We start from the raw sequence: 57,671 nt of genomic DNA, 5'->3' as shown, positions 1-57,671 counted from the left end.
ATGGAATTTGTGAGCCTTTAAAAAAGCTTCAAGACAGTAAATATGGAGAAGATCTTAAATTAATATTGTTACAATTTTATGTAAATCCAATCCCTTACTTGCTAAATAATCTAAAGGAGATTGAAAACTATAGAAAAAATGAAAAACCGATTGGAATCCCTATTATAGTAAATGATGACAACTTTTTCAGCAAGAGCGAATCTGAGCGTTACGATTTTTTTAGAGAAACAATCCTTCAAAAACTTGATTTGTTAAGCTCCGTTGTCACTAAGAAAAAACTTGACACAAATATGTCTTTGTTGAAAAAGGAACTAAAAATGGTGTTGATCCGATTCATGTAATTTTGTAGTAGATTTTTATTACTAGTGTTTTTTATAATACTTAATATTTGCAGTCTTTTTTATGCAATTTTAAAGTAAGAATTTAATTTTACAAAATCGTCTAATAAAAATCCTAGCTATAATTGTATTTTAAAAAATTGCGGTAAAATGGATATTCTTTTAGTAAAATTGATATTTTAAAAACATAAAGCAGTAAAACGAATAAATTGTTAATCTAACGACACATTACTTTCGTATAGTTAAGCCGGCTGTTTTACATTCCAATTGCCAGTCCTTGCAAACGCTCCTAAAAAATTACCGTCACGGTTATTGGTAAAATAACACGTTATTATTTAAACATGTAAATATTAAGACAGATAATCTAATAAAAACCGATTGTAGCTGCTGGAATTTACACCAGGGCTATTGGCAACAACAAGACAATCAAATTTAATTTCAGGTGCCTTAATTTGCTCAACCGCAGTTCTGATACTTTCAACACTACTGATATCGCCTTTAATAGTGCGTTTTGGATGTGAAGAATCGGCAATTTCAGCCACAATTGCATGAGCCGTACAGGCAAATTATTTGAGCCGTGGAAACAACTGTAATTTACTTTGAAGTTTGATCTTTGTCCTATGAAAAACACCAAACAAATTCAGTTAGGCCATAATGGCCCATTCGTTTCCAAACTTGGCTTGGGCTGTATGCGCATGTCGTCCGTCTGGGGCGGCGCCACACCAGACGAAACAGAAAGTATTGCGACCATTCACCAGGCTTTGGACAGCGGTATTAATTTCCTGAATACCGGGGACTTTTATGGCGCCGGCCATAACGAAATGCTGATCGGGAAAGCCATTAGAGGGCGACGCGACGATGCGTTTATCAGTGTAAAATTCGGCGCTATTTTCCACAACGGCCAATGGCTGGGCATGGACTTGCGCCCCATTGCCATCAAAAATTTCATCAACTATTCGTTAACCCGTTTGGGTATTGAAACCATCGATCTTTACCAGCCGAGCCGTATGGACGGCAGCGTGCCGGTAGAAGATATTATCGGAACAGTTGCAGACCTGGTTAAAGAAGGAAAAGTGCGCCACATTGGCGTATCCGAAATTACGGCAGATCAACTCCGCAAAGCCAACAACGTTCATCCTGTAAGTGCTCTTGAAATTGGTTATTCTTTAGCCGAACGCCAGATTGAGAACGAACTGCTGCCAACCGCAAGGGAACTTGGTATTCCTGTTGTAGCGTTTGCTAATACCGCCGAAGGTCTGTTAACAGGTGACCTGAAAGCACCTCTTGCAGCAAATGACTACCGGAACCATTTTTCTCGTTTCCAGGGTGAAGACTTAATTCACAACCTTGAAAAAGTCAAAGTCCTGAAGCAACTGGCAAGCGATAAAGGCGTTACACCAACACAGGTTGCAATTGCCTGGGTGAACCGTCAGGGCGATCACATCATGCCATTGGTGAGCATGAGCCGCAGGTCACGCCTGCCGGAAAACATTGCAGCGATGGATATTGCATTTACGCCTGAAGAAATGAATGCTTTAAACACTACATTTGCAGTAGGCGCCATCACAGGCGGCACTTATTTGCAACGCTAAATGACCAGTCCAGCAGAAATTGTACCGGGAGTGATCTTCTATTCTTACCTCTCTGCTGAGCGCAGGGAAAAAGTTTGTTTCTGGAAAAACCATACGCTCGTGTTGCAGGTTTCAGGACAGTTTATCTTAGAAACCTCCGACCAGCGTATTTCCATGACCGGAGGAGAAATGCTGCTGATTGGAAAAAACCAGGTGGGTACGCTAACCAAAACCCCGTTGCCCGGAGCGAACTATGAGACAATCGTCATCTCGTTACAGGAAGATTTGTTGCGCCAGATCGTGTTAGAGGAAAAGATCGAAATGAATCGGAAATATAACGGATTGCCAAATGTATTGATTCCGTCAAACGAATTCCTGCAAGGGTATTTCCAATCTATTGTTCCGTACGCCAGAAGTTCAGGAGCCGATATGACAGATGAACTGGGAATGCTTAAAGTGAAAGAAGCCGTGAAATTATTGCTGCTTGCCTTACCCGAACTTCGCAATTTTTTATTTGACTTTTCAGAACCTTTTAAGATTGACCTTGAAAGGTTCATGCTCAGCAATTTTCATTTTAACATTCCTATAGAAAGATTTGCACAATTAACCGGCAGAAGCCTGGCAGGATTCAAACGTGATTTCCAGAAAGTATTCGGTTTACCGCCGCGACAATGGCTGCAGGACAAACGGCTTCAGGCAGCGAAATACCTCATCGAAACCAAACACCAAAAGCCTTCGGCAATCTATCTCGACCTGGGTTTTGAAAGCCTGTCGCACTTCTCGCGTTCTTTTAAGAAAAAGTTTGGCGTGGCACCGACTGCGCTGGCGTAATTTTTTTAAAGATTGCGAATCTAAAAGCACTTCTGCCTTTTACCTCCCAGTACGTATAACGTATAATCTTTCAACGCATGTTTCTATTTTTTGAAGAACTGATTTGTGGATGCTGGTTTTTGGGCATCGCATCAAAAACCGAAAAATCTTAAACCAATAAAAACAGTGGTAAAGTCGATCAACCGTTAAAACCTTTTAGTATCCAGAGCCATCCGGAGAATTGCTAAAAATCACTTTTCTGAATCAAGCGTCAATTAAACGACTGCCTAAACTCTAATGGCGACAAACTGGTCTTCGTCCGGAATAATTTACTGAACGACTGTGGATGCTCAAAACCCAGCGAATGTGCGATTTCACCAACAGACAAATTTGTCGTTGACAGTTTTTCCTTCGCTTTTCCAATCAGCTTTTCATGGATGTGCTGCTGCGTATTTTGCCCGGTGTGCACGCGCAGCAAATCGCTGAGGTAGTTTGGCGACAGGTTCATTCTGCCTGCGATGTAATGTACTGTCAGCAATCCTTTTTCGGCAGTATCGCCAGCCTCGAAATACTGGTCCACAAGCTGCTCAAATTTGGTCAGCAACTGGTGGTTGTTGTTTTTCCGTGTGAAAAACTGCCGTTCATAAAACCGATTCGAATAATTCAGCAGCAGTTCAATCTGCGACAGCACAATTTCCTGTGTATGCCTGTCGATATGGACGCATTCTTTGTCTATTTTATACAGAATTTCGATCAGGTCATCTTCTTCATCGGCAGACAAATGCAAGGCTTCATTTACTGCATAAGAAAAAAATCCATAGGCATGAATGGTATTCGCCAACGGATGTTTCAATAGGAAATCCGGATGAAAGATCAGCAAATAGCCCGAACCGCATTCCATGTTTTGTACATCGAGATATTGCACCTGGTTTGGCGCCGTAAAGCTTAACACGCCTTTGTCATAATCGTAATGCTGCTGACCGTATTTGATCTTGCCCGTGGCTTCCCTTTTCAGGGCGACGCAGTAAAACCGGTTTACAAAACCTTTCCAGACTTCATCTTCGAGGAAAATGCTTTCGGCAAGATTGATCACACTAACCAGCGGGTGACGCGGCTCGGGCAGAGACAACAATCGGTGGAATTCAGAAATGGAATTAATGGCGTTCATGAGGCGAATTTAAGCATTAGTTTAAGTGAAAAAACAGCTGCACAATAAATGCAGCTGCTAAATTTGTTAATCGATCAGCCCCATGCTGAATTCATCATACGGTTTCCCGGTATCTGTTCCTAACGGCACGATGCTTTCAAGCCTGGAAAGATCGGCTTCGCTGAGGTGAATCGCTGTAGCGGCAATATTCTGTTCGAGGTATTTCCTGCGCTTGGTTCCCGGTATCGGAAGAATGCCTTTGCTGATGATCCAGGCTAATGCCAATTGGGATGCGGAAATATTTTTAGCTTCGGCCAATGTTTCGATGGCTTTGACCAATTCGATATTTTTACTGAAATAGTCGCCCTGGAAACGCGGAATGTTGCGTCGGAAATCGTTTTCCGGCAAATCGTCGATGCTTTTGATCTGTCCCGATAAAAATCCGCGCCCTAGCGGTGAATAGGCTACAAAACCAATTCCGAGTTCATTTAATGTTTTCAGGACGCCGCGTTCTTCTACGGTGCGCTCAAACAACGAATATTCACTTTGTACGGCGGTAACCGGATGTACGGCATGTGCTCTTCTAACTGTTTCTGAAGACACTTCCGATAAGCCGATGTATCCTACTTTCCCTTCTTTGACCAACTCGCCCATTGCTTCGACAGTTTCTTCAATTGGCGTGTTTTTGTCGAGTCGGTGCATGTAAAACAGATCAATATAATCGGTATTCAGATTTTTCAGTGAACGTTCTACCGATTTTTTGACATATTCCTTTTTGCCATTGATCGCCCAGGTCACTTTGTTTTCGTCATTGATTTCCCATCCGAATTTGGTTGCGAGAATGTATTTGTCCCGTTTGCCGCGGATGGCTTTTGCGATCAACTGCTCATTTTTAAACGGTCCGTACAAATCGGCGGTATCTAAAAAATTTCCACCCAGCTCGAGCGAGCGGTGAATCGTTGCGATGGCTTCCTGTTCATCCGCAGGGCCATACATATTGGCATCTTCAAAACCCGTCATGCCCATACAGCCCAATCCAATTGCCGGAACAATTAATCCCTGGCTTCCCAATGTTTTTTTTTCAATTTCCATAATGTTGATTTTATGGAGCAAAGTTCGTTGTGATGCCGCGACAAAATGTATGCAAATGCAGAAAGTTTGTGTGCGAATCAAGGTTGTTTGAAATGCAGGAACCCATTTGCCTGTTTAAAATAACCTGCTGAAAACCGGCGAATTTCCTGATGACAATTGAATTCAAATGAATTCAATATGACTAGGCGATTTGGTAATAAAGCGAAACGATCAGCTTTTTGATGCCATCGCCATCGTCGTAAGTGATTTTCTCAGGCCTGAAAATTCCCTCGGCATTGAATACGTTGATATCAAAATGCTGCAGCTTTAAATTTTGTGCCATAGGATTTTGAGTTCCGTCATCAAATTCGGCGTCGCCTGTCGGAATACTGAGCTGAATCACAAGGTGCTCAAATTCGTGCCGTGGCAATTCGTCAGGCAAATCCGGTTCGAAATCTGTTGTGTGTTTCGACTTTTCGTAAAGCACAGTGTCCGGATTGTTCAGTGCTTCGAGGCAAAGCCGAACGATTTCATTCTTATAGGTATGATGCAACGCCGGAATTCCGAAATCACCTTTAGCAACAAAAGTATAAGCTTCGTAATGGTTCGGTTCCTTTTTTTCTTCGATGGCGTAATGCACTTCACCGGTATATTCGAATTTGATCTTTAAAATATTGGCCTTGCGTTCGATGGATTTCAAATCGGTATTGTAAGATTCCAATACGATGGCGGTGGCTTTCTTAGGATTTCCGTCACTGCCTTTGATATTGTCGGGATGCGCCGGCAGGACAATGCTTATAAATGTGCCATCAGTCTGGTCCATTTCTGTTTTTAACTGTACCTCATCAGAAACTTTACCCAATGCAACAAACGCTGTTTCTCCCGATTTCAGCATTTTAAGGATTTGATGTTTCAGGTGCTTGCTTTGCGCAGCATTCACTTCATTATTTTCAATATGCAAATCGGCGTTAAGTTTAAAGGTATAAATATATTTTTCCATGGTAGTTGCTTTTTTACAAAACTACCAAATGATTGTTGGCATCTTCTTATACTTTTCACGGTAAAATTGCTACGATTTGCAGCGCTGTAAATTAAAAATGCTGGCAACGTGCTGACTTTTATACAAATACTCCAGAAAATTGTGCAAGCTTTACGCCAACATCTTGTAATTTTTTCTTTAGCCACTGGGCTAATTTTGGTTGTATACTAAAAAATTTAATTATGAAAACCACAAGTTCTAAAGACAGCAAAACTGCTGCTAAGCCTGCTGCAAAAGCAGATGAAAAAAAATCGGACAAAGCAGCGACCGAAAAAAGCAGCGATAAAAAATCAACATCGAAAAGCGAAAGCGATTCTAAAAAAACAAAAAAATAAGATGGAAAATCCAAACAGTGGTTTCGGCAGCCAGGAAGGCAATGCCAACCAAAATGAGCAGCAGTCAGAAGGCAGACTTCAAAACAATACTACCGGAAACGCAAACAGCGGATCTGGCAATTTCAGCCGTGATGGCCAGGAAGATTCTCAGCCGGATTACAACACTGAGGAAGCCGGAAACGATTTCACTCAGGAAAACGAAACCGACTACGAAAGTGATGATGAGGATGATGAAGATGGTGATGATTTAGACACAGGCCGTGAAGACCGCGATGCTGCCGGATTGCGTTCCGGAATATTGTAAGACATTAAAGCCGGCAGCAATGACCGGCTTTTTTTTACTTGTATTTGTCGTGTTATTAACAATAAATGATTCCAAATTACACCCGTTTGTATATCAAATCTGAAATGTTTAGATTTGTTCACCATGATACCGCCAAAAATTATAACCATCCCAAAAGTTGAAGATGCCTTCGGCAATTATGCCATCATACAGGAAGATGCAATCCCGTTTGCCGTAAAAAGGGTGTATTACCTTTATGACATTCCAAGCGGCGCAGAACGCGGCGGCCACAGCCATATCCACCAAAGCGAGTTTCTGATTGCCGCATCGGGAAGTTTTGATGTGATCCTGAAAAATGGTTCTGAAGAGCAAACTTTTACCCTGAATAAACCCGACAAAGGCTTGTTCATCGGCACGGGAATCTGGCGCGAGCTCAACAATTTTTCCTCGGGCGCCGTGTGTTTGGTGATGTCTTCTGATGTATTTGAGGAAAGCGATTACATCCGCGATTATGACGATTATCTTAAAAGCGTCTGATTATTCGATCGCTTTGTAGATTTTTTGCTCATCTGAAATTGTGCTGTTGTTGTAACTGATATCGGGTTGCAGGCTGTTCAGGTATTTTTTATCCCCGCTCATATGCGAAAACAATACCCGGAATAAATTGACCGAAGTTTTCAAATGGCTGCCATATTCGCTTGCTTTCGCACTGTTCCATCTTATCGCCATTTGTGCACCAAAAATCGACTGCAATTGCTGTGGATCGGTGATATTCGCATACGTTTTGCTCGTACTGCTATACCCAACAATTCCGCCATGGTCTGCACCAAGGATAATAATCGCCGTTGGTTCATTTGAAATAATAAAAGACAACACATCATCAAGCCAAACATTGGTTTCCCTAACTCTTTTCAGATAAGCATTGCGCTCTTCCTCAACCCCTTTGCTGTTGTTCTCATTCCATTCGATATGTGATGGCGTAAGTTTCTCAACAAACATAAAATTCCGGGTTTGTTTGTTTTTTAAAATCTGACGTTTCAGTTCGGGTGCAATTTCCTTAAAAGAATCCCAACCGTCTTTAAAATACGGAAGTTCGGCTTGTGTGAAATTGGCATAATCGTATTTTACATCCGGACGGTTCATGATCAGATAAGGCCGTTCGGTAATAAAAAAAGTTTTATAGCCGTTGCTTTTAAAAATCTCTAGTACCGGATTCTCGCCTACAATGTAATCGCGTGCCGTTTTAAAACCCGCATTTTGCCTTGAGTAATGATGCTTCATATTAAAGCACGAAGCGTTGGACATCAGCGTACTTTTATAGTTGCTCCTGAAATCTTCATAAAGCGTGAAACCTTTTTCGCTAAGCTTGTGTTCAAAGGCACTGTTATCGAAATGGTAATATTTGTTTTTAAATGCAGAAACGCTCGCATAACCATCAACCTGCAGGTAATATACGTTTGGTTTTTGTATGAATTTAGCATTCAAAATCGCATCAGGCTGCTTGTTCCATTCGGGGGAATTTTGAAAATTCGTGTAGATTTGGTTTCCGATTGCTGCCATCGGAAAAAAAGCCATAAAAAAAATCAGTACAAATCCTGCCTTATAATTGTTGAATTTAAAGGATATCAGGACAATCAAAAACAAAGCAAGAAAAAATATTTTTACGTACGAATGCTTTAAAATAAGGTTCTGAAGCACAAAAAATGTAAAGAATGCCGCCGCCAATACAAAGATCACTTGCCTTACATATTTTTTAAATCGGCCTTTTTTTAGAAAATACCAGGCTGCAGTAATAACAAACGTTGGAAAAACCACATAATATCCGATAAAAAACAAAAATTGCTGCCACGAAAATAATTCAAGGTTGTGCGAATAATAAAATGCCATCAGGTAAAACCCGATAACGAAACCCGCAAGCACCGGATATTCTTTTTCGCTGCCTATAAAACCGAGTATTTTTTTTCTGAGTTCGAAAGCCATAATTATTTTCGGATTTTCATGCGGTATAAAATTCGGTGTGCGCCGGGTATGGTTTCCTTACTGATAATTTCAAAATAAGAAGCGTATTCTTTTTCGAAATTTTCTTCGTTGTAAAAATCGAAATGGTCTTTAAAATCGCGCTTGCTTTGCAATAAAAACTGCACCCATGAATCCTCTCTTGTTGGAAATTCAATCAGCAGGTTGTCAGACATTTTCGAAAAAAACTTCGCCGAAAAAGCAAAAGGAATATTTCCAGAAAGCGTAATGTGATGAATGACTGCTAATGCCAGGCAGCCTGAGAGCTGCAACGCTTCTACCCTGTCGATAAACGAAAAACGCTCTTCATTGTTGAAACCGTAATTTGCTGCGGGATTCAAAACATCGGCCACCAGCGGATAAATATTCTTTTCGCCCTGTTTCAGGACTTTTTTATAATTCTGCTCTACAGCATTCGGATCAATATCGGCAACAATTGCCAGAGTGGCTTTACCGCTGATTTCCCGTGTAAAAGTACCGTCATTTCCGCCAATGTCAATCAGCGAGGAACCGTTAATGCCGTCAAACCAGTTTTTTGTAAACGCTTTTTTGAACAGGTAGGCCGCGTCGTTATAATTGGTCTGGTTGTAATAATCATCCCATTCGGTATTTTCAAATGCTTTTAGTTCGCGGATGTAATCGTATAAAGATTCGAGCAGTTTGATTTGTGCCGATTTAGTAAGCGTATTCGTTTTTGCTTCCGATTTGGATTCCGAATATTTGCCTTCATATTTTGCCAGCAAATGGATATTTGTGAACAATGTTGGGCTAAGCCAACTCTTTGCAGGCAGTAATTTTGAAAGTTTTTTTAAGGAAATTCCATCAATGTCTGCCGCCAGTGTTTTTAAAAAATCCAAACCATGATAATGCGAAAGCACCAAAGGCGCGAGAAAATGCATGATGAATTGTTTGTAAGCTTTCCACGGTTCGTTTTGCTGGTAAAAATCAAACGACAGCGTGTCGATGAAAACTGCCTTGCCTTCGTGAAAAGTAATGTTGAACGCTGAAGCATCTTTAAGCGTAAAATCGTGCTCGAGGCAATATTTTTGGATTTTTAAAGTCAGCAACGCCGCATGTTTGTATTGCAGGAAACTCCATTCGTAAGGATAGGTGATGAATGGGATTTTTTCGGCTTCAAGGACAATTTGATCTGTCGATTGTGACAATTCCAAATGCCTGACTAAAAATTGGTTGTCAAATAATTTCGTGTAAAATCCACTGTCGGACAACGCATTGTATTGTTTAAAATACGACGGAAAAACAACTCTTTTGATTGCCGTTCCATCTGAAAAAACATAACCCGAAGGATCACGAAACGACGAAGTATTTCTTACCGGATTCATTTATCGTCGCTATCTTTGGTATCAATATCGTCAAGATAATCCTCTTCATTTTTGTTTTTTATACCAAAAACCGACTTGATTTTTGCGATTGCCGTTTTATAAAAAAGAACAAATCCTGCAACTGCGGCAGCTAAAAACTGAACGATCAGTGCACCAGTACCGGGATCAAAATATAATGAAATCATTTTCAAAGAGTTTTCCCAAAGTTACTTAAATAATTGAAAACACATAACAGCAGGCCAAAATTAAGACTTATCGCGTTGGTTTTCTCAAATCGTACGTCTTAAAATCGTATGCCGGAACATAAACGCCATGACCACAAATAAAAACATATTGGCAAAAAAATAGGCCTGCAGCGCACCTTCGGAAGCCATGGTTCTGATCATCAGCAACGCCAGTAAAAAATACGAAACATTAAACAATATCTCAATGAAAAAATATTTGCGAACCATGGTTTTTATGACGATCTGATAACCGAAAGCCAAGGTCATAATCCTGAAAAAATCGCCTCCCAATTGCCAGAACAACAAGTCTTTGATCTTTAAAAACGCATCGGTAAAGGCAATTTTTACAATGATGTCGCGGCCAATATAAATGCAGCATAACATCAGTAGGAACAAGGGCACAAAAAGCTTGAAATAGGACTTGAGCTCCGTTCTGAATTCGGCATCTGTATTCAGTGACGCAAGCTTTGGCATATAATACAGCGACAAGCCCGAATTAAACAGCAGCATATAAAAACCCGAAAGCCGGGTCACCGCGTCCCAAACCCCGGCTTCCTGCATTGAAAAAGCCGTGACGATTTCCTTGCGGATCAGAATCAGCGTCATCGGCCCGATGACTGCGCTGAGCAATGCCATCGATGAAAACCTTAAAATCACCGAGACATATTTCCTTTGTATGATTTTATGCAGATCGAATGCAAAATAAGCGCCATCAGCACGGATAAAAATAAAGGTAACCACGACCATCCCCAGCTCTCCAAAAGCAAACGACAGCAAGGCACCGGAAATATTTTCCTTGATAATCAATAGAGCGGTAATGGCAAAAACTGCAATATTTGAAACAAGCTGTATGATGATGATCTTTTTAAACATCTCAAGTCCGTTATACACTGCTGTCCAAAACGTATTGAGCACCATCAGCGGCAGAAAAAGCGCAAAAAAGCAAATCGGGTAATAGTAAGCGTCAGTAAAAAACAAAAAGGACGAAATGGTTTTCGAAAACAATACTGTAATACTTCCCAGCAACACTGATATCACAAGAAAAAACCAAAAAAAAGTAGAATAAATTACCGACAGTTCCTTCTTGTCATCGCGATTTTCAACATACAATTTTACTACAGAATTGCTGATGCCTACTGTCGCGACCGAACGCAGCATCGAAGAAAAATTCTTAAAACTCCCAAGCATGGCCATACCCGGTGCGCCCAGGAAAACAGAAATAAGTTTGGTTGAAAAAATGCCCGTCGCAAAACTTACTGCCACCGAAACCGCGTTCATAGACAATACTTTGAGCAGTACGTTTTGTTTTAAGGTTTTGAGCATTATAAATTTCGGATTACGCGTGCGGGATTTCCGGCAGCTACAACATTTTCGGGAATTGATTTAGTGACCACAGATCCAATTCCAATGACTGAATTGTCGCCGATGGTAACACCTTTTAAAATGGTTACATTATCTCCTAAGAAAACATTTTTGCCTATATAAACTGCAACGCTTTCAGAGCCTTCCGCACTTCTTTTTGCAGGGTCGAGATGATGCCCGTCTGAATCCATAATCGAGCAATTGATGCCTATGACTGTGAAATCGGAAATGGTTATTTTTGAAAATGCGACTGCCGAAAAATTGTTGTTTATGGCAACATGATCTCCGATTTTTATTTCGCTGTTTTCTTCACGTGCTTCGATAAAAGAATAATTTGAATAGTAATTTGGTGAATAAATGACTCCCATTTGTACTTGCTGGCCAAAAACAATGCGGCCTTTACCTGCCAGCAAACAAGGGTGGTGATAGTTTGGTTTTCCCGACACTTTTTTGCAGTCGGAAAGCCATTGGTATTTCCTGATTCGCAGCGTTACAAAAAGAAATTGCTTTATTTTAGTTCCCAATCCCATTTAATAGCGGTTTAAAGTCTGAATTACAAATGCAGTTTCTTCGTCATTCATCACCGGGCTTATCGGAATACTCAGTACTTCACGGTGTATTTTTTCCGTAATCGGAAATGAAAAACTTTTCCAACCATCCATGGCTTTCTGATGGTGCGGCGCCACCGGATAATGAATTTGTGTTTCGATGCCATTTTCATAAAGAAATTGCTTCAGTTGCTCCCGGTCTTCGGTCATGATGACAAACAAATGAAAAACATGGTGGCTGCCGCCGTTGTATTCCGGCAGTGTGATTTTCGAATTTTGAATGGCCGATAAATACTGGTTTGCTATGATCTTTCGCTGGAGATTTTCAGCATCAAGATTTGGTAATTTGATGTTTAAAAAAGCAGCCTGAAGCTCGTCCAATCGACTATTGCAACCAATGTAGTCGTTGTAATATCTTTTTTCTGAACCATAATTCCGAAGTGAAGCAACCATTTTCGCCAGCTCGGGATCGTTTGTCGTAACGGCTCCGGCATCGCCCAAAGCGCCAAGGTTTTTACTCGGGTAAAAGCTAAATCCGGCCGCATCCGATAAATTTCCGGCTTTGAAACCTTCGGTATTTTCTGCGCCGTGAGCCTGGGCTGCATCTTCAATGACGAGCAATCCGTTTTGTTTTGCAATGTTGTTGATCGCATCCATATCGGCAAGTTGCCCGTATAAATGTACGGCAAGGATTGCCGCGGTTTTACTGGTGATCTTTTCGGAAATCAGATCTGGGTCGATGTTAAGTGTCCCTATTTTCGGCTCGACCGGAACCGGAACCAAATCGGCCTGAAGCACCGCAAGTATGCTCGCAATGTAAGTGTTTGCCGGCACGATGACCTCATCGCCTTTTTTGAGTTTCCCTAATGTAATATACGCTTTGAAAATGAGCACCAATGCATCGAGTCCGTTGGCTGTTCCGATACAGTAGTTTGTTCCGCAATACTCCGCAAAATCCCTTTCAAATATTTTGACCTCATCGCCAAGAATGTACCAGCCTTTGTCTAAAAAGCTTTTGGTTTTGTGCAGAAACGCCTCGTTGTAAGGCAGGTTAACTTTATGGAGGTCGAGAAATGGGATCATATTAGAATGTTGTCAAGCGTTGAAAACCGGCTGGTGTTGATTTCATAAAAATCCTGAACGGTGATTTTCGCTCCAAAACTTTCTTTCCAGAATAAAATGCCGTTGTTGATTTTTTTTCCGTTTTGCTCGTGCGAAGGCCCGAAGTCAAAATAATTTTTCCCTTTGGAAATTTCACTTATCAGATAATCATATAAATAATCGAGGCTTTCAAGCTCGTTCTTCTGCGCATCAGCAGAAATATATTGTGGATGCACGACATTTTCGGTAATAAACAACGTCGTTCCGGCTACGATATTTCCTTTATGATAGACATTAAAATGTCTGATGTTTTGAGGAAAAAGTTGTTGTAGTTTCTTGATTTCTTCCAAAGTATGAACCGGTTTTGATTGGTGCTTTTTATGCAGGTTCGGAATCAGGACGTCATTCCAGAAAAAATCAAATTCGGCTTCCTCGCGAATTTCCAGTCCGTTTGCAGCTCCATGGCGGATGCTTTGCCTTCGTGATTTGGTTGCAGAAAACGGCTTTGAAAGATCGATCACCGCTAGGCAATCGCGTCGAATCAGCTTGGAATCCGTTAGAAAAAATGCATATTTGATGTCTTCTGAAAGCATACTGTTGTACATTTCGGGAATCATTTTAATCTGCAACAAGCTAATTTTATTCTGATCCAAAAAGAAAAGAACCGCACGGCAAACTTCCAGCACCTTACCCAGTTTGATATTTTCGTCAAATACAAAACCGCCATAAGTGAGTCCCTGATGTGAAAAAACAGCATCTTCCGACCTATTTGCCGGAAGGATCGAAATGAGTTTTTCCCCTTCAAAAACAAGCATCGAAAAATCGGAAAAACGATCTGAATGGTATTCCATAAAATCCCTGTAAAACAAGAAAGTAGCATTTTTAGCTTTGCTTACAAAAGCATTCCATTGCGTATGATCTGAGGGTTCGTATGTTCTGACGGTGTAATTTTTCACTCCTGCTTTTAAATATTGCGAAAATTAAACATTTTATTGCTAACAAATCGGTAATCTCCAAAATTAGCGATTTAAAATATATTGCCTAACTTTAGCAGGTTTAATGCTAAAAGCCGTGAGATTAAAACTACAATATTGTTTATTTATTTTGTTCGGTTTGTTTTCCCTGAAAATTTCGGCCCAGGATGTTTCTTTGTATGAACAATTCAATGGCCGTTACGATTTTATTTTCGTCGGGAACACCATGAATCCGGCAGAAAACAACCAGGTTAATTTTTGTACAGTCCCAACGATTTCAAGTGCTGATTTAAATCTTCCGCCAGGTAACGAAGTCCAAAGTGCATTTTTATACTGGGCAGGTTCCGGCACGGGCGATTTTAATGTCAGGCTCAATGGATTAGATATTACGCCACAGCGGACTTTCAGCAAAACCCAGATTAGTACCGACAACCGTCCACGTCCTTTTTTTTGTGCTTTTACAGATGTGACTTCGATTGTCTCGGCTACAGGAAACGGCACTTACACTTTATCCGACCTCGATGTAAACGCCAACATCACATTGTATTGCAGCAACCGGACGAATTTTGCAGGCTGGGCGATTGTGATTGTTTATAAAAATGACCTGCTTCCTGTAAACCAACTCAATATTTATGACGGATTGCAAAGCATTCCTGAAAACATCATTATTTCTTTATCCGACCTAAATGTTATTAATACGACCGGAGCACAAATTGGTTTTGTGGCCTGGGAAGGCGATCAGGGCCTGAGTGATGGGGAAACGCTAAGCGTAAACGACCACATTCTTAGCAATTTGCCCTTAAATCCCGAAACGAATGCGTTTAACGGAACCAATACTTTTACGCAATCGGATAGTTTGTACAATATGGATCTTGATGTATATGATATTGCTGATTATGTGCATCCCGGAGATCAGAGTGCCACGATAAAACTGTCGTCAAGCGCCGATTATGTGATGATCAGTACGATTGTGACCAAGCTGAACAACAACTTGCCCGATGCGACAATTGTTATCAGTAATGTAGTCTCCAGTTGCGGCAGCAGGCAGATCGTGGTTGATTATACGGTATCCAATTTAAATTCGACCAAAGAACTTCCTGCACATGTTCCGGTTTCATTTTTTGCCGACGGGCGTTTTATCCAAACCACTTTTACATTAATTCCGATCCCGATTGGTGGCCACGAAAACGGACAAATCATATTAACGCTTCCTGATGATCTCCCTGATGATTTTATGCTTAAAGCAGTTGCAGATGACAATGGTTCCGGAAATGGGACTGTTACTGAAATTAATGAAACCAATAATGGTTTTGAACTTCCCGCTACCCTTTTGCCATTGCCTGAATTTAATATCGTACAAGGCCCGAATGCCTGCAATGAAGGTTTTACAAAAGGAACATTCGACTTTTCAGGGTATGCAGATTTGATCAGGATTGATCCGGCCGACAGGATTTCTTTCTATCCAACGCGCGAAGATGCAGAAAACCAGACAAATGCAATTGCCAATACCAGTCACTACAATGCCGCAAGCTCACAGGAAATTTTTGTGCGGATTGACAAAGGAGTTTGCCATACGGTTACCTCATTTGCATTGGTTGTAAAAAATTGTCCACCAACCGTTTACAATTACATTTCTGCCAACAACGACGGCCTTAATGACTATTTCTACATTAAAGGGCTTCGGGATATTTTTGTCAATTTCAAGCTTTCAGTGTACAACCGCTGGGGAAAATTGCTTTGGACCGGCAATAACAATTCGCCGGATTGGGATGGAGATGCTGTAAAAGGCCTGGTCGTTTCAGGTGGCAGAGTTCCCGACGGCACGTATTTTTACATACTGGAACTCAACGATCCGGATTATCCGCAGCCTTTAAACGGCTACCTGTATTTCGATAAATAATTATTTTTCAAGTGGTGCCAATGACCAGCGGTATTTCACGGCCAGCAACCTGATTGCTATAATGACTACCGAAGTGACGAGATACAAAATATCATCTTCAAGACGGAGTTGCCTGAGCGTAAAAAATACGATCCCTCCAAAAATACAAATTGTCGCATAAATCTGCCTTCTGAAAATCACAGGGATTTCGTTGCACAATATATCTCGGATGACGCCGCCAAAACAGGCCGTCATGGTTCCGATGGCAATGCAGATTATTGGATGAAGTCCGGTGTTAATGCCTTTCTCAAGCCCGATTAAAGTAAAAACACCCAAACCGATGGTGTCAAAAAGAAACAGCGATTTCCTAAGTGCGTCAAGGCGTTTCCTGAAAACGACGGCCAATAAAAAACCCGTGCAGATGCAATACACATAATTCAGGTCGAGCATCCATCCTACTGGCGTTCTGCCAATGAGCGTATCCCTGAGCGTGCCTCCACCCACAGCGGTCACAAATGCAATAATGAATACGCCAAAGGGATCGAGCTTTTTGTCCATTGCCGTTAATGCGCCCGACATGGCAAAAGCCATCGTTCCGATAATGTCCAAAAGATAAAATACCTGCATCTTTTTATTTGCAAAATTACATGGATTCTGCCGGATATCGATCGCTTTTCTGAATACAACATGGTTTTTTCTGATTTTTCTCCAAATTAATTTAACATTCTGATGAACATCAAAGCATTGTATTTTTGAAAAATTATGCTTTTTTTGGATTACATTAGCCGGGATTTAAAAAAAATGCCCCCAAATGAAAAATAAAATTACACTTTTTTTACTGCTTTTTCTCAGCATCTCAGGCTATGCACAAACCGAAGCCGACAGAAAAAAAATCATAGCTGCTACCAATGTTGAAGAACTCAGCAAAATGGCAGTCTATTATGAAGCCCTTTTTAAAACACAAAAAGCCGAGGCATTCCTTGTAGCCAAACAAAAAGGCTGGAAAACAAGTACGCTTTCTAAGACCGGAAAAATGACCGAACTCATTCGCATCGAGAATGGTTTTCCTGTTTATTATACTACCGACAATGCCGGGGCAGCAGTCACAACACGTGCAAACAAATTAAATTCCGGCGGAAGCCTAGGACTTAGCCTTGATGGTCAAAATATGCAAATTGGAATTTGGGATGGCGGGCGTGTTCGCGAAACGCATGCGCTTTTATCAGGCAGGGTTACGATTTCCGATTCTGCTGCCGATTTTGCCGCGCATGCCACGCACGTTGCAGGAACGATGATCGGTGGAACTGCCAGCCTTGGGGCGAAGGGAATGGCTTCACAAGCTACTTTGCTTGGCTACGACTGGAACAATGATGTGAGCGAAGTGTCGCGCGCAGCGGCTCAGGGCTTGCTTTTATCCAACCATTCGTATGGAAGCGATCCTGATTTTGTACAGCTTTCGCAATGGGGAAGATATGACGGCGATGCTCGCGCTTTTGACAACGTAATGTTCAATGCACCGTATTATCTGTTTGTAAACTCGGCAGGAAATTCCAGAAACGGCGGTTACAACACTGGTAAAGATGGGTATGATCTGCTGGCAAGCAAAAGCACTTCCAAGAATTCAATTGTGGTGGCAGCGGTTCAGCAAGTTACAAACTATACCGGACCTGCGAGTGTCGTGATGTCTGGATTCAGCAGCTGGGGTCCAACAGATGATGGCCGCATTAAACCCGATATCTGTGGAAAAGGCGTTAATTTACTCTCATCGACTGCAAATACAGATAACAGTTACGGCAGAATGAGCGGAACTTCAATGGCTTCACCTAATGTTGCCGGAACTTTATTGCTTTTGCAGCAGCATTATAAAAATGTAAAAGGAAGTTTCATGCGATCGGCCACACTCAGAGGGCTCGCCATTCATACTGCTGATGAGGCAGGAACAACACCAGGCCCGGATTATAGTTTTGGATGGGGTTTGCTGAATGCCGAAAAAGCGGCCATTGCCATCAATAATGAAGGTGTTCAATCCTACATCCATGAAAATACTTTGCTACAGGGAAAGAATTTTTCATTCAATATCAAACCGCTTAGCGCAACACAACCTATTGTTGCGACCATTTGCTGGACAGATCCCGCCGGGCAAATTGTAACCGGAGCGGTTGATCTCGCCACACCAAATCTTGTCAACGATCTCGACATCAGGATTACCAAAGCAGGTGAAACAAATTATCCGTGGAGGTTAAACCCCGCAATTCCTGACGACGCGGCAACTAAAGGGGACAATGTCGTTGACAATGTCGAAAAAATTGAAATTCCAAATCCTTCGGGAGAATATACCATCACGATCACCCATAAAGGAACCCTGACAAACGGTTCCCAGAATTATTCCCTGATCATTACCGGAATTGCTTCAAATGCATTAATGCTTTCTTCTGCAGATCCTGTAACCAATCGTGTATGCCAGGGAACTCCTGAAACTTCGTATGCTTTCGATTTAACAACGGCTGCCGGATTTTCCGAAACGGCAGCACTAACGGTAACAGGTTTGCCTGCCGGGGCAAATGCCTCCATATCACCCGAAAACATGAGCACTTCAGGAAGCGGCGTTTTAACCATTACAAATCTGGCCGCGACAACTGCCGGAACATATCCTTTGGTTTTGCATGCACAATCGCCCAACGCCAGCACCGACCTCAGCCTGAATCTGATCGTTCAGAATGCGCTTGCAAATGCACCAACTTTAAATGAGCCTGCCAACAATGCCAATCTGGTAGCAGTAAATCCGACCCTAATCTGGCAAAACATTGGCAACAATGTCCGGGATTATATCGTTGAAATCAGCAAAGACAATACTTTTACAACAGGCGTACAATCTTTTACAACAACAGAAAACCAAAAAGAATTGTCGGCTTTGGATTTTGGAAGCAATTATTTCTGGCGCGTGAAAGCAAATAATGTTTGCGGTTCTTCGCTGTTCTCCGATTCATTCGAATTCACAACGCCTTGCAGCAGCAACATTGCTGTTGCGATTTCAGATCAGACCTATTCTTCTTTAACGGCAACCTGGACGAACCCAAATGGCGCTGCATCATTTGAAGTAGCTATCGTTCGTCGTGGCGTTTTGCCTACAAGTGCGGATTTTATTCCTGTAACAGGCACCACATTTACATTCGGCACGCTGAATTCTTATACCAATTACGACGTTTATGTTAAATCGGCCTGTGCTAACAATATATGGTCTGATGCAGTCAAAAAAGAAACTGAAACACTCATCAACCACTGTGTTGACGGCGTTTTCTTTGATTCAGGCGGCGCAAACGGCAATTATTCAAACGGAGAATACAAAACAACGGTCATGACGCCAATCAATCCAGGTGAAAAAGTGAGCGTAACCTTTACTTCGTTTGCACTTGAAGACCAGTCAGACCGACTGTATATTTACAACGGACCGGATGCCACATATCCTTTTATTGGGCCGGATCAATACGGATTTACAGGAAATAACAATCCTGGAACGGTCACTTCAACAGATCCATCGGGAACTTTGACTTTTATATTTTATTCTGATGGATTGAATACGGCGGCAGGATGGAATGCTACTGTTTCATGTGCCGTACTTTCAGCCTCAGATTTCAACAGAAATATTTTTACATATTATCCGAATCCTGCCAATTCTGAAGTGCATTTTTCGGCTTCCGAAGTTATAAAATCAATTGCCGTTTACAATATGCTTGGGCAAATGGTGAAGAATTTCAATGCAAATTCAACCCAGCAAACGGTCAATATTTCTGATTTGACAACAGGCCAGTACTTGTTTAAAGTGCAAACCGAAAAAACAGTAAACACAGTAAAAATCCTCAAAAGGAATTGATTCCGTAAGATAAAAAACATCAAACTGCCCGTTATTTACAACGGGCAGTTTTTTTTTTGCACAAATCGTTTAACTTTGTTGGGCTAATCTATTTGACTGATCTTTTGAAACAAATTACTTCCGTCCAGAATCCGTTTATAAAATCCCTGCTCCTGCTGCAGGAAAAATCAAAAGCCCGGAAACAATCCGGTACGTTTCTTATAGAAGGAAAGCGCGAAATTGAACTGGCTTTACGCGGAAATTACGAACTTGAAACAGTACTTTTTCTTCGGGAGTTTATTTCAGAAAAACAAATCGGGCAATTTCTTGCAGATGGCATTCAGCCAATAGAAATCAACAAAGAAGTCTACCAGAAACTCGCTTATCGCGACACCACCGAAGGCATTATCGCCATAGCAAAAGTCAAAAGCCTTTCTTTATCCGATTTAAAATTACCCGAAAATCCATTGATTTTAATTGCCGAATCACCAGAAAAACCGGGAAACATCGGGGCCATTTTGCGCACCGCCGATGCTGCCGGAATTGACGCCGTAATTATCGCCGATCCAAAATCGGATCTTTACAACCCAAATGTCGTGCGCTCCAGCGTAGGCTGTTTATTCACCAATCAGATTGCCACCGGAAGCACAGCTGAAACCATTGCTTTTCTGAAAGAAAAAAACATCCGCTTTTACAGTGCTACTTTGCAAAATTCGACTTCTTACCATACGCAGGATTACACTTTGCCAACAGCTTTGGTCGTAGGAACCGAAGCGACCGGATTGAGCAAACCCTGGCGTGACGAAGCCACACAAAATATCATCATTCCGATGCACGGACAAATCGATTCGATGAATGTTTCAGTTGCCGCTGCCATTTTAATTTTCGAAGCCAAACGACAGCGCGGATTTTCGATGTAAATACAGATTCCCCAATCTGCCAGTCTTACAACCTGCTTCAGTTAAAACCCTAACAAAACTAATATGAAGCAAGCATTCTCTTTATTTTTACTGGTATTGACCAGCAGCGCATTTGCCCAGATTTCTGAAAAACAGATCGACGAACTCGTTCAAAAAACCCTGACCGCTTTTGATGTCCCGGGAATTGCGGTCGCAGTTGTAAAAGACGGAAAAGTCGTGCATTCGAAAGGCTATGGAATCCGGTCGGTCATTACAAAAGAAAAAGTAAACGAAAATACGTTGTTCGGAATTGCTTCAAACAGCAAGGCTTTTACATCGGCAGCATTAGGAATTTTGGTCGATGAAGGCAAATTAAACTGGGATGACAAAGTCGTCAAATTCATTCCCGAATTCAAAATGTACAACGATTATGTAACCCATGAATTCACGATCCGAGACTTGTTGACACACCGAAGCGGCCTCGGATTGGGCGCAGGCGATTTGATGATCTGGCCCGATGGGAATAATTTTACGACTGAAGATATTATCCGCAACCTGCAGTTTTTAAAACCGGTTTCTGCTTTTCGAACGAAATACGATTACGACAACCTGCTTTATATCGTGGCCGGTGAAATTGTTACGCGCGTCAGCGGAAAATCCTGGTGTGACTTTATTGAATCGCGCATCTTAAAACCACTAGAAATGACCCACACCGCCGCGGCTTTTTCACGTTTGAAAGACACTTCAAATGTGATTGCGCCGCATGTGCCAACCGATGGAAAACTAAAAGTGATCAAACGCTATCAAGGACAGGTTTTTGATCCCGCAGCCGGAATTTATTCCAGTGTAAATGATTTAAGCAAATGGGTTATTATGCAGCTTAACGATGGGAAATACGGTGCCAACAACCAAAACCAATTGTTTAGCAAAACAGTTCACAACGAAATGTGGACGTCGCAAACCATCCTTCCTAACCGAAAAGCAACGCCTTACACGAGCAATTTCAGGAGTTATGGATTGGGCTGGCAGTTAACCGACATCAACGGGCATTTGCAGGTTTCGCACACTGGCGGGCTAGATGGCATTGTGACACAGGTTCTAATGATTCCTGATTTAAATCTTGGGATCATTGTATTGACCAACCAGCAATCGGGCGCGGCATTTACAGCGATTTCGAATACGATCAAAGACAGTTACCTGAAGCTTCCTGCATTTGACCACGTGGCAAACCTCAGCAAAGATTCCCAGCAAAAAGAAGACGATGCCGATAAGATTACGACTGAAGTCTGGGCGCAGATTGTTAAAAACCAAAAGGATAAAATTAAAACCGATCTTAAAAAATATACAGGAACTTTTAAAGACAATTGGTTTGGAAATATTGAACTGACCGAAAAAAATGGAAAATTTTATTTTCAATCCGAACGTTCCAAACAATTAAAAGGCGAGATTTTCTTTTATAAAGACCAGACTTTCGTAGTAAAATGGGACAACCGCAGTTTTCTTGCCGATGCATTTCTAAGCTTTTCATCAGAAAACAACAATATCAAAATGAAGCCGGTTTCCCCATTGACGGATTTTAGTTATGATTTTCAGGATCTTGATTTTTATCGGATGAAAAGCCCGAAATAAGCTGCCATTATTAACAAAAACCGTTAAAAATTGGCCTTGCACATCTCGAATGTATTGTTTATTTTTAGAAATTAACTCCGGACATTATGGTTGAGATTGATATCGAAAAAGAAAACAAAGCAATTGCTCAGGAATACAAAGAACTGCTGCGCATCAGTTACCAGACACTGAGTCCGGACGACAAGAAACTGATCCGCAAGGCTTTTGACGTCGCTGTTGACGCGCACCAGGACCAGCGCAGGAAATCTGGCGAAGCGTATATCTTTCATCCGATCGCTGTAGCGAAAATCGTGGCCTCGGAAATCGGACTTGGAGCAACTTCAATTGCCGCGGCATTGATGCACGATGTCGTTGAAGATACGGATGTCACAGTCGAAGACATCGAAAAAATGTTCAACCCGAAAGTAGCGCAGCTTGTGGAAGGTTTAACCAAGATCGCGCAGGTTCAAAAAGACCTGAACGTTTCGATGCAGGCCGAAAACTTCCGGAAAATGCTGCTGACACTCAATGACGATGTTCGCGTGATCTTAATCAAACTTGCAGACCGTTTGCACAATATGCAGACGATGGATTCGATGGTCGAACACAAGCAGATTAAAATCGCCTCCGAAACTTTATACATTTATGCGCCACTCGCCCACCGTTTGGGGCTTTACAACATCAAAACCAAGCTTGAGGATTTGGGCTTAAAATATACCGAACCTGCCGTTTACAATGAAATTGTCAGCAAAATCAAGGAAACTAAGGAAGAACAGGACGCTTATATTAAAGATATTTCTGATGTTTTAAAAACGTCGCTTGACCTTGAAGGCGTAGAATATACGATCAAAGGCCGCCCAAAATCCATTTACTCGATTAGGAGGAAAATGCTCGCGCAGGGCGTTTCATTTGATGAAGTGTATGACAAATTTGCACTTCGGATCGTTTACAAATCGAATCCGCATGATGAAAAATTCCTCGCCTGGAAAATTTATTCGATTGTAACCGACCATTACCGGCCAAGCCCGAGCCGCTTGCGCGACTGGATTTCATCACCAAAATCGAGTGGTTACGAAGCGTTGCACATTACCGTTATGGGACCGAAAGGCCGCTGGGTCGAAATCCAGGTGCGCAGTGAACGCATGGATGAAATCGCTGAAAAAGGCTACGCGGCACATTACAAATACAAACAGGGCGCAACTGAAGAAAGCGGACTTGACGTGTGGCTGAATTTGCTAAAAGAAGCTCTGGAAAACCCGGAAACGAATGCGGTAGATTTTGTCGAAGATTTCAAAATGAATCTATACTCAAAGGAAATTTTCGTTTTTACGCCGAAAGGTGAAATCAAATCGCTGCCGAAAGGCGCAACTTCACTCGATTTCGCATTCAGTATCCACTCGGAAATTGGTGTCAAAACCCGCGGGACCAGAGTTAACGGCCGATTGGTTCCGTTAAATACCGAACTCAAAAGTGGCGACCAGATTGAAATCATTACCTCGACAAACCAAAAACCAACATTAAACTGGCTTGATTACGTAACAACTTCAAGGGCAAAGAATAAGATCAAAAATGTCCTGAATGAAAATACGAAAAAAATTGGCGAAGAAGGAAAAGAACTGCTTACGAGAAAACTCAAACACCTGAAAGTAACGGTGAATGAGCAAACGATCAACGAGCTTGTCAATTTCTTTAAATTAAAAACCAGTCTTGATTTGTTTTACCGCGTTGGAATTGGCGCGATTGAAAACCAGCAATTAAAGGATTACGCCGCGCAGAAAAGCAATACGCTGATGAATTTCTTTAAGAATAAAATCAAGCGTTCGCCGAGTACAGCCGATGAAGACATTCACAAGCAAGTCATCAGCAGCAATTATGACATGCTGGTTTTTGGGCCGGAACAGGACAAGCTAGACTACAAATTATCGACGTGCTGCAATCCGATCCCGGGCGACGAAGTATTTGGTTTTGTGACGATTAATGAAGGTATAAAAGTCCACAAAAAAGACTGCCCGAATGCAATTAGCCTGCAATCAAATTATGCTTACCGAATTATCCAGGCGAAATGGATCGATTCTTCGCAACAGGAATTCAAAGCGGTTTTGAACATTACAGGAATGGATACTTTAGGCTTGACAAATCAATTGACGAAAGTGATTTCAAACAACATGCACGTAAACATCCAGAGCATTTCGCTGAGCGGTGATGCCGGGATTTTTAATGGCCAGGTCACTGTTGTCGTTCAGAATAATGTCATTTTGAAGAAACTCATTGAAAACATTAAGAAAATTGACGGCATTGATAAAGTCATACGGGTGAATAAGAATTAAAAGGCATCAGGAAAAGAAATGCTGGTCATTGTTTCAGATTTACGGTTCGCGTGAGGGATGGAAGCGGCATCCTTTTTTGCGAGGCACGAGCGAAAAAGATAAAGCGGACAGCCCGACAGCGGCAGAGGAACGAAGCCGGTGGCACGCCCAAATAAAACAAACAACATTGGAAAAACCGATTTTTGACGGCGAATGCACCCTGAAAAAATTTACAGGTAAAGGCGCGTGGACGTTTATTATGATGCCGACGATTCTGACACTTCCAAAGAAAAAAAACAATACGATTCGCGTTCGCGGATTTATTGACGAATATGAATTGAAAGATTTCAACATGTGGGCGATGAAAGAAGGCAATTTTATCGCTGTAAAAGCCGAAATCCGGAAGAAAATTCAAAAAGAAGAAGGCGATGTTGTTAAAGTCCTATTATTTCTCGATGAAGCCCAACAAGTCATTCCCGAAGATTTTTTAATCTGCCTGCGCGAAGAGCCAAAACTGCTCCTGCTTTTTGAAAGTTACCCTAAAAAACGTCAAAAAGAAACCACCGACTGGATTTTCTCGGCCAAAACCGAGGATGAAAAAATCACCAGAATCGCGCAAACACTCGAAAAATTAGAACAGGAACTCGATTTGTGATCCAAGCATTTTCAGCACAATCTGAGCCGTTCTACATTTGACTTTCTACATTCGACTTTTTATATCTTTTGACTTTTGACTTTTCCCGAAATAACTTACCTTTGCGCTTATGACATTAGTATCCGTAGACAACAGTAAAAATCAGGAGATTGTAAAAAATGTTTTTACGATGTACCTGGAAAATAAAGGCCACCGCAAAACGCCTGAGCGCTATGCGATCCTACAGGAAATTTACGACAGCGAGGAGCATTTTGATATTGAGAACCTGTATCTCAAGATGAAAAATAAAAACTACCGCGTGAGCCGTGCGACGCTTTACAATACGATCGAGCTTTTGCTTGATTGCGCTTTGGTTCGAAAGCACCAGTTTGGACAAAATCAGGCGCACTATGAAAAGTCATACTTCGACAAGAACCACGACCATATTATTATGACCGATACGGGCGAAGTGATCGAATTCTGCGACCCGCGGATCCAGTCGATCAAGAAGACAATTGAAGAGATTTTCGACATTGAAATCCACAACCATTCTTTGTATTTATACGGAAACAAGAAGACAATTAATAATGACCCGAGCCCGCAGGGTGAATTGAGCGGAGCTAATAATTAATAATTGGGCGTTGCCTGCGGCCAGGCTTTCCGTTTCAATCTTTTGCGCATTTGCAATGCCACAAAAGGATTTTCACTGCACCCGAGGCGCAGCCGAACTGAGCGAAGCTAATCCCTAACGCGACAAAAAACTTCAGCATTTACCATTATCAACATGTGATATTAAAGAATTTGAATTTTGGATTAGAACAACGAATATTGAATTTTAAACAACACTTAATAAACACAACAACTAACTACTAACAACAAATTAATAACAGGCAATGAATTCTGAATTTCACACACAGCAATTCATTATTAATTGTTCATTATTAATTATTAATTAAAAAAAATGGCCGTAGATTTATTACTAGGATTGCAATGGGGAGACGAAGGAAAAGGGAAAATCGTCGATGTATTAACTTCAAAATATGACATCATCGCACGTTTCCAGGGCGGGCCAAATGCCGGGCACACGCTGGAATTTGACGGAATCAAGCACGTTTTAAGAACCATTCCATCAGGGATTTTCCATCCGAATTCCATCAATATCATTGGAAACGGCGTCGTGATCGATCCTGTAGTTTTTCAAAAAGAAATAGAAGGCCTCGCGAAATTCAACCTCGACATTAAAAACAAACTGATCATTTCGCGTAAAGCGCATTTGATTTTGCCAACACACCGCTTGCTAGATGCGGCTTCTGAAGCTTCAAAAGGCAAAGCAAAAATCGGCTCGACCTTAAAAGGAATCGGCCCGACTTACATGGACAAAACCGGAAGAAACGGTTTGCGTGTCGGCGATCTCGAACTCGAAGATTTCAAGGAAAGATACAGGCATTTGGCCGACAAGCATGAAGCGATGATCGCATTTTATGACGTCGCCATCCAATACAATCTGGCTGAGCTTGAAAAAGAATTCTTCGATGCGATTGAAGATCTGAAAAAACTGACTTTTATTGACAGTGAAGAATATTTACACCAGGCGCAAAAAGATGGCAAATCGATTTTGTGTGAAGGCGCACAAGGTTCGCTTTTGGATGTTGATTTCGGAACGTATCCGTTTGTAACTTCTTCAAATACGACTGCTGCCGGCGCTTGTACCGGACTCGGGATTGCCCCAAACAAAATCAAAGACGTTTTCGGAATTTTCAAAGCGTATACAACTAGGGTAGGAAGCGGCCCGTTTCCTACCGAAGATTTCGAGGAAGCCGGAGATATTATGGCGAAAGTCGGAAATGAATTTGGTTCGGTTACCGGAAGGAAAAGACGCTGCGGCTGGCTTGATCTTGTGGCGCTGAAATATGCAGTCCAAATCAACGGTGTAACCCAATTAATGATGATGAAAGGCGATGTGCTTTCGGGTTTTGAAACCTTGAAAGTATGTACGGCTTATCAATATAAAGGCGAAGAAATTTCACATTTTCCATACAACATAGAACCAGAAAATGTTACGCCTGTGTATTCTGAATTTAAAGGCTGGAAAGCTGATTTAACAGGAATGTCGACTTATGATGAATTGCCTGTTGAATTGAAGGAATACATCGAATTTATCGAAAAAGAGGTTGAAGTTCCGATTAAAATTGTATCGGTTGGCCCGGATCGGAAACAAACGATTTTAAAATAATTAAAGATTAAAGGATTTAGAGATTTAAAAATTCTTTACGCATAAAAAAGCCCTGAAATTTCAGGGCTTTTTTATGGCTTATTTTAAATTATTATTGAATGGCAAAAATCAAAGATTCCGAAGGTTCAATCGAAACTTGTGCTTTTCCTTCACCATTTATTACAACCAGTTCAGTCGTTTTCTTTCCGTAAAGCGCATCGGTCAAATTGTATTTGCCGTCTTTCAAATTCCATTGCTTAATAACATCAGCAGGAACTTTTAACTCAAATTTGCTTGTCGACATCCATGAAAAATTCGCTACAACAATGAGTTTTTGATGCTCAGACCAACGTACATAAGAATAAATCCCGGGATCGTAACCTTGCGTAATATGGCTGTTTGCTTTTTGGATTTCCTGGAATTTGCCCATCAATGCCGGACTTGAAATCGTAAAATTCAACAGTCGTTTGTAAAAATCACGCAAATCGTTTTCAGATTGTGACAATTGTCCACCATCAAATTTTCCGCCATTCATCCAGCGCTGATGTGCCGGAACGCCAATGTAATCGAAGATTGAAGTCCGCGAATGAGTGCCAAAACCAGCGTTTTCATTTCCGGCCTCGCCTACTTCCTGCCCGAAATAAACCATCGTTGGCGACGTGCTGATGGTTGCAGAAATAACCATCATCGGTTTTCCTTTTTCTGGTGTTCCGGCAAATTCCGAGCTTGCAAGCCGCTGTTCGTCATGGTTATCGAGGAAATGTAGCATATGATGCTCGATATCTGCCAATCCGTTTTGAATATCCGAAATCGGATCTGGCGCACTTTTTCCCTGAATTACTTCTTTTAATTTGTCATACAATTCGACTTTGTCATACAAATAATCCATTTTCCCCAAATGAATGTAATTGCGGTATTCTTTCGGATTGTACACTTCAGCAATTAAAAAAGCATCAGGATTTTTCATTTTGATCGCCGAATTCATATAACTCCAAAATTCATACGGAACCATTTCGGCCATATCAAAACGGAAACCGTCGACGCCTTTCGCCGTCCAGTACAAAGCAATGTCACGGAATTTTTTCCAGGAATCCGGCACATCTTTATCCTTCCAGAAGTCGAAATGTTCCTTTACCGATTTGTCGCCAAAACCGTCAGGCAATAAAGGAAAATCCTTGCTCCCATCGGGCTTGATGCCGTAATTGATTTTCACGGTTTCATACCAATCGTTAATATCAGGCTTGGCCAAACGCGATCCGTTTCCAGTCCATTTTGCCGGATTTTCATCGAATTTTCCGTCAATCAGTGGGTTTTTCTCGCCATTCAAAGGTTTGTACGAATCTGATGTTGGCACCTGAAAATGCTGTCCCGGAATGTAATAAAAGTTATTGTTGCGTTTGTATTCGACCGAAGTATCATCATCTGCACCAAAATCGCGAACGCCTTTCGGATTGGTCTTGCCTTCGTATTTTCTGGCGATGTGGTTCGGGACAATATCGATGATGACTTTGAGTCTGTTTTTATGCGTTCGGGCAATTAAAGCTTCAAATTCTTCGAGCCTTTTTGCGGGATCAACCGCTAAGTCCGGATTCACATTGTAATAATCTTTGACGGCATACGGCGAACCGGCACGGCCTTTTACCACTTCGGGATCATCATTTGAAATACCATACTTTGTATAGTCATTGACCAACGCGTGATGTGGAACGCCAGTGTACCAAATGTGCGTTACGCCGAGTTTTTTGATTTCGGCCAAAGCCTGATCTGTAAAGTCATTGAACTTTCCAACGCCGTTTTCCTCGATCGTTCCCCAAGGTTTGTTGGTCGTATTTTTATTTCCGAATAACCGCGTGAAAACCTGGTAAACGACCGCTTTTTTCTCCTGCGGCGTTTCTGTATTATTTTTATCCATCGATTTTTGTTTGTTTTGGGCATTCGCCGACAGTGACAGCAGCACCATCGCCGTGATGATTGTTTTTTTCATGGTTCGAAATTTATCGCAGGGTTACAAATATAAAAATTTGGGCGTAGCTTTTTGGTTGGTATAAATAATTCTTAATAAACATTATCATTGCAGGCTTTTTCATAAATTTGGCAAAAAAAATAACCTTTGAAGAAATTTCTTTTTCTCCTATATATATTGCTATTGCCGATTGGTTTTGCCGCATTTGCTCAAGCGCCGAAAAAGCCTGCAAAAGCGCCAAAAAAAACCGCCCAGCAAGCGCCCCAGAAAATTATTATTGAATTTTCTGATTTTGCCGACCGCAACGAAACCGAGCTTCCCGGCGCTGCCTTGCTCACTGGAAATGTCCGCCTTCGCCATGATGGCGTCGTTATGACCTGCAACAAAGCGTATTTTTTTGCAGATGAAAATTACATCAAAGCCTTCGGAAACGTGAAAATGGTTCAAGGCGATACGTTGTTTATGGACAGCAAATATGCCGAATACAATGGCAATGTGAAGCAGGCTTATGCTACCGGAAGTGTCGTGATGCGATCTCCTGATATGACTTTACTGACTGATACGCTCAATTTTGACCGCGTCAAACAGGAAGCCTGGTACAATACGAACGGAACGATTACGAATAAAGACAACATCCTGAGAAGCAAATCGGGACGTTATTATACGGCTCAGAAAAAGTTCCAGTTTTTGACTGCGGTAACGATTACGAACCCGAAATATGTCGTGAAATCGAATCATCTGGATTATTACAACAATTCGGGGCATTCGTATTTATTCGGGCCATCGACGATCACAAGCGAACAGAATTTTATTTATACCGAAAAAGGATTTTACGACAGCAAGAAAAATGTTGGGCATTTTCTTCGGAAGTCCTATATTAAATATAAGGACCGATTGATCGAAGGCGACAGTTTGTTTTATAACAGGAATGCCGAATTTGCATCGGCAACAAACAATGTAAAGATTACCGATACAATCAATCGGGGAATTATTCGAGGCCATTATGCCGAGGTTTTCAAGCAGAAGGATTCGATGTATGTGACCAAACACGCCGTTGCTGTGAATTTTGTTGACAACGACTCGGTTTACATTCACGGAAAAGTGCTAATGATTACTGGAAAGCCCGAAACCCGAGTTATCCGCGCTTTTAACAACGCCAGATTTTATAAAACTGATTTGGCAGGAAAATGCGATTCGATCCATTCGTCCCAAAAAACAAACATCACGCAGCTCATTGGCAAACCGATTTTATGGAATTTTGAAAATCAGATGACCGGCGATGTGATGCATTTGATTGGCAACGACAAAACCCAGAAACTTGATTCGCTTAAAGTGCTGAACAACGCATTTATCATTTCAAAAGACACGATTGGAACCGGATTCAATCAGGTCAAAGGGCTGAATTTATACGGCAAATTCCGCGACAACAAACTCTACGAAGCCGACATTGTCAAGAACACCGAAGTCGTTTATTACATGCGTAACGATAAAAATGAACTCATCGGAATCAACAAAAATGTCAGTTCCAAGATCAACATGACGCTGAACGGCAATACGATCGATACGATGACGTTTTTTACAAATGTCGACGGCGACATTTATCCAGAGAAAGATTTGCCGGAAAATGCGCGCAAATTAAGAGGCTTCATTTGGCGCGGCGACGAACGCATCCGAACGAAAGACGATATTTTCCCGGCTGAGGAAAACGAACTCAACGACAAGATCATTAAAGAAAGCAAAGCCGAAATGGCAAAGGAAAACGTACCGATGGAAATTAGGAAGGAAACCTTGGATTACGACAAAAACAACCCGCAAGCAAAGCCAAAACCGAATCCAAATCCGGAAAAACAAACGCCGCAGTAGTTTTGCAGATGCCTGCGTTAAGGATTAAAGCGTAAATCCTTTTTTAAGGATTGCCCTGAGCTTGCGATGGGAAATTCAATCCTTAAAAAAGATTGCAGCGGAAAGCCTGGCGATGGCTTAACAAAATGCCCTCATTTCAAAAAAACTTTCCAGCCAGCGCAACGCCCAACTATAAATTATTAATTGAGAAAATGAACCCCGATTTTATAAAATACCAGGCGCAAACTTCCCACCATCCGCTTGGAATGGAAGTTTCCCATGCCGAAGGTTCCTACATTTACGACACCAACAATAAAAAATACCTCGATTTTGTCGCTGGCGTTTCGGCCTGTACGCTCGGGCATAAAAACGAGCGCGTGAACAATGCGATCAAAAACCAATTGGACAAATATTCGCACGTCATGGTTTATGGCGAATATTCGCAAAGCCCAGCGGTGGAATATTGCAAATTACTGGCTTCGCTCCTGCCCGATTCGCTGAACAAAACATATCTCGTGAATTCGGGAACCGAAGCAACGGAAGGTGCTTTAAAACTCGCCCGGCGCGTGACCGGAAGAAGCCAGCTGATCTCGTGTTTCAACGCCTACCACGGCAATACGATGGGTTCGATGAGCGTCATGGGATTTGAAGAACGCAAGCAACCTTTTCGCCCGCTCGTTCCTGATGTGGATTTTATTACGTTCAACAACGAAGAAGATTTACAGAAAATTACGACAAAAACTGCCGGAATTATACTTGAAAGCATTCAGGGCGGCGCAGGTTTCATCGAACCGAAAAATGGGTTTCTTAGAAAAGTGCGAGAACGCTGTACCGAAGTTGGCGCGATGATGATCGTTGACGAAATCCAGCCTGGTTTTGGGCGTACCGGAAAACTGTTTGGTTTCGAAAACTACGATGCCGTTCCCGACATAATTATCATGGGAAAAGGCATGGGCGGTGGCATGCCCGTTGGCGCTTTTACCGCTTCGGCTGAAATGATGGATTTGCTGAGCGACAATCCGAAACTCGGGCACATTACCACTTTTGGCGGACATCCTGTCATTGCGGCAGCCTGCCTCGCGACTTTGCAGGAAATTTGTGAGACAAACCTCATGGGACAGGCATTGGAAAAAGAAAAACTCTTCAGGTCGCTTTTGGTACATCCTTTGATAAGCGAGGTGCGCGGCAAAGGGCTGATGCTCGCCGCGATGACGGCAGATCCCGAAATCACGAATCAGGTGATTTTGAGATGCCAGGACAAAGGGCTGATCTTATTTTGGCTGCTTTTCGAAGGTCACGCGATCAGGATCACGCCGCCACTGACGATTTCCGAAAACGAAATCCGCGAAGGCTGCGCGATAATCCTGCAAACGATGGATGAAATATTACAACAGACTTCTGTGAATCATTTGTAAATTTATTAGGAGCTATTCCGGCTTTGCGCTACAATCTTTTACCGGTTGAAAAAACCGGCAAAAGGATTTCCACTTCAATCCGGGCTAAAAGCCTAAGAATCAAAACAAAGATCATCGAAAACCCTGATTTTTTGTTAATTAAATTGTTCACAACAATAAAAAATCTTCCCATTACAGGAACCCTGTTTGCCTAATTTTATTTAGGATAATTTTAAAGAAAAATAGTATGCAACTAAGCAACGAAGAAGAAGACTATAACTTATCCTTATCAAAATTTGAGTCGATGTTGAAAACCAACAAAGTACTCTTCTTTGATTCCGAGGAATTCGAAGAAATCATTCTTCACTACCTCGACATGGGTAAGGCATCTTTAGCTAAGAAAGCCTTAAAATTAGCACTCGAGCAGCATCCCAAATCCACCGGACTCAAACTGGTGCAGGTAGAAATGCTGGTCTATGACGACAAGCTCGACCAGGCAGAAAAGCTCCTCAATGAGCTTTATGCGATTGAACCTACAAACGAAGAAATTTACATCCAGAAAGCCAGCATTTATTCCAAACGCGACAACCATGAAAAAGCGGTTGAGCTTTTAAATACCGCCTTGAAATACACCGATGATTATGCCGATGTGTACAATTTGATCGGTATGGAGTATTTGTTCATGGATAACCTCGAACTCGCGAAGGAAAACTTCATCAAATGCCTTGAAGAAGATACCGAAGACCAGGCTGCATTGTATAACGTCGTGTACTGCTTTGAATTCCTTGACCAGAACGAAGAAGCGATTAAATTCCTTGAAGATTACATTGATAAAAATCCGTACAGCGAAATCGCGTGGCACCAATGCGGCCGATTGAACTACGGACTCAAAAAATACGAAGAAGCGTTGCGCGCTTTTGATTATGCGACTTTGATCGACGACGAATTTATGGGTGCTTTCATGGAAAAAGCCAAATCGCTCGAAAGACTGAAACGCTACGAAGATGCAATTGAAAGCTACAACCGCACTATTGAACTCGACGACCCAACATCTTATGCTTTATTGCGAATCGGGAAATGTTATGAAAAACTCGGCAACAAAGTGATGGCACTGAAGTTTTTTAACAAAACGGTGCACGAAGATCCGCTTTTAGACAAGGGCTGGATAGCGATCACGGATTTTTATTTCCGGATGAAAAACTACCAGAAAGCATTGTTTTATGTCAATAAAGCATTGCACATCGACAACCAGAACCGCATGTACTGGAAACGGTATGCAACGATCAACAAGGAAATGAATTTCTTTGAAGAAGCAGAATTCGGTTACAGGAAAGCGGTGGAATTCGGGGATTCAGAATTAGACACCTGGTTGTTTTGGGTTGATATTTTACAATTTTTAGGCGAATTCGACACCGCAGTTCAAACTTTATTGCAATCGTCTGAATATTTCCCGGAAGCCTACGAAGTCGAATACCGATTGGCTGGATTGTATTACATCACGGGTGAAATCGAAAAAGGAAAATTCCATTTGAGCAATGCGTTACGACTGAGCTTTAACAATGTAAACATCCTTGAAGAACTGTTCCCAATTGTTTATGAGATCAAATCAGTGCAATCGATGATCACGAAATACAGAAGAAAACAATAATAGTTTTTCAGATTCAATATACAGCCGGAATTTCCGGCTGTTTTTATTTAGCAAATATATTTTAACCACGAATTTACACGAATAGATTTGTGTAAATTCGTGCAATTCGTGGCTGATTTACGACTACACTTTTATTAAATTTGCTTCATGGAACACAACGACAATCCCAAAAAATTATTCGGGCTTTTAGGACGAAACATCGATTATTCTTTTTCACGAAAATACTTTACCGAACGCTTTGAAAAAGACGAACAGCACGATTTTTCGTATGTGAATTTTGACCTTGCCGATATTTCCGAATTTCCATCCATCATTAAAAACAACCGAAATTTAAAAGGCCTGAATGTTACGATTCCGTACAAGGAAAGTGTAATTCCGTTTTTGGATAAAATGTCGGTGAATGCAGAGAAAATCGGCGCGGTAAACACGATTAAATTTACCAAAAAAGGCTATCTAAAAGGCTACAATACTGATTTTTACGGATTTAAAAAAGCGTTAAAACCATTACTTCAACCGCATCACCAAAAAGCATTGATACTTGGAACTGGCGGTGCTTCAAAAGGCGTGGCATTTGCGCTCGAGCAGCTTGGAATTTTGTATGCTTTCGTTTCCAGACAAGCCACGGAAAACACGATAGATTACAACCGGATCAACGCGACGACTTTCGACAATTACCAGATCATCGTCAATTGCACGCCAATTGGAACGAGCCCGGATATTGAGAAATTTCCCGATTTGCCATATCAATTCTTTACCGACAAGCACATCGCTTTTGACTTAATTTACAATCCGGAAGAAACGGCGTTTTTGAAGAAAGCGAAAGCCAATGGCGCAACAATTAAAAATGGTTATGACATGCTGGTATTTCAGGCAGAAAAATCCTGGAAGATCTGGAATGAATAATTGCATACTTACTCTTTGAGATCAGAATACTGCCTAGCCCGGATAGAAGCGAAAATCCTTTTTATTTTAGCGAGGCACGAGCAAAGTAAAAAGATTGCAGCGGATAGCCGGAACAGCTCCTAAAAATCCCCAACAAATCAATAATGGCTTTAAATTAAGCGTTTTGTTTTGAATTTTGGTGCGCCTTTACTAACTTACGCCCTCTTAATTTATAAACCTTACACATTTTACAAAATGTTAGAAGAAAAGAATGATAACCTGCATGATGCAGACGGAAATTTAAAGGAAACATCTCAGGAAGCTTCAAGCACTGATAACGAAACTGTTGCAGCGGAAACCACGCAATCTGAAAATGAGGAAACCACCGAATTTGTTGGTGAGATCATTGCTGAAGATGAAGCACAAAGCGAAGTGGCCGAAAATGCGGAAACCGCTGATTTTGTATCCAATTTAATTGCTGAAGATGAAGCAAAACAGGATGCTGTAGAGAATATTGACCCGAGCGATAGCGAAAAGTCGAAGCAAACCGCTGAATTCGTATCGGATGTGATTGAAGAAGATGAAGCAGAGGAAAATACTGCAGGCGGAAAAGCTGCGGCACTTGCAAAAGCAGAAGCTGCCGATGATGACAATATAATCGAGCTGACTCCAGAACAGGTTGCCGATGATTCTTTAGTCGTGGAGGATGACAGCATTTTTGCGATAAAAGCGATTTCTGATGCCAATGCGGAGGAAAGTGAAGACGAAACCGTGCGCCAAGAAATTCCGATGCTCGATTATGAAGCGCTTTCGATGGATGAACTCGTTGATGCGCTTGAAAAGCTGGTTTCGAACGAAAAAGTAATGGCTGTAAAAGACCACGTGGAAGAAGTCAAAAAATTTTTCCTGGCGAAATACCATCATTTTATCGAGGAGAAAAAAGACGAATGGCACGCTGAAAACCCAGATACTACCGAAGATTTCCATTATCATTTGCCGCTGAAGGTAAAATTTGACCAATTGTATTCGCAATACCGCGATATAAAAAATACGCATTTTAAAAGCCTGCAATCCAACCTTGACGAGAATTTAAAAACAAGATTGGCGATTGTTGAAGCGCTTAAAAACCTCATCAATCCGCAGGAAAATATTAAAGATACTTTAAAACATTTCAACGAATTGCGCGACCGCTGGAAAAATGCGGGCTCGATTCCGAAAGACAAATACAACCACGTTTGGAACAATTACCATTTCCATGTGGAGAATTTTTACGATTACTTACACTTAGACCGTGAAGCGCGCGACATCGACTTTAAGCACAACTTAGAGCTGAAGCAGAAAATCGTAGCACGTGTTGAGGAATTGGTCAACGAACCGGACATTAACAAAGCCTTCCGCGAATTGCAGGATTTGCACAAAATCTGGAAAGAAGACATTGGGCCGGTATCCCGCGAACACCGCGAGGAAATCTGGAACCGCTTTAGCGAACTGACCAAACAAATGCACGACAAACGCGAATCGCTGTTTGAAAAACTGCGCGCCGGGGAAACCGAAAACCTCGAAAAGAAAAAAGACATCATTGCAAAAATAGAGGTGTTGGCAACAGAAAAAGTCAATTCGCATGCGCTTTGGCTGGCCCAGATTGAAAAAGTCGAAGCGTTGAGAAATGAATTTTTCACGACTGGAAAAGTTCCGCCTGAAGTCAATGAAGAAACCTGGACAGCATTTAAAAACGGCGTTCGCAACTTCAATGCCTTAAAAAATTCGTTTTACAAAGACATTAAAAAAGACCAGAACGACAATTTAAACAGAAAACAGGCTTTGGTCGCGAAGGCAAAAGAATTGCAGGAAAGTACTGATTTTGCCGTCACGACGCCAATCATGAAACAAATCCAGGAAGAATGGAAACAGATCGGGCATGTGCCGAGAAAGTTTTCAGACAAACTTTGGGCAGAATTCAAATCGGCCTGCAACAGTTATTTTGAAAAACTGAAAGAATCGAAAAGCGAGGAAAATGCGGAAGAAGTCGAAGCGTTTGACAAGAAGAAAGAATACCTTGAATCGTTACGCGAATTTCAATTGACTGGCGAGCACAGAGCCGATCTTGATGCGATCAAAGCGCACATTGAAAACTGGAAAGGTTTTGGAAAAGTGCCTTTCGGCAGAAGACATATTGAAGGAAAATTCAACAAAATCCTCGATGCGCTTTTCGAAAAATTAAGCCTGAGCAAGAAAGAAACCGAAATGATGCGTTTCTCAAACCGTGTCGAGCAATTGGCAGGATCTGACGACAGCCGCAAGCTGGAAAACGAAAAAGTGTTTTTACAGCGCAAAATTGATGAAGTTCAGGGCGAAATTTTCCAACTGGAAAACAACATCCAGTTTTTCTCCAGTTCGAAAAATTCGAAAAAAGAAAATCCGATGATTGTGGAAGTGCGCAAAAGCATTGAAAGACATAAGGAAGAATTGGATACACTGAAGCAGAAATTAAAGCAGCTTAGGAATATCAACCAATAAATTTAAAGTCCCGGATTTCGGGGCTTTTTTTATACTGCACCTGAAACTTTAACTTTCAATTATAAAAAACCGTTCGGTTTAGGCGCTTTGAAAAGTTATATTTGCATCGATGGCATTTTTTAAAAAGATACTTGTTTTTTCAGCAATCGTTGCGGCGTTGTTTTTCATTTCGTATGAGAAGCAGATTTTAGTAATTGAGGTTACTTCTGAAAAACCGCAATCTTTTTATGGTGATGAAGGTTTGCATAGCCTGGCTTTCATCCAACCGCAGGCCGAACATCACGTGGTTTCTGAAAACAAAACCGGAAATGTTTTTTATGCCAAATGGTTTTCGAATCACATTGGTTTTAAACCCATTTTCAAGGTTTTAAATCCGTTTAAAACGTTCTTCTTGCAAGACGCGAACCGTTGTGAAAGCGTGTCGTTGCTCATTTTTCCTTTTCATTTTTTTTGGTGATTTTAGAATAAATTTTAGTTGGAGATTTTCTCTTTTTCCGGATTGACATGCTGTCGTTTCCGGAGTAAACTTTTATTCTTAACATCAAAAAAAATACAAATGGATACTTCAGTAACTATAATCGGACTCGTCATTATGGCTTTAATCGGCATTCCGTTATTCTATATGCTGCGCGCCAATGCGGCAAACAATGCAAAAATGAAAGCGATTTTCGCAAGGTTCAACAATTATCATTTCAGTCTCAGCGATACGCAAAATAAGAAGGCCCTTGCGGCAGACGAGAAAAACAAAGGCTTTATATTTGTTGATTTCAATGTCACTCCGGAAGAAGTACATTTCGTTGATCTCAGGGAAATCAGTACCGTAAAATTAATACAAACAACTGAAGGCAATTCGAATACCGTCGTTAAAATCGAATTTGAATTTCTGCACAAACAAAATCAGAAAAAACAACATATCCCGTTCTATAAAATAGAAAACGACCAGATTGGGCAGGTTTACCTGTATGAAGACCAGCAGCTGGCGAAAAAATGGGAACAATTGATTACCAATACGCTTTTATCTTAATTATTTAATTCAGGGAAAGAGGTTCGAAAGAGCCTCTTTTTTTTGCAAAAAAAAGCCATCCCAAATGGAATGGCCTTTTCTCTCAAAAATATAAAAACTACTTTATAATAATCTTCCGGCTTGCGCCGTTGTTGGCTTTGATCAGATAAATTCCTTTTGAAAGGCCTGAAACATTCAGGAAAGAAGCATTTGCTTTTTCAGCGATAAATCTTCCCGACAAGTCGTATAATTTGGCATCAATCGGTTTGCTGAAATACACAATTCCGTTATTTACTGGATTTGGATAAACTGCAAATGCCTCTTTTGAATCAAAATTATTGGCATTTAAAACATCATTGTTGATTTGGTACACACTAATCGTCGCGCTGACTTCATTGGCCATAACCACCAAACCTTTATCCACCGGGCTGTCGGCTGGCTTTACATAAATAATTCCTTCCGGGCCAAGGTCGCCGCCAACGCTTCCAATAGTTCTATTGTTGTTGTACGAAACAAAAACAGGAGCGACCGGATTTGTAACGTCATAAGTCATGACACCGCCAACGCGTTCCAAAGTAATGAAAGCATACGTTTTTCCGTTGATTTCACCAACCGTAATTCCTTCCGGTTCCGGGCCTTTATTGTCGCTGCGGTTTTTAAAATTGCTGTTGTCGTTGCTGGCATTAAATAAAGCACCAAATACCGGATCGGCTGCCGTGATTCTTTCAAAATCGTCTCCGCTGTCATAAACTAAAGTTCCTGTTGTTCCGTTCCAGATGCTGAAAGAACGTGCACCAAAAGTGTGGATTTCATCAAAATCGCCATCACCATCTAAATCTCCCGATTGGTTTGTAACTGCTAATCTTCCAAGATTGGTGTTCTTTTTCAGTAATGCTGCATTTGGGAAAACGGTCGGATCAAGAACATAATCGGCATCGCCAACTTTTACTTCTTCTTCCATATTGTCATATTCGCGCGCGTCGCCCTCATTTGCAGTTACCAAATAATTTGTTCCGCCAACGCTATAATTTGCAATCGCATCGGGCATGTACATTCCTTTTATTGGCCAGGCCGACATGAATATTTGTCCGTTCTGATCGGATGCATCCAATGCATTTCTGGCAATACTATGGTCTTTTGTTCCCAATGGAATAATCGAAGTCACCTGATTCGTTGCCAGATTTACGACTGCAAGTGCATTGTTTTCCTGAAGTGTCACCCAAGCCGTTTGATTGTCGGCAGCAATCGTAATATATTCTGGCTCGAAATCCTGTGAAACACTTGCATTTGGGCCAAAAATCCTAACTCCTGCTGCTTTTAACGCTGCTTTTTGCGAATCGTATGCATTAAAATTAATCGTAGTCACATTCGCCTGGGTAATGTTTGCCAAACCTGCAGACACGTCAATGACGGAAATGCTTCCTTCGGGATCGATTGAATAATCTGAATTCGGCTGGCCTTCATTGGCAGTCAGCACTTTAGTTCCGTCATGCGTAAATGTTATCATATCGGGCAAAACGCCGGCATTTACGACTCTTACATTTTCACCGTTTATGTCCATGAAAATGACTTTTCCATTTTCGAAATTGGCGCCTTCAACCGTTGCGGCAACGATGCCATTTTTGTAAGAAACACTGGTCGCTCCTATTCCGTAAGCTGACATATCCAAAGTATTGATTTGTGTAATGGCTGACGGATTTGAGAAATCAAGAATGTTGATCTTAGTTGCAGTCGAGTTCAATACAAACAATCGTTGAGAAACCGGATCATGGGCTACGATTTCTGCCGATCCATTGGCGTCGACTACATAACTGCTTAAAAAATTAATATCAAGTGCGCCGGAAGCCGTTGGAGCCGATTCTTCATCGTCCAAAATATAAATGACTTTCGATTTGATTCCGCCCAAAGTCGCGCCTGTCGGATTTGACAATTCCAAAACAAAGAATTTATCTTTTCCGGCAATAGTATTATTGATAACAGGAATGTTTACAATTACAGCCGTAGTTGAATTTGCAGGAAAAGTGATTGTCTGTAAGGTAAAATCATAATCTGTTCCTGAAACTGCAGTTCCGGATCCTGAAACCGCTGAAACTGTCGCGGTAACAGCTGTTGAAGCTGCATTTGAAATCGTTACATTCACTGCAATTGTACCTGAATTTTCATTTGCGAAAGCATATTCGGTATCAAATGAAATTGATGAAGCGACGTTTGGTGCGTAAATTCCCGGAGAGGCAAACACATCCACACCTAACGATTGCCCGACCAAATGTATCGCCGGTGCCCAGTTGTTTCCGTCGTTTAAATTTCCGTTGGGGTTTAAAAGTTCCAATGATGGGCCGTTTCCATCCGGGCTTAAAGGCCATGGCGCGGCATCGTCATAAGCAATCTGTGAAATAATAGCATCTTGTGAATTCAGGATTTGCAGCATTTCGCCGCCATTTCCCAAAGCGTTGATGATTCCCTGTGGCATGTCTAAAAAGGAAACGCCGTAAAATGCATCAGCTGATGTTTTGTCATTTGCCAATAAAACGGTTGCATTTGCAGCTAAATTCATTTCTGGAAATTCAAAAGTAAAATTGCCTTCGTCCTTGACTTTGATTCCGCCAATCGCTAAAGCAGCTGTTGTATTGTTGTAAATTTCCAGGAATTCAAGCTGATTTGAATTTGCCGAAGGCGCATTGTACATGATTTCTGTAATGACCAAACCCGATGTCAATCCGTTAAAATACAAAAACGGACTTTGATATGCTTCCATCACATTTTCGGCAAGGTCAGAAACATTCGCAACATCTAAATTATAGCCAATTCCCGAAGCAAATCCTGCATGTGTAATCGTAACTTTATGCAAAGCAGCATCGTAAACGGCATTTGTAATATCCAAACCTGGAGAAATTTCATAGCTTGATATCGCATTTGCAGAAGCAACCGTTACATCTTCGGAAAAAATAATTTCAATCGTATTTGCAGAAGTTACTTTCACAGAAGCTACCGACGGTGCGGTTGCATCACCCGAAGAAATCACGAATGAATCCAAATTAAATGGAAGATCGGGATTTGTACCATTGTTATGATCATCGGCAACAGTATCTTCCAATTGCCATTGCGCCATCGAGCCGAGTTGCGCCAGATAACCATTTCTGTCCAATCCTGATCTTGGGCCGTTGTATTTGGCCATATCTGTACCTTCAGTAAGTAAAACTGCAGTCGTTCCTGCGGCAAGTCCAGAATTTGTTAAAGTTCCGAAACCGGAAGATGAATTTGAAATCGCAGCCAACATCGTTGTGACTGTTCGCGGCGCAGTTCCTAAAAAGGCAAACATCGCATCGCCTGAAGCCGACAATCCGCCTGCATTGTTTAATGAAATGGTTCCCAATGATGGCGCAATCGCAGCGCTTAAATTGTTGATAGAAATGACGGTTCCGGCTGGAATGACAGCACTTCCTGATGTCCAGGTAAAATCGCCTTCATCGGTTCCGAAAGCCGTTCCATTCCATTCGGAATCGCAAAAATAAATGCTGGTGTTTGCTGGAATGTCCTTGAAAGTGACAAACGCGACATCATCGTCGCCATCGGCATTAAACCCGACAAACGCAATATCGCCGGGATTCGTGAGCTGTGCGTGGCTGATTCCCATGGCACACAGCGAAAAGAGCATTGTAATTTTGAATTTCATAATAAATTGTTGTGTTGTTGAATAAGCACGCAATTTATTACTACACTTTCTGAGAACGATTAACGCAAGTTTACCGTTCGTTTACCAAAACTAATTTTAAAGTTTAATTTAATGTTAGGATGTGAATTTTAGGGAAATTACAGTTTTTTGGCTTCGTTCCAAAAGACATCCATTTCGGCTAAAGACATATCCGATAAGGGTTTTCCGAGTTCACCTGCTTTGCTTTCGAGGTATTGAAAGCGTTTGATGAATTTTTTGTTCGTGCGTTCAAGCGCATCTTCCGGGTTTACATTCAGGAATCTGGCGTAATTGATCATTGAAAATAAGACGTCTCCGAATTCACTTTCAATTTTATCTTGGTCTTTAGCTTCGACTTCGACCTGCAATTCATTTAATTCTTCCTGCACTTTATCCCAAACCTGCTGCGGTTCTTCCCAGTCAAATCCGACACCTTTGACTTTATCCTGGATTCGGGAAGCCTTTACAAGTGCTGGCAGACTTTTCGGGACGCCTTCCAAAACGGATTTTTTGCCTTCTTTGAGTTTGAGTTTTTCCCAGTTTTGCTTCACTTCTTCTTCATCTTTGACTTCGACGTCGCCATAAATGTGCGGATGGCGGTAAATGAGTTTTTCGCAGATTTCGTTGCACACATCGGCAATATCGAAATCATTGGTTTCACTTCCGATCTTCGCGTAGAAAACAATGTGAAGCAATAAATCACCGAGTTCCTTTTTGACTTCGGTTAAATCATTATCCAAAATTGCATCGCCCAGTTCATAGGTTTCTTCAATCGTTAAATGGCGTAAAGTCTGCAAGGTTTGCTTTTTGTCCCACGGGCATTTTTCGCGCAGGTCGTCCATGATGTTTAACAAACGTTCGAAAGCCTGGAGTTGGAGTGTTCTTGAATTCATCGAAATTGATTTTAGGTAAAAATAAGAAATCCTGCCGCGAAAAACCATCGGGCAGGATTAAATCTATAATTGAAAAAATTATTTTTTCGCTTCGATCACTTCTTCGGTTACTTCTTCTGTTGCAGCTTCATTTTTAACAGGTGCTTCTTTCGAAACCAAGCCTTTAGCCTGAAGAATGTTGTACCAGTTCAGCACTTTTTTAATGTCTGATGGGTATACGCGGTCTTCGTCATAATCAGGTAAAATCTCTTTAAAATAAGCGATCAACGTTGCATTGTCTTCTTTATGCGAAATCGCCGGCCCATTGTCTTCTTTGATTGCGATGTTGCGCATGACTTCTGCTAAGGGTTTTTCTTCAGAATTGGTGTACATCGAAATTTCCGATAGCAAACTCACGTTGCTTCGCAATCCAACCGTTACTTTTTTTCCGTCAGCCAATGATTCTGCTACAAAACCTGTACGCGTTTGAACTTTTAGTGCATATAAACCCGGTTTTCCGGAAATCGCTAAAATCTTTTCTAAATTCATTTTTTTAAATTTATTGAGTATGTTTTTTTTTATCTTCCTTTTTTTGCAGCAAACTTCATCTTATAATCCGGGCGCGCTTTGCCTTCCATGATGTTCTGAAGTTTCTTTTTGATGAGTTGTTTTTTGAGTGACGAAATTTTATCGGTAAACAAAATTCCTTCGATATGGTCGTATTCGTGCTGGATGACGCGGGCAATCAACCCGTCGAAAACTTCCGTTTTTTTGTTGAAATCCTCGTCGAAATATTCAATCGTGATTTTTTCATTTCGGTAAACGTCTTCGCGGACTTCCGGAATGCTTAAACAGCCTTCGTTGAAACCCCATTCCTCGCCTTCTTCTTTCAGCATTTTTGCGTTGATGAATGTACGCTTGAAGCTTTTGAGTTCGTCCTGTTCGGTTTTTTCCAGATCTTCATCGTCACTAAATGGCGTTGTATCAATCACGAAAAGACGGATCGAGAGGCCAACCTGCGGCGCTGCAAGTCCGACTCCGTATGCATTGTACATGGTTTCATACATGTTTGCAATCGTTTCTTTCAGGTTTGGATATTCGGGTGAAACTTCAACTCCGACCTTTCTTAGCACCGGGTCGCCATATCCTACAATTGGTAAAATCATCTTTAAATATATTAAGATCCCGCGGTCAAAATCCGAAAAATATCGAACACAGGTTGGCAAAAATAACGAAAAAATAATCAAAGCATTATGCGAAGTTAAGATTTGGCAAATTTTTACAATTTTATCATAAAACGACAAATTTTGCTGTGGATTAAACAGGCACAATGTGTAACTTTGTTAACAACGCCTCCCGAATGATAGACCAGGTTAGAAAATTTACCGACAGTACGAATTTCAACAACGCGCTTAAAGTTACCCTTGCTTCAGTTATCCCTGTTTTTATAGCTTCCTACCTGGGTCATTTTGAGATCGGGTTTACGGTTGCCATTGGCGCATTTCTTACCTATCCGAGTGATATTCCGAGCAATTTGAAACACAAAGTCAACGGAGTTTTAGTCGCTGCATTGATCGTTTCAGGCTGCAATTTGCTAGTCAATGTGCTGCATCCTTTTCCTTATATATTGTATCCGGTGATTTCGGTGGTGATTTTTTTTCTGTCGATGATTTCAGTTTACGGGCATCGGGCGAATATGGTTTCGTTCTCCGGATTATTGGCGACAGCGCTGGCTTTCGGGCATGTTCATACCGGCTGGGAAATGTTTCAGAACTCTGGTTTGATCCTTCTTGGCGGATTGTTTTATTTGTTGATTTCACTGTTGTTTCACTTCGTCAGGCCGCACCGTTATGTCGAATTGCAGATGGCCGAATGCATTAAGCTGACTTCAAAATACCTGAAATTACGCGGTGATTTGTGGAATATTGATGCAGATCGCCCGAAAATCATTGAAAAACAATTGCATTTGCAGGTCGAACTCAATACGATCCAGGAAAACATTCGCGAAGTATTGATCAGAAACCGCCCGGATACTGGAAGTTCGAACCAAAACAGGAAAATGCTGCTCGTTTTTATTTCATTGGTCGAAATCATGGAACTCGCATTATCGACTTCCTTCGACCACAGCAAATTGCAGGAAAAATTCAGTGGCCATCCAAAAGTTCTGGCGACTTACCAGCACTTAGCATACAATCTTGCAGCAACCTTAAAACAATTGTCCAAAAGCATCGAAAACAAAAACCAATACATTTCAAAACATTCATTGATCAAAGACCTGGAAAACCTTGAGAATGTTATTTTGGAATATGCGAAAGCGACCGGAGAAACCGAAAATTCTGAAGGCGTTTGGATGCTGACAAACATGGTGCATTATGCAGAAAAGCAAATTGAAAAAATTAAAGTCGTAGAACGTGCTTTTATTTCGGCTGTGAGTTTACAGGATTTGAAAGGACGCGATAAAGATCTGGATAAATTGTTGGCGCCGCAATATTATCCGTGGAGTACTTTCAGGGAAAATTTAAGTTTTTCGTCAACAAATTTCAGGCATTCACTGCGGTTGACGATTACGATTTTAATCGGATTTTTGATCGGAGCGCTATTTCCTTTACAAAATATCTATTGGATTTTACTCACGATTGTCGTGATCATGCGGCCGGGCTACGGATTGACGAAAGAACGTTCATACCATAGAATTTTCGGAACCATTGTCGGCGGATTGATTGCGTTTGCGATTCTGAGCGTCGTTCACAATCACATTGCCATTGGGACTTTTGCGATTATTGCCATGATTCTGGGCTTTACTTTTACCGCTGTAAATTATAAAATCGGGGCAACTTTCGTAACGATTTATGTCGTTTTTGTGTATGGATTGCTGACGCCCGATATTACGAATGTGATCCAGTTCCGGATTCTCGATACCGTTGTTGGCGGTGGCTTGGCCTTTATCGCGAACTACTTTTTCTGGCCGTCCTGGGAATTTTTGAACATGCGCGTGCATCTGAAAAAATCAATTGAAGCCAACAGAAATTATGTCGAGCAGATTTCAATTTTCTACAATAAAAAAGGCGAAGTCACTATAGCTTACCGAAGTGCGCGAAAAAATGCTTTTATCGAAGTTTCGAATTTAATGGCATCATTCCAACGCATGTCGCAGGAACCAAAATCCAAGCAGAAACAGTTGCCGCAACTTTATAAACTGGTTGTTTTAAACCACAGCATGCTATCCTCATCGGCTTCATTAGGAACGTATATCCAATCACACAAAACCACGAATGCTTCCGAAGCTTTTAATGTCGTAATCAAAACCGTGGTTAGAAATTTAAACGATGCAATTGCCGTTTTGGAAGCCAAAGCGAATCACAGCGAACTCATTCCAGAAGTCAAAGAAGATGTTGCGTTGCGTTTTACCGAACTAAAAAACATCCGTGCCAAAGAGTTAAAAGAAAGCCATTTATACGATCCTGAAGAATTTCAGCAGAAAATGCAGGAGGCGCAATTGGTCATCGAACAACTCGTTTGGCTAACGAATTTATCTGAAAATATCTTTAAAAGCTCGATGAAATTGCAGGACAATTAAACCGGCAAAACCTCAGGACAACAAAGGTATTTGATGGTTTTTGTAACGCCCGATTCGTTGTTGCTGAATTGAGTTACAAATGAAGCGGCTTCTAAAATTTCAGGATGTGAATTTTTCATCGCATAACTGAATTTTGCAGTTTCCATCATTTCGAGATCGTTCAAAAAATCCCCGAAAACCAGCGTTTCATCAAATGAGATATTAAAATCTTTCTGGAGTTGTTTAATTGCTGTTCCTTTATTCGCAGACAAATTGGTAATGTCAAGCCAGATTTTTCCCGAAATCGCTACTTTAAAATCCTTTTCGAAATCGCTATAATACGTATAGCTGTTTTTTTCAGAATCTCCAAAATCGCATAAGGTTACTTTGAGGATTTCATCTTCGACTTGCGTTAAATCGCCAACGATTTCAAGTCTTTTGTAATATTTCCTGACTTCATCCAGAAAAGCGACATCTGTATTTTCAACATACGCGCTATCTTTACAGCACAGAACCAGAAATGCATTTTTGATTTTTCGGCCCACTTTAATCAGTTGAATTGCATCCGACTTTTTCATCGTGTCGAGATGAATCACATCATTTTTATAAACAACATACGTTCCGTTTTCGGCACAAAAAACAATCGAATCACGGATATCGAAAAACTCCTCGAGCAATGTATAATATTGGCGTCCGCTGGCTACGCAAAACAATATGCCTTTTTGCTGCAACCGTTCGAGCACTTCAAAAAAATCGGCAGGCAATTTTTTCTGGTCGTCTAGCAAGGTGCCATCCATATCGGCAACTACTAATTTGATCATTAATTGACGAGTTTTAAAACTTCGGCGGTATGCTGCCTGATTTCAGATAAAAATTCAGGTTTGTCGTTCAGCGTTTGTCCGTACGACGGAATCATCGCTTTTAATTTTTGCTGCCATTCGGGAGAATTGACTTGTTCGCCGAAACATTTCTTCAGCAAATCGAGCATGATCGCAGCCGCAGTTGAAGCGCCCGGGGAAGCGCCGAGTAAAACAGCCAATGAACCGTCGGCTTTGGTGACAACTTCTGTCCCAAATTCGAGAATTCCTTTTCCGTTTTCATCTTTTTTGATGACCTGAACGCGTTGTCCGGCCGTTTCTAATTCCCAGTCTTCCATTTTCGCTTCGGGAACGTATTCGCGTAATGCTTCGAGTCGGTCTTCGGAAGATTGACGCACCTGGTCGATTAAATATTTGGTCAACGGCAAGTTGTGGAATCCTGCTGAAAGCATCGGAATTACATTATTGGCTTTGATCGAAAGCGGCAAATCGAGATACGAACCGTTCTTTAAAAATTTGGTTGAAAAACCGGCGTAAGGTCCGAACAACAATGCTTTTTGTCCGTCGATCATGCGGCTGTCAATATGCGGAACCGACATCGGAGGCGCACCAACCGATGCTTTTCCATACACTTTTGCAAAGTGCTTTTCGATGACTTCGGGATTCGTGCATTTAAGCCATTGTCCACTTACCGGAAATCCGCCGAAACCGCTGCCTTCCGGAATATCGGCTTTTTCGAGTAAAGGCAATGAACCGCCGCCTGCACCGATAAATACAAATTTGGTGCGTACTTTTTTTATTTCTCCATTTGATAAATCTTTGATCTTGATTTTCCATTCGGTTGTCGTAGTGGCTTGTTTAAGTTTTTCGACTTCGTGGTGAAAATGCATCGTCACGCCGTCAAGCTGTTGCAGATGCGCAAACATGCTTCTGGTGAGTTCGCCGAAATTGACGTCGGTGCCAATTGGCATATAGCTTGCCGCGAGTTTTTCATCTGCCTGACGGCCTTCCATAACCAACGGCATCCAGGAAACCAATTGCTTGAATTCGGTGCTGAATTCCATTTTTTTGAACAGGTTTTCCTTTTGAAGTGCTTCGAAACGTTTGGTTAAATAGTCGACATTTTCTTCGCCCCAGACAAAACTCATGTGCGGAATGCTGCGGATGAAATTTTCGGGAGAAGAAACGAGGCCGTTTTGCACGAGAAAACTCCAGAACTGGCGTGAGATTTCGAATGATTCGGCAATTTTGACGGCTTTTTCGGTCTGGATCGAGCCATCGGCATTTTCGGGTGTGTAGTTGAGTTCGCAGAAAGCTGAATGTCCGGTTCCTGCATTATTCCAGGCGTCTGAGCTTTCTGCCGCAGCAGAATCGAGCCTTTCAAAAATTTCAATGTTGATGTTGGGTTGCAGTTCTTTGAGAAGTACGCCGAGCGTTGCGCTCATAATTCCGGCGCCTATCAGGACTACGTCGGTGTTGTAGCGAGTCGTGTCAGTCATGGCAGTAGTTTAATGCCGCAAAGATACTGAGAATCTGTGTTACCGTTTTATTAAATCTGAATAAAAACAGGACAAATTACGATAACGTTTTAGAAGTTAAATCTTACTAAATCATATACCGCGTGAGATAATCGCGCAGCATAATCGTGGCCGAAATTTCGTCGATCAACGCTTTATTTTTGCGTTGGTTTTTCTTCAATCCGCTGTCGATCATGGTTTGGAAAGCCATTTTGGAAGTAAATCTTTCGTCTACGCGAACGACTTTCATATCGGGAAAAGTTTTTTTGAATTTTTCTACGAATGCTTCGATGACCGGCGTGCTTTCTGAAGGTTCGTTGTTCATTTGCTTGGGTTCGCCGATGAGGACTTTTTCGACATTTTCTTTCGAAAAATAATCTTTTAAAAAAGCAATTGCGGTTTCAGACGGAACGGTTGTCAATCCTGAAGCGATGATTTTAAGTTCATCTGTAATGGCAATTCCGGTGCGCTTTTGCCCGTAATCGATGGCGAGGATTCTTGGCATTTTTTATTTCAAAGGTAACTGCTTTGCCAGAATTTTATTTGATGATAACTACTTTTTTGCTGATAAATATTCCGTAGTCTTCTGCGACAGCGGCAAATTTTTGAAACTCCGATTTGTTGACTTTATCAATAAATGACAGTTGAATGTGCACTTCATCTTTCTTCACGGTGCGCTGCCACGCTCCTTTTACAAATCCGTTCTGGATCATTAGCGGTTTGAAAATCCCGTAACCGGCGATTACTTTTTTATAATGCGAAGTGTCCATTGATGCGCTTCGGTCTTTGTAGGCGATCAGGAATTCGTCAAAAGCCGGAAGAAAATGGATGGTGTCATCAGGTTTCGATTCTTTGAAATTGCCGGTGAAATAGTACGTTTGGTTTTCTTTGGTAAACTGATTGAATTTGTTGGAATTCAACTCCACTCCTTTTCGTGCTTTCGTTAATGTCAAACCCGACCACCAGCAAAAATCAGGAATTGTGGCCGGCCCGCGGCTGTTGAAGTATCTGAAAGTTAATTCTGCTAAAGCTCCATCACCTGAAAATGATGCATGTTTCTTAATGGTTTCATCGATCAGCGAATACGTAAATTGCTTTCCTTTATTGATGCCGCTGCAAACCAGGCCTGAAAGTTCGGCGTCGAACATAATATGCGTGGAGCGCCATTCGTCGGTCCTGATGCCGTTTTCGGATAAAATGAGCATGATTTCCTTTCTGGTCAGATGGTTGTTTCCCGACAATGATTTTTCGATAATCTTTCGTGCTTTCGCCAACAATTCATCGGTCAATTCGAGTTTTTGGTTGTAACTGTTGACGATTCTTTTGACATGCGGCGCCGTTAGATCAAGCATCCACCGCAAATCCTCGGCGGCAACAAAATGCCAGGTTGGACGTAAAATATGGGTTCTGAGGATGGTGCCTTTTTCGAGTGCCTGATCTACATCGGCTTCGGCTAAACCCGGAATACGCGCACCGATTGCCCATTTCGCCATAGCAAAATCCTGTGCCTGGATGGCGCCAAGATATGAAAGCAACTTTTCGAGATATTTGAATTTTGAATCTGTAATTTGCTGATTGACTAACCGTTGTGTTGCAATCTGATTGTTTGAAAGTGCTTCCATAATTACTTGTTTTACTGTTTTTTTCTCTTTTTAAATTCAAAATCATATAACATCTTGCCAAGTTGCTTCGCCTCTTCTTCTGTAATTCTTTTTTCTTGCTCAGCAGGAACAATTACATCAGTAACATATTCAAATTCGATTCTTCCCCTAATTTTCCCGCGATCCAGTATCTTCCTCAATTTATCTTCTCTTTGATAATCAAGTTTTTGCCTTTCAAGTTCTTTCCAAAAATATTCAACTTCTTTTCCTGCACCTTCCTGGAAATAAGTAAATACATGTTCTATATCATATTTTAAAGAAGCCATTTTCTTAAAAAAATCATCGCGGTCAAACAGGCGGCGCTGCCATTCTTTGTAGCATTGAATAATCCAATCTTTATCTTTCAAATCGCTTTTATCAAAAGCTCTGACAGCAATATCTATGGCTTTTGACAGCTTTATTACTTCATCATTGTAATTTTTTCTAATTTTCATTTTTTACGGTAGATGTGATGCAGTGATTACGCAAATATCCACAAATTATGCGATACTGGAAATCCTGCAAATGATAGTCAAAGTCCTGTAACGCAAAACGTCTGTTTTGAACTGAAATTTGTATGAGAAGTTTCAAACGAAACCCAACCTAAAACAACACGATCATGGACACGAATAAAAACAACACAAGCGACGAATCTGATAATGATTTTCCGGGTTATCCGCATTATCCTGCCAGCGAAGACATTTACAGACAGGGCAAAGAGGAAACCGAAATCGATCCCGAAGACCCCACACAGCTCAAAAAAAATGATCCCGCGGGAACAAAAAACGAAAAAGATTTTGAAGAAGACGTTTCAGGAAATGACCTTGACATTCCGGGCGCCGAATTAGATGACGAACAAGAAGAAATAGGAAGCGAAGATGAAGAAAATAATAGCTATAGCATTGGTGGTGACAATCACAATGATCTGGAAGAAGACGATCCTGATAAGTTATGATTTCAGGAGATTGCTGACGATGCTGGGTTATTAAATCGGGCTGTTTTTTAGTCAGAAAAATTGTAAGAAATTTTGGATTCAATATTGCCAAATTGGTAATTTGAATCCTTTTTTTTGACTATTTGTTAAATTTTTCATGCGGATTTAAAAGTATTTGCGTTATTGCGGCGTCAAACAACAAACGAAGTACATGAAATTTAAACTGCCGCTATTCTTTTTTACCTTACTTTTTTCAACTGTCATTTTTGCTCAGGATAAGATTTACACTTTTAATGAAATCCAATCGAGAAACAGTTTGCAACAATGGGAAAAAGGAGAAATTATCGGCGACCGCATCGTGCATTTTTCACCAAGTGAAATCAGTGTGAACATCGATAAAGACTACCGTTTGAGCATTATTTCAAAAACATCGCTTCCCGATAATGGCGTGATTTATCTCTGTAAAGATGAAAAGTCAAATCCCGTAACCGTGATGTTATTTGACAACATCAAAATGTACCTTTACAACAAAACGAAGCGGTATTTGATCAATTTTAATCCCGCCAGCATCTTGGCTTCTGCGAATTAATTTTCATTTTTGCCTCTCTTTTTTCCGAACAGTTTTTGCTTCCCGTTGACAGTTTCATAAATTGCGGTTATATTTGCTAAAATTCTTAACCGATGAACCACTTACGCCCAATTATAGAAGCCGCATGGGAAAACCGCGCTTTATTATCTGAAAACGAAACCATTACCGCGATCCGAAAAGTCGTAGACTTACTCGACGAAGGCATTTTTCGCGTGGCCGAACCTACACTTGACGGCTGGCAGGTAAACGAATGGATCAAAAAAGCAGTCGTGCTTTACTTCCCGATCCAGAAAATGGAAACATTTGAAGTCGGCATTTTCGAGTACCACGATAAAATCCCGTTGAAACGCGGCTATGCCGAAAAAGGAATCCGTGTCGTGCCAAATGCTGTGGCCCGACATGGCGCATACATTTCTAAAGGTGTCATTTTAATGCCGAGTTACGTAAATATCGGTTCTTATATCGGCGAAGGAACAATGGTCGATACCTGGGCTACCGTTGGAAGCTGTGCCCAAATTGGGAAAAATGTGCATTTGAGCGGCGGTGTTGGCATTGGCGGCGTGCTTGAACCACTGCAAGCTGCTCCTGTGATTATTGAAGACGGCGCTTTTATCGGATCGCGATGCATCGTTGTGGAAGGCGTTCGCGTAGAAACCGAAGCCGTGCTTGGCGCGAATGTTTGCCTGACTGCATCTACAAAAATCATCGATGTGACCGGGGAAACGCCAGTTGAGATGAAAGGCATTGTTCCGGCGCGCTCTGTCGTAATTCCGGGAAGTTATACCAAAAAATTTGCAGCGGGTGAATTCCAGGTTCCGTGTGCGCTGATCATTGGCAAACGCAAACCATCAACCGATCTTAAAACATCGCTAAATGATGCTTTGAGGGAATATGATGTGGCTGTTTAGTATCCAAAATTAAATCCGATAGATGTTCAATTTCTACAGTTTACTTAAACTTCTTGCGAAAAGAATTGCTTTAATTTTTATTTGTTACCAATTTTGCCGCATCTTTTTTTTGTGGTACAACTGGAAGAATTTTACAAATGTCGACTTCAAGGCATTTGCAGGCGGAATGTTATTCGACTTGTCTGCGATTGGATTCATCAATATAATTTTTATCATCCTGCATCTTTTTCCAGGCGGTTTTAAGTACAAACCGAAATACCAGAAAGGACTGAAAATTGCTTTTTATGGCGTGAATCTTTTCTTTCTGGCTTCCAATTTTGTCGATTTTGAATATTACAAATTTACGGGCAGAAGAAGCTCTTTCGGGTTGATCACAGCGCGCGGGATGGAGCACGAAATCCTCGGGCTTTTGCCGTCGTTCCTGAGGGAGTTCTGGTATTTGCCAATTGGTTTCATCGCTTTTTCGATGATTTTATGGGGTGCCATGTCGAATGCATTAATTGTATTTCCGACAGAAAAACTCACGAAGAAAGAAAAAACCAAACAAATCGGGATTTTAGTGCTAGCCCTTGTGTGTGGACTAATCATGCTTCGCGGCGGATTCGGAAAAAAACCTTTGCGGATTGTAGACGCGATCAATTATGCAACGCTTGGGAATTCTGCCATCGTTCTGAATACGCCATTTACAATCATCCGGACCATGGGAAAGCACGAAGGAATTGTGGATCCCAAATTTTATCCAAAAGAAGCACTTGATAAAATTTTCAATCCTGAAATTCGAACCAATCCAGCAATTCCCCCAATTAAAAAGAATGTAGTCATTTTGATCCTTGAAAGTTTTGGTTATGAAAACATTCATTTGGGTTACACGCCATTTTTGGATTCGCTGATTACAAGATCGCTGTATTTTAAAAACGGGTTTGCGAATGGAAAAGTATCGATCGATGCCGTGCCTTCTACCCTTTCGAGCGTTCCGAGTTTGATGAACAATCCGTTGATCTCATCGGGATATTCCTTAAATGAAGTGTACGGACTTCCGAAAATATTCAAAAAACAAGGCTATTCCACCTCCTTTTTCCACGGTGCTTTCAATGGAAGCCAGAATTTTGACCAATATTGTAAAGTCGCAGGATTTGAGCAATATTATGGCAAAAGCGAATATCCGTACCACAATCCTGAAGCTTTTGATGGCCGCTGGGGCGTATTTGACGAAGAATTTTTACAGTTTTTCTGCGACAAACTCACATCATTCAAAAAACCGTTTTTCTCGACTTTATTTACCATTTCTTCGCATACTCCTTTCATCATGCCTGAAAAATACAAAGGAAAATTTCCGAAAGGCACGACTAAAATCCATGAAACCATTGGTTATACCGATGCTTCGCTACGAAAATTCTTTGCCAAAGCGAAAAAACAGGATTGGTACAACAACACTTTATTTGTGCTTACCGCCGATCATACCTCGCCTTTCGGGGAAGGAAAATACCAGAATAATGTAGGGAAATTCCGCATTCCGATTTTGTTTTTCGATCCGTCAAACCCTGATTTGAAAGGCGTTAGCGAGAAGAATTTCCAGCAAATCGACATTTTACCGAGTATATTGGATTATCTGAAAATCAAAGACAATGTGGTAAGTTTCGGAAAGCCTTACAGCTCAGATAAAAACTTCGTCGTCACTTATATTGACAACATTTACAACTACATCAATGACGATTATTACCTTGCTTTTGATGGAAATAAATCGGTTGGGCTTTACAATTTCAAGAAAGATCCGTTCCTGAAAAACAACTTACTCGATTCTGAAAAAGCAGTTGCGGCAAACATGGAAGCCTTCATCAAAGCCTACATCCAGTCTTTCAACGAGCGATTGATCAACAACCAGTTAACGATAAAATCAAAGTAAGTTTCATGAAGATTCTGGTAATCCAACAAAAAATGATCGGCGACGTCCTGGTGAGCAGCATTATCTGCAACAACCTCAGGCGTGCTTATCCCGATGCCCGGATCGATTACCTCGTTTATGAATCGACAACCCCGGTTTTAAACTGCAACCCGAATATCGATAACATTATCTTATTCCAGGAAAAGCACAAAAACAGCAAACGCGCCTTTTTAAAACTGGCTTTACAGATCAGAAAAGAAAAATACGATTTGGTCATTGATGCCTATTCAAAACTTGAAAGCTGGGCAATCGTACTATTCAGCGGTGCTAAGCGAAAAATATCCTATAAAAAACCTGGGCGGAATTTTTTGTATACCGATAATGTTCCGTTTGCAATGTTCCCCAAAACGAATATGGGACTTGCGATTGAAAGGCGTTTGTCCTTATTGAAACCGCTGCATTTAGACATTGAAATCGATCCGCTTCCAAAGCTTTTTGTCACCGATGAAGAAAATCGCAAGGCGCTTGAGTTGTTTGAAAATCACGGTGTAAAAAAAGACCGGAAAACAGTGATGGTGAGCCTTTTGGGAAGCGAGCCGCTTAAAACCTATCCGCCGGAATTCATGGCGGCTGTTGTTGACCAAATCGCTAAAAATGACGTCAATATCTTTTTCAACTATTTCCCGTCGCAACTCAATGAAGCCAAAAATATTTATGATGCCTGCCAGCAAAAAACGCAGCAAAAAGTTTATTTCGATTTGCTTGGAAATGACCTTCGATCGTTTATCGCAATCATGAACAATTGCGATTTGATTGTTGGTAATGACGGCGGCGCGATCAATATGGCGAAAGCATTGGGCAAACCTTCATTTATCATTTTTTCACCTTGGATCGAAAAGAAAATCTGGGCGACTTTTGAAGACGGCATCCATCATATTTCGGTACACTTGCAGGAATTCAGGCCCGAATTGTTCGAGAAGTTATCCGAAAAAGAAATCAAATACAAAACCCCGGAATTGTATCGGGAATTCAAACCCGGATTGTTTTCAGACAAACTAAATGGCTTTTTGCAACTCAATTTAAGCTTATCCGAATCAACAATTTTATTAAAAGCTGTTGATGTTAAATTGCCGTTGAGTGCGCTGATCATCACATATAATGAGGAAAAACACATCAACGACATCATGCACGACCTCGATTTTACCGATGAGATTATCGTTGTCGATTCGTTTAGTTCAGACAAAACTGTAGCGCTTGTAAATGGTTTTGAAAAGGCAAAACTCATCCAGAACAAATTTGTCGATTATACGTCCCAGCGGAATTTTGCCATACAACATGCCGCCAACCCATGGATTTTATTCATTGATGCCGATGAACGCCTGACCGATGCACTCAAAGAAGAAATCATCGAAACGATCCAGAAAAGAGACGCGAACAGTGCATATTTATTTTACCGGACGTTCATTTTTGAAGACAAAAGGCTTCGTTTTAGCGGCTGGCAGACGGATAAAATTTTCAGGCTTTTCCAGAAAGACAAAGCGCATTATACGATCGAAAGGCTCGTTCACGAAAAATTAGCAGTCGACGGAACCATCGGAAAACTCAAAAACAGGCTCGTCCATTTTTCATATACCGATTATGAATCTTATAAGGGAAAAATGGTCAGTTATGGAAAATTCAAGGCTAAAGAGGAATTTCTCAAAGGCGTGAAACCCAATTTTTACCATTTTTACCTGCATCCGGCATACAAATTTTCGTACCAGTATTTTGTAAGGCTTGGGATTCTTGACGGAAAAAAAGGAGTTATCATTTGCTACCTGAATGCGCTGAGTGTTGTGGTCAGGTATCGGGAACTTAAGAAAATGCGGACTCAAAAATAATTATTTCCAGAACTTCAGCATTTTTTTCATCTTGATTTTGTTGTGGAATTTTACCTGAAAGTCATTGGTGTAAAACCACATTTTCTCAAAAATTTCAGCTTCGCTCCAGTCGCTTAGTTTCGCATATTCATTGGCCATTACCTTTACCATTTCTTTCTTCGGGGTAAGCCTCGAGAGGTTTTTCATGCGCTGGTCAAAATCAAGCGTGTGAAATTCCATCCGGTTTAAATCTACCAGAAAAAAAGCATATTGGCTTTCAGAAACTTTTTTGATCAAAGTATTTCCCGGCGAATGGTCTAAAAATTCGATGCCTTTTTCATGCAGTTCGAAACAAAAACGAACAAACTGCCTTAAAATGTTGTCGTGATCGGGAAAATTCGGGATTTCTACGAGTTCGCGAAAAGTAAGCTCGGCATCCAAATGTTCACTGATGTAATAACTGTGCTGAAGCCCGATTGGTGAAAAATGCTCTTCAAATGCGATGGGTTGCGGTGTCCCGATTCCGTTTTGCAGTAAAATATTGGCATATTCATAGGAACGACGTGCCTTTGATTTCCTGAAAAACTTATAGGCGATCTGGTTGAC

49 protein-coding genes (1 of these 49 running past the window's edge) are annotated in these 57,671 nt (G+C 41.3%); 26 read left to right on the top strand and 23 right to left on the bottom strand.

The features are described from left to right. Positions 1-688: 688 nt before the first annotated feature. Positions 689-880 (bottom strand): hypothetical protein, encoded by a 192-nt coding sequence (locus BLS32_RS18270; protein ID WP_139171709.1) that lies wholly within the window; start codon positions 878-880, stop codon positions 689-691. A gap of 78 nt (positions 881-958) precedes the next feature. On the opposite strand from BLS32_RS18270, the gene BLS32_RS07500 reads away from it, so the two are divergent. Further along, positions 959-1,930, top strand: a complete 972-nt coding sequence (locus BLS32_RS07500) for an aldo/keto reductase (protein ID WP_091393560.1) — start codon at positions 959-961, stop codon at positions 1,928-1,930. Beyond that, complete coding sequence (locus BLS32_RS07495; RefSeq protein ID WP_091393557.1) at positions 1,931-2,740, top strand: helix-turn-helix domain-containing protein; 810 nt, start codon at positions 1,931-1,933, stop codon at positions 2,738-2,740. It abuts the gene before it with no gap. A 250-nt stretch (positions 2,741-2,990) separates the two neighbouring features. On the opposite strand, the gene BLS32_RS07490 is transcribed toward BLS32_RS07495, so the two are convergent. From BLS32_RS07490 to BLS32_RS07480, 3 genes are all read right to left on the bottom strand, one after another. Beyond that, positions 2,991-3,887 (bottom strand): helix-turn-helix domain-containing protein, encoded by an 897-nt coding sequence (locus BLS32_RS07490; RefSeq protein WP_091393554.1) that lies wholly within the window; start codon positions 3,885-3,887, stop codon positions 2,991-2,993. Between the two features lie 66 nt (positions 3,888-3,953). Then, complete coding sequence (locus tag BLS32_RS07485) at positions 3,954-4,958, bottom strand: aldo/keto reductase (protein WP_091393552.1); 1,005 nt, start codon at positions 4,956-4,958, stop codon at positions 3,954-3,956. A gap of 181 nt (positions 4,959-5,139) precedes the next feature. Continuing rightward, complete coding sequence (locus BLS32_RS07480; RefSeq protein WP_091393549.1) at positions 5,140-5,937, bottom strand: hypothetical protein; 798 nt, start codon at positions 5,935-5,937, stop codon at positions 5,140-5,142. Between the two features lie 221 nt (positions 5,938-6,158). On the opposite strand from BLS32_RS07480, the gene BLS32_RS18435 reads away from it, so the two are divergent. The 3 genes from BLS32_RS18435 (at position 6,159) to BLS32_RS07470 (ending at position 7,131) form a co-directional block, all read left to right on the top strand. Next, positions 6,159-6,311: a hypothetical protein gene (locus BLS32_RS18435; protein ID WP_170227549.1), complete on the top strand. Its 153-nt coding sequence runs from the start codon at positions 6,159-6,161 to the stop codon at positions 6,309-6,311. A 1-nt stretch (position 6,312) separates the two neighbouring features. Beyond that, positions 6,313-6,615, top strand: coding sequence for a hypothetical protein (locus BLS32_RS07475; protein ID WP_091393545.1), 303 nt, complete (start codon positions 6,313-6,315; stop codon positions 6,613-6,615). A 123-nt stretch (positions 6,616-6,738) separates the two neighbouring features. Further along, the gene (locus tag BLS32_RS07470) at positions 6,739-7,131 is read left to right on the top strand and encodes a sugar 3,4-ketoisomerase (RefSeq protein WP_091393542.1); all 393 of its coding nucleotides are present in this window, start codon (positions 6,739-6,741) and stop codon (positions 7,129-7,131) included. Here the strand turns inward: BLS32_RS07470 and BLS32_RS07465 are convergent, their stop codons facing one another. From BLS32_RS07465 to BLS32_RS07435, 7 genes are all read right to left on the bottom strand, one after another. After that, a complete protein-coding gene (locus BLS32_RS07465; protein ID WP_091393539.1) occupies positions 7,132-8,574 on the bottom strand; it encodes a sulfatase-like hydrolase/transferase in 1,443 nt (480 codons plus the stop codon). A 2-nt stretch (positions 8,575-8,576) separates the two neighbouring features. Then, positions 8,577-9,953: a class I SAM-dependent methyltransferase gene (locus BLS32_RS07460; protein WP_091393534.1), complete on the bottom strand. Its 1,377-nt coding sequence runs from the start codon at positions 9,951-9,953 to the stop codon at positions 8,577-8,579. Further along, on the bottom strand, positions 9,950-10,138 hold the full coding sequence (locus BLS32_RS07455; protein ID WP_091393530.1) for a hypothetical protein: 189 nt from the start codon (positions 10,136-10,138) through the stop codon (positions 9,950-9,952). Before BLS32_RS07455 ends, BLS32_RS07460 begins: the two co-directional genes overlap by 4 nt. 84 nt (positions 10,139-10,222) lie before the next feature. Continuing rightward, a complete protein-coding gene (locus BLS32_RS07450) occupies positions 10,223-11,500 on the bottom strand; it encodes an O-antigen translocase (RefSeq protein ID WP_091393527.1) in 1,278 nt (425 codons plus the stop codon). Then, entirely contained in the window at positions 11,500-12,069 is a 570-nt protein-coding gene (locus BLS32_RS07445) for a DapH/DapD/GlmU-related protein (protein ID WP_091393522.1), read from the bottom strand. The genes BLS32_RS07450 and BLS32_RS07445 overlap by 1 nt, the downstream gene beginning before the upstream one ends. Further along, positions 12,070-13,170: a DegT/DnrJ/EryC1/StrS family aminotransferase gene (locus BLS32_RS07440; RefSeq protein WP_091393520.1), complete on the bottom strand. Its 1,101-nt coding sequence runs from the start codon at positions 13,168-13,170 to the stop codon at positions 12,070-12,072. Next, the gene (locus BLS32_RS07435; RefSeq protein WP_091393516.1) at positions 13,167-14,144 is read right to left on the bottom strand and encodes a GNAT family N-acetyltransferase; all 978 of its coding nucleotides are present in this window, start codon (positions 14,142-14,144) and stop codon (positions 13,167-13,169) included. The genes BLS32_RS07440 and BLS32_RS07435 overlap by 4 nt, the downstream gene beginning before the upstream one ends. A gap of 115 nt (positions 14,145-14,259) precedes the next feature. On the opposite strand from BLS32_RS07435, the gene BLS32_RS07430 reads away from it, so the two are divergent. After that, positions 14,260-16,062, top strand: coding sequence for a T9SS type B sorting domain-containing protein (locus BLS32_RS07430; protein ID WP_245699358.1), 1,803 nt, complete (start codon positions 14,260-14,262; stop codon positions 16,060-16,062). Here BLS32_RS07430 and BLS32_RS07425 read toward each other — a convergent pair whose 3' ends face one another. Beyond that, complete coding sequence (locus BLS32_RS07425) at positions 16,063-16,668, bottom strand: trimeric intracellular cation channel family protein (protein WP_091393511.1); 606 nt, start codon at positions 16,666-16,668, stop codon at positions 16,063-16,065. It abuts the gene before it with no gap. Positions 16,669-16,852: 184 nt separating this feature from the next. Between BLS32_RS07425 and BLS32_RS07420 the strand changes: the two genes are divergently transcribed. The 7 genes from BLS32_RS07420 to BLS32_RS07390 all read left to right on the top strand — a co-directional run bounded on the left by BLS32_RS07420 (position 16,853) and on the right by BLS32_RS07390 (position 27,571). After that, the gene (locus BLS32_RS07420) at positions 16,853-19,912 is read left to right on the top strand and encodes a S8 family serine peptidase (protein WP_091393508.1); all 3,060 of its coding nucleotides are present in this window, start codon (positions 16,853-16,855) and stop codon (positions 19,910-19,912) included. Positions 19,913-20,016: 104 nt separating this feature from the next. Further along, the gene (locus BLS32_RS07415) at positions 20,017-20,811 is read left to right on the top strand and encodes a TrmH family RNA methyltransferase (protein WP_091394682.1); all 795 of its coding nucleotides are present in this window, start codon (positions 20,017-20,019) and stop codon (positions 20,809-20,811) included. 63 nt (positions 20,812-20,874) lie between these two features. After that, positions 20,875-22,419, top strand: coding sequence for a serine hydrolase (locus tag BLS32_RS07410; RefSeq protein WP_091393506.1), 1,545 nt, complete (start codon positions 20,875-20,877; stop codon positions 22,417-22,419). An 86-nt stretch (positions 22,420-22,505) separates the two neighbouring features. Next, positions 22,506-24,725, top strand: a complete 2,220-nt coding sequence (locus tag BLS32_RS07405; protein ID WP_091393503.1) for a RelA/SpoT family protein — start codon at positions 22,506-22,508, stop codon at positions 24,723-24,725. A 166-nt stretch (positions 24,726-24,891) separates the two neighbouring features. Further along, positions 24,892-25,359 (top strand): YdeI/OmpD-associated family protein, encoded by a 468-nt coding sequence (locus BLS32_RS07400; RefSeq protein ID WP_139171708.1) that lies wholly within the window; start codon positions 24,892-24,894, stop codon positions 25,357-25,359. A 109-nt stretch (positions 25,360-25,468) separates the two neighbouring features. After that, positions 25,469-25,969, top strand: coding sequence for a Fur family transcriptional regulator (locus tag BLS32_RS07395; RefSeq protein ID WP_091393496.1), 501 nt, complete (start codon positions 25,469-25,471; stop codon positions 25,967-25,969). 330 nt (positions 25,970-26,299) lie between these two features. Then, entirely contained in the window at positions 26,300-27,571 is a 1,272-nt protein-coding gene (locus tag BLS32_RS07390; protein WP_091393493.1) for an adenylosuccinate synthase, read from the top strand. A 91-nt stretch (positions 27,572-27,662) separates the two neighbouring features. Here BLS32_RS07390 and BLS32_RS07385 read toward each other — a convergent pair whose 3' ends face one another. Next, positions 27,663-29,462, bottom strand: a complete 1,800-nt coding sequence (locus BLS32_RS07385; RefSeq protein WP_245699383.1) for an alpha-amylase family glycosyl hydrolase — start codon at positions 29,460-29,462, stop codon at positions 27,663-27,665. A gap of 198 nt (positions 29,463-29,660) precedes the next feature. On the opposite strand from BLS32_RS07385, the gene BLS32_RS07380 reads away from it, so the two are divergent. From BLS32_RS07380 to BLS32_RS07350, 7 genes are all read left to right on the top strand, one after another. Further along, positions 29,661-31,376 (top strand): OstA-like protein, encoded by a 1,716-nt coding sequence (locus BLS32_RS07380; protein ID WP_091393487.1) that lies wholly within the window; start codon positions 29,661-29,663, stop codon positions 31,374-31,376. Positions 31,377-31,567: 191 nt separating this feature from the next. After that, positions 31,568-32,770, top strand: a complete 1,203-nt coding sequence (locus tag BLS32_RS07375; RefSeq protein ID WP_091394680.1) for an aspartate aminotransferase family protein — start codon at positions 31,568-31,570, stop codon at positions 32,768-32,770. A 226-nt stretch (positions 32,771-32,996) separates the two neighbouring features. Then, entirely contained in the window at positions 32,997-34,397 is a 1,401-nt protein-coding gene (locus BLS32_RS07370; RefSeq protein ID WP_091393484.1) for a tetratricopeptide repeat protein, read from the top strand. A 147-nt stretch (positions 34,398-34,544) separates the two neighbouring features. Further along, positions 34,545-35,300, top strand: a complete 756-nt coding sequence (locus tag BLS32_RS07365; protein ID WP_091393481.1) for a shikimate dehydrogenase family protein — start codon at positions 34,545-34,547, stop codon at positions 35,298-35,300. Positions 35,301-35,534: 234 nt separating this feature from the next. Next, positions 35,535-37,796 carry a DUF349 domain-containing protein gene (locus BLS32_RS07360; RefSeq protein WP_091393478.1) on the top strand — a complete coding sequence of 754 codons (2,262 nt, stop codon included), beginning with the start codon at positions 35,535-35,537 and terminating at the stop codon, positions 37,794-37,796. A 109-nt stretch (positions 37,797-37,905) separates the two neighbouring features. After that, complete coding sequence (locus tag BLS32_RS07355) at positions 37,906-38,253, top strand: hypothetical protein (RefSeq protein ID WP_091393475.1); 348 nt, start codon at positions 37,906-37,908, stop codon at positions 38,251-38,253. 99 nt (positions 38,254-38,352) lie between these two features. Beyond that, positions 38,353-38,820: a hypothetical protein gene (locus tag BLS32_RS07350; protein ID WP_091393472.1), complete on the top strand. Its 468-nt coding sequence runs from the start codon at positions 38,353-38,355 to the stop codon at positions 38,818-38,820. 97 nt (positions 38,821-38,917) lie between these two features. Here BLS32_RS07350 and BLS32_RS07345 read toward each other — a convergent pair whose 3' ends face one another. The 4 genes from BLS32_RS07345 to def form a co-directional block, all read right to left on the bottom strand. After that, positions 38,918-42,472: a choice-of-anchor I family protein gene (locus BLS32_RS07345; RefSeq protein WP_091393469.1), complete on the bottom strand. Its 3,555-nt coding sequence runs from the start codon at positions 42,470-42,472 to the stop codon at positions 38,918-38,920. Between the two features lie 137 nt (positions 42,473-42,609). Continuing rightward, positions 42,610-43,383, bottom strand: coding sequence for a nucleoside triphosphate pyrophosphohydrolase (gene mazG / locus BLS32_RS07340; RefSeq protein WP_091394677.1), 774 nt, complete (start codon positions 43,381-43,383; stop codon positions 42,610-42,612). 78 nt (positions 43,384-43,461) lie between these two features. Then, a complete protein-coding gene (locus BLS32_RS07335) occupies positions 43,462-43,911 on the bottom strand; it encodes a DUF5606 family protein (RefSeq protein WP_091393468.1) in 450 nt (149 codons plus the stop codon). Positions 43,912-43,940: 29 nt separating this feature from the next. Beyond that, entirely contained in the window at positions 43,941-44,528 is a 588-nt protein-coding gene (gene def, locus BLS32_RS07330) for a peptide deformylase (RefSeq protein WP_091394674.1), read from the bottom strand. 194 nt (positions 44,529-44,722) lie between these two features. On the opposite strand from def, the gene BLS32_RS07325 reads away from it, so the two are divergent. Further along, on the top strand, positions 44,723-46,939 hold the full coding sequence (locus BLS32_RS07325; protein WP_091393465.1) for an FUSC family protein: 2,217 nt from the start codon (positions 44,723-44,725) through the stop codon (positions 46,937-46,939). Here BLS32_RS07325 and BLS32_RS07320 read toward each other — a convergent pair. The 5 genes from BLS32_RS07320 to BLS32_RS07300 all read right to left on the bottom strand — a co-directional run bounded on the left by BLS32_RS07320 (position 46,936) and on the right by BLS32_RS07300 (position 51,348). Further along, positions 46,936-47,739, bottom strand: coding sequence for an HAD family hydrolase (locus BLS32_RS07320; RefSeq protein WP_091393463.1), 804 nt, complete (start codon positions 47,737-47,739; stop codon positions 46,936-46,938). The genes BLS32_RS07325 and BLS32_RS07320 overlap by 4 nt on opposite strands. Next, complete coding sequence (locus tag BLS32_RS07315) at positions 47,739-49,235, bottom strand: malate:quinone oxidoreductase (protein WP_091393460.1); 1,497 nt, start codon at positions 49,233-49,235, stop codon at positions 47,739-47,741. Before BLS32_RS07315 ends, BLS32_RS07320 begins: the two co-directional genes overlap by 1 nt. Positions 49,236-49,341: 106 nt before the next feature. Continuing rightward, entirely contained in the window at positions 49,342-49,758 is a 417-nt protein-coding gene (gene ruvX / locus BLS32_RS07310) for a Holliday junction resolvase RuvX (protein WP_091393457.1), read from the bottom strand. Between the two features lie 34 nt (positions 49,759-49,792). Next, complete coding sequence (locus BLS32_RS07305) at positions 49,793-50,875, bottom strand: winged helix DNA-binding domain-containing protein (RefSeq protein WP_091393456.1); 1,083 nt, start codon at positions 50,873-50,875, stop codon at positions 49,793-49,795. Positions 50,876-50,886: 11 nt separating this feature from the next. Continuing rightward, entirely contained in the window at positions 50,887-51,348 is a 462-nt protein-coding gene (locus BLS32_RS07300; RefSeq protein ID WP_091393453.1) for a hypothetical protein, read from the bottom strand. A 164-nt stretch (positions 51,349-51,512) separates the two neighbouring features. Here BLS32_RS07300 and BLS32_RS07295 point away from each other — a divergent pair, with 164 nt between their 5' ends. The 5 genes from BLS32_RS07295 (at position 51,513) to BLS32_RS18810 (ending at position 57,086) form a co-directional block, all read left to right on the top strand. Next, a complete protein-coding gene (locus BLS32_RS07295; protein ID WP_091393452.1) occupies positions 51,513-51,848 on the top strand; it encodes a hypothetical protein in 336 nt (111 codons plus the stop codon). 190 nt (positions 51,849-52,038) lie between these two features. Beyond that, positions 52,039-52,416, top strand: a complete 378-nt coding sequence (locus BLS32_RS07290; protein WP_091393448.1) for a hypothetical protein — start codon at positions 52,039-52,041, stop codon at positions 52,414-52,416. Positions 52,417-52,508: 92 nt separating this feature from the next. Next, complete coding sequence (locus tag BLS32_RS07285; protein ID WP_091393445.1) at positions 52,509-53,324, top strand: 2,3,4,5-tetrahydropyridine-2,6-dicarboxylate N-succinyltransferase; 816 nt, start codon at positions 52,509-52,511, stop codon at positions 53,322-53,324. Between the two features lie 22 nt (positions 53,325-53,346). Then, positions 53,347-55,227, top strand: a complete 1,881-nt coding sequence (locus BLS32_RS07280; RefSeq protein ID WP_091393442.1) for an LTA synthase family protein — start codon at positions 53,347-53,349, stop codon at positions 55,225-55,227. 5 nt (positions 55,228-55,232) lie between these two features. Further along, on the top strand, positions 55,233-57,086 hold the full coding sequence (locus BLS32_RS18810; protein WP_307725612.1) for a glycosyltransferase family 9 protein: 1,854 nt from the start codon (positions 55,233-55,235) through the stop codon (positions 57,084-57,086). Here the strand turns inward: BLS32_RS18810 and BLS32_RS07265 are convergent, their stop codons facing one another. Next, positions 57,087-57,671, bottom strand: partial view of a lipopolysaccharide kinase InaA family protein gene (locus tag BLS32_RS07265; RefSeq protein WP_091393440.1) — the 3' portion only. It continues 174 nt past the right edge of the window; 585 of the gene's 759 nt are visible here — the last part of the coding sequence; its start codon lies beyond the right edge, outside the window — the gene reads right to left on this strand; its stop codon occupies positions 57,087-57,089. It lies immediately after the preceding gene.

Source organism: Flavobacterium noncentrifugens (assembly GCF_900100375.1).
GTDB lineage: Bacteria > Bacteroidota > Bacteroidia > Flavobacteriales > Flavobacteriaceae > Flavobacterium > Flavobacterium noncentrifugens.
This window is presented reverse-complemented; position numbering and strand designations above follow the sequence as displayed.

Bases quoted from the DNA above. Each gene is read 5' to 3' on its own strand.
- BLS32_RS07500 (WP_091393560.1), top strand. From the start codon at position 959: ATGAAAAACACCAAACAAATTCAGTTAGGCCATAATGGCCCATTCGTT.
- BLS32_RS07495 (WP_091393557.1), top strand. From the start codon at position 1,931: ATGACCAGTCCAGCAGAAATTGTACCGGGAGTGATCTTCTATTCTTAC.
- BLS32_RS07490 (WP_091393554.1), bottom strand. From the start codon at position 3,887: ATGAACGCCATTAATTCCATTTCTGAATTCCACCGATTGTTGTCTCTG.
- BLS32_RS07485 (WP_091393552.1), bottom strand. From the start codon at position 4,958: ATGGAAATTGAAAAAAAAACATTGGGAAGCCAGGGATTAATTGTTCCG.
- BLS32_RS07480 (WP_091393549.1), bottom strand. From the start codon at position 5,937: ATGGAAAAATATATTTATACCTTTAAACTTAACGCCGATTTGCATATT.
- BLS32_RS18435 (WP_170227549.1), top strand. From the start codon at position 6,159: ATGAAAACCACAAGTTCTAAAGACAGCAAAACTGCTGCTAAGCCTGCT.
- BLS32_RS07475 (WP_091393545.1), top strand. From the start codon at position 6,313: ATGGAAAATCCAAACAGTGGTTTCGGCAGCCAGGAAGGCAATGCCAAC.
- BLS32_RS07470 (WP_091393542.1), top strand. From the start codon at position 6,739: ATGATACCGCCAAAAATTATAACCATCCCAAAAGTTGAAGATGCCTTC.
- BLS32_RS07465 (WP_091393539.1), bottom strand. From the start codon at position 8,574: ATGGCTTTCGAACTCAGAAAAAAAATACTCGGTTTTATAGGCAGCGAA.
- BLS32_RS07460 (WP_091393534.1), bottom strand. From the start codon at position 9,953: ATGAATCCGGTAAGAAATACTTCGTCGTTTCGTGATCCTTCGGGTTAT.
- BLS32_RS07455 (WP_091393530.1), bottom strand. From the start codon at position 10,138: ATGATTTCATTATATTTTGATCCCGGTACTGGTGCACTGATCGTTCAG.
- BLS32_RS07450 (WP_091393527.1), bottom strand. From the start codon at position 11,500: ATGCTCAAAACCTTAAAACAAAACGTACTGCTCAAAGTATTGTCTATG.
- BLS32_RS07445 (WP_091393522.1), bottom strand. From the start codon at position 12,069: ATGGGATTGGGAACTAAAATAAAGCAATTTCTTTTTGTAACGCTGCGA.
- BLS32_RS07440 (WP_091393520.1), bottom strand. From the start codon at position 13,170: ATGATCCCATTTCTCGACCTCCATAAAGTTAACCTGCCTTACAACGAG.
- BLS32_RS07425 (WP_091393511.1), bottom strand. From the start codon at position 16,668: ATGCAGGTATTTTATCTTTTGGACATTATCGGAACGATGGCTTTTGCC.
- BLS32_RS07420 (WP_091393508.1), top strand. From the start codon at position 16,853: ATGAAAAATAAAATTACACTTTTTTTACTGCTTTTTCTCAGCATCTCA.
- BLS32_RS07410 (WP_091393506.1), top strand. From the start codon at position 20,875: ATGAAGCAAGCATTCTCTTTATTTTTACTGGTATTGACCAGCAGCGCA.
- BLS32_RS07405 (WP_091393503.1), top strand. From the start codon at position 22,506: ATGGTTGAGATTGATATCGAAAAAGAAAACAAAGCAATTGCTCAGGAA.
- BLS32_RS07395 (WP_091393496.1), top strand. From the start codon at position 25,469: ATGACATTAGTATCCGTAGACAACAGTAAAAATCAGGAGATTGTAAAA.
- BLS32_RS07390 (WP_091393493.1), top strand. From the start codon at position 26,300: ATGGCCGTAGATTTATTACTAGGATTGCAATGGGGAGACGAAGGAAAA.
- BLS32_RS07385 (WP_245699383.1), bottom strand. From the start codon at position 29,462: ATGGATAAAAATAATACAGAAACGCCGCAGGAGAAAAAAGCGGTCGTT.
- BLS32_RS07375 (WP_091394680.1), top strand. From the start codon at position 31,568: ATGAACCCCGATTTTATAAAATACCAGGCGCAAACTTCCCACCATCCG.
- BLS32_RS07370 (WP_091393484.1), top strand. From the start codon at position 32,997: ATGCAACTAAGCAACGAAGAAGAAGACTATAACTTATCCTTATCAAAA.
- BLS32_RS07365 (WP_091393481.1), top strand. From the start codon at position 34,545: ATGGAACACAACGACAATCCCAAAAAATTATTCGGGCTTTTAGGACGA.
- BLS32_RS07360 (WP_091393478.1), top strand. From the start codon at position 35,535: ATGTTAGAAGAAAAGAATGATAACCTGCATGATGCAGACGGAAATTTA.
- BLS32_RS07355 (WP_091393475.1), top strand. From the start codon at position 37,906: ATGGCATTTTTTAAAAAGATACTTGTTTTTTCAGCAATCGTTGCGGCG.
- BLS32_RS07350 (WP_091393472.1), top strand. From the start codon at position 38,353: ATGGATACTTCAGTAACTATAATCGGACTCGTCATTATGGCTTTAATC.
- BLS32_RS07345 (WP_091393469.1), bottom strand. From the start codon at position 42,472: ATGAAATTCAAAATTACAATGCTCTTTTCGCTGTGTGCCATGGGAATC.
- mazG (WP_091394677.1), bottom strand. From the start codon at position 43,383: ATGAATTCAAGAACACTCCAACTCCAGGCTTTCGAACGTTTGTTAAAC.
- BLS32_RS07335 (WP_091393468.1), bottom strand. From the start codon at position 43,911: ATGAATTTAGAAAAGATTTTAGCGATTTCCGGAAAACCGGGTTTATAT.
- def (WP_091394674.1), bottom strand. From the start codon at position 44,528: ATGATTTTACCAATTGTAGGATATGGCGACCCGGTGCTAAGAAAGGTC.
- BLS32_RS07325 (WP_091393465.1), top strand. From the start codon at position 44,723: ATGATAGACCAGGTTAGAAAATTTACCGACAGTACGAATTTCAACAAC.
- BLS32_RS07320 (WP_091393463.1), bottom strand. From the start codon at position 47,739: ATGATCAAATTAGTAGTTGCCGATATGGATGGCACCTTGCTAGACGAC.
- BLS32_RS07315 (WP_091393460.1), bottom strand. From the start codon at position 49,235: ATGACTGACACGACTCGCTACAACACCGACGTAGTCCTGATAGGCGCC.
- ruvX (WP_091393457.1), bottom strand. From the start codon at position 49,758: ATGCCAAGAATCCTCGCCATCGATTACGGGCAAAAGCGCACCGGAATT.
- BLS32_RS07305 (WP_091393456.1), bottom strand. From the start codon at position 50,875: ATGGAAGCACTTTCAAACAATCAGATTGCAACACAACGGTTAGTCAAT.
- BLS32_RS07300 (WP_091393453.1), bottom strand. From the start codon at position 51,348: ATGAAAATTAGAAAAAATTACAATGATGAAGTAATAAAGCTGTCAAAA.
- BLS32_RS07295 (WP_091393452.1), top strand. From the start codon at position 51,513: ATGGACACGAATAAAAACAACACAAGCGACGAATCTGATAATGATTTT.
- BLS32_RS07290 (WP_091393448.1), top strand. From the start codon at position 52,039: ATGAAATTTAAACTGCCGCTATTCTTTTTTACCTTACTTTTTTCAACT.
- BLS32_RS07285 (WP_091393445.1), top strand. From the start codon at position 52,509: ATGAACCACTTACGCCCAATTATAGAAGCCGCATGGGAAAACCGCGCT.
- BLS32_RS07280 (WP_091393442.1), top strand. From the start codon at position 53,347: ATGTTCAATTTCTACAGTTTACTTAAACTTCTTGCGAAAAGAATTGCT.
- BLS32_RS18810 (WP_307725612.1), top strand. From the start codon at position 55,233: ATGAAGATTCTGGTAATCCAACAAAAAATGATCGGCGACGTCCTGGTG.